At 61.9% G+C, this 57,671-nt stretch carries 45 protein-coding genes, 1 tRNA gene and 1 pseudogene (2 of these 47 running past the window's edge); 21 read left to right on the top strand and 26 right to left on the bottom strand.

Annotation, left to right across the window (positions count from 1 at the left end):
- From flgK to MU848_RS04780, 4 genes are all read left to right on the top strand, one after another.
- Positions 1–734 carry the 3' portion of a flagellar hook-associated protein FlgK gene (gene flgK, locus MU848_RS04795; protein WP_247230560.1) on the top strand. It extends 601 nt beyond the left edge of the window, so only the last 734 of its 1,335 coding nucleotides appear in the window; the start codon falls outside the window, past its left edge; it ends in the stop codon at positions 732–734.
- Between the two features lie 12 nt (positions 735–746).
- Positions 747–1,592: a flagellin gene (locus tag MU848_RS04790; RefSeq protein WP_201514744.1), complete on the top strand. Its 846-nt coding sequence runs from the start codon at positions 747–749 to the stop codon at positions 1,590–1,592.
- Between the two features lie 232 nt (positions 1,593–1,824).
- Positions 1,825–2,688 (top strand): flagellar motor stator protein MotA, encoded by an 864-nt coding sequence (gene motA, locus MU848_RS04785; protein WP_201514745.1) that lies wholly within the window; start codon positions 1,825–1,827, stop codon positions 2,686–2,688.
- A 3-nt stretch (positions 2,689–2,691) separates the two neighbouring features.
- Positions 2,692–3,747 (top strand): flagellar motor protein MotB, encoded by a 1,056-nt coding sequence (locus MU848_RS04780; protein WP_247230558.1) that lies wholly within the window; start codon positions 2,692–2,694, stop codon positions 3,745–3,747.
- Positions 3,748–3,950: 203 nt separating this feature from the next.
- Here the strand turns inward: MU848_RS04780 and MU848_RS04775 are convergent, their stop codons facing one another.
- The 8 genes from MU848_RS04775 to MU848_RS04735 all read right to left on the bottom strand — a co-directional run bounded on the left by MU848_RS04775 (position 3,951) and on the right by MU848_RS04735 (position 11,425).
- On the bottom strand, positions 3,951–5,297 hold the full coding sequence (locus MU848_RS04775) for a sensor histidine kinase (RefSeq protein ID WP_247230556.1): 1,347 nt from the start codon (positions 5,295–5,297) through the stop codon (positions 3,951–3,953).
- Positions 5,294–6,013: a response regulator gene (locus tag MU848_RS04770; RefSeq protein WP_247230554.1), complete on the bottom strand. Its 720-nt coding sequence runs from the start codon at positions 6,011–6,013 to the stop codon at positions 5,294–5,296. The genes MU848_RS04775 and MU848_RS04770 overlap by 4 nt, the downstream gene beginning before the upstream one ends.
- A 70-nt stretch (positions 6,014–6,083) precedes the next feature.
- The gene (locus MU848_RS04765; protein WP_247230552.1) at positions 6,084–6,722 is read right to left on the bottom strand and encodes an EF-hand domain-containing protein; all 639 of its coding nucleotides are present in this window, start codon (positions 6,720–6,722) and stop codon (positions 6,084–6,086) included.
- A gap of 139 nt (positions 6,723–6,861) precedes the next feature.
- A complete protein-coding gene (locus tag MU848_RS18985; RefSeq protein WP_303621673.1) occupies positions 6,862–7,515 on the bottom strand; it encodes a methyl-accepting chemotaxis protein in 654 nt (217 codons plus the stop codon).
- Positions 7,516–7,590: 75 nt separating this feature from the next.
- Positions 7,591–8,808 (bottom strand): argininosuccinate synthase, encoded by a 1,218-nt coding sequence (locus tag MU848_RS04750; protein ID WP_097092182.1) that lies wholly within the window; start codon positions 8,806–8,808, stop codon positions 7,591–7,593.
- Positions 8,809–8,973: 165 nt separating this feature from the next.
- On the bottom strand, positions 8,974–9,915 hold the full coding sequence (locus MU848_RS04745; RefSeq protein WP_247230550.1) for a hypothetical protein: 942 nt from the start codon (positions 9,913–9,915) through the stop codon (positions 8,974–8,976).
- 167 nt (positions 9,916–10,082) lie between these two features.
- Positions 10,083–10,277 carry a DUF4169 family protein gene (locus MU848_RS04740; protein WP_247230548.1) on the bottom strand — a complete coding sequence of 65 codons (195 nt, stop codon included), beginning with the start codon at positions 10,275–10,277 and terminating at the stop codon, positions 10,083–10,085.
- 26 nt (positions 10,278–10,303) lie between these two features.
- Entirely contained in the window at positions 10,304–11,425 is a 1,122-nt protein-coding gene (locus MU848_RS04735; RefSeq protein WP_247230546.1) for an acyltransferase family protein, read from the bottom strand.
- Between the two features lie 237 nt (positions 11,426–11,662).
- Between MU848_RS04735 and MU848_RS04730 the strand changes: the two genes are divergently transcribed.
- A complete protein-coding gene (locus MU848_RS04730) occupies positions 11,663–12,880 on the top strand; it encodes a hypothetical protein (RefSeq protein ID WP_247230544.1) in 1,218 nt (405 codons plus the stop codon).
- On the opposite strand, the gene MU848_RS04725 is transcribed toward MU848_RS04730, so the two are convergent.
- The 4 genes from MU848_RS04725 to MU848_RS04710 are packed head-to-tail and all read right to left on the bottom strand — an operon-like array spanning position 12,853 to position 18,063.
- Entirely contained in the window at positions 12,853–14,544 is a 1,692-nt protein-coding gene (locus tag MU848_RS04725) for a hypothetical protein (protein ID WP_247230542.1), read from the bottom strand. The two genes, MU848_RS04730 and MU848_RS04725, sit on opposite strands and share 28 nt — an antisense overlap.
- Positions 14,541–15,482 carry a lysylphosphatidylglycerol synthase transmembrane domain-containing protein gene (locus MU848_RS04720; RefSeq protein ID WP_247230540.1) on the bottom strand — a complete coding sequence of 314 codons (942 nt, stop codon included), beginning with the start codon at positions 15,480–15,482 and terminating at the stop codon, positions 14,541–14,543. The genes MU848_RS04725 and MU848_RS04720 overlap by 4 nt, the downstream gene beginning before the upstream one ends.
- Positions 15,482–17,098, bottom strand: a complete 1,617-nt coding sequence (locus tag MU848_RS04715; protein WP_247230539.1) for a hypothetical protein — start codon at positions 17,096–17,098, stop codon at positions 15,482–15,484. The genes MU848_RS04720 and MU848_RS04715 overlap by 1 nt, the downstream gene beginning before the upstream one ends.
- Positions 17,095–18,063: a glycosyltransferase family 2 protein gene (locus tag MU848_RS04710; RefSeq protein WP_201514756.1), complete on the bottom strand. Its 969-nt coding sequence runs from the start codon at positions 18,061–18,063 to the stop codon at positions 17,095–17,097. Before MU848_RS04710 ends, MU848_RS04715 begins: the two co-directional genes overlap by 4 nt.
- A 143-nt stretch (positions 18,064–18,206) precedes the next feature.
- Between MU848_RS04710 and MU848_RS04705 the strand changes: the two genes are divergently transcribed.
- The gene (locus MU848_RS04705) at positions 18,207–19,325 is read left to right on the top strand and encodes a glycosyltransferase (RefSeq protein WP_247230537.1); all 1,119 of its coding nucleotides are present in this window, start codon (positions 18,207–18,209) and stop codon (positions 19,323–19,325) included.
- 124 nt (positions 19,326–19,449) lie between these two features.
- Here MU848_RS04705 and MU848_RS04700 read toward each other — a convergent pair whose 3' ends face one another.
- The gene (locus MU848_RS04700; protein WP_247230536.1) at positions 19,450–20,784 is read right to left on the bottom strand and encodes a lipopolysaccharide biosynthesis protein; all 1,335 of its coding nucleotides are present in this window, start codon (positions 20,782–20,784) and stop codon (positions 19,450–19,452) included.
- Between the two features lie 148 nt (positions 20,785–20,932).
- Between MU848_RS04700 and MU848_RS04695 the strand changes: the two genes are divergently transcribed.
- On the top strand, positions 20,933–21,877 hold the full coding sequence (locus MU848_RS04695) for a LysR family transcriptional regulator (RefSeq protein ID WP_247230534.1): 945 nt from the start codon (positions 20,933–20,935) through the stop codon (positions 21,875–21,877).
- A gap of 111 nt (positions 21,878–21,988) precedes the next feature.
- On the opposite strand, the pseudogene MU848_RS04690 reads toward MU848_RS04695, so the two are convergent.
- Positions 21,989–22,169, bottom strand: a pseudogene (locus MU848_RS04690) (ATP-binding protein); the annotation flags it as partial.
- Positions 22,170–22,388: 219 nt separating this feature from the next.
- Between MU848_RS04690 and MU848_RS04685 the strand changes: the two are divergent.
- The 6 genes from MU848_RS04685 (at position 22,389) to MU848_RS04660 (ending at position 36,011) form a co-directional block, all read left to right on the top strand.
- On the top strand, positions 22,389–24,560 hold the full coding sequence (locus tag MU848_RS04685; protein ID WP_247230532.1) for a TonB-dependent receptor domain-containing protein: 2,172 nt from the start codon (positions 22,389–22,391) through the stop codon (positions 24,558–24,560).
- Between the two features lie 97 nt (positions 24,561–24,657).
- Complete coding sequence (locus tag MU848_RS04680; protein ID WP_201514761.1) at positions 24,658–25,773, top strand: DUF47 family protein; 1,116 nt, start codon at positions 24,658–24,660, stop codon at positions 25,771–25,773.
- Positions 25,774–25,901: 128 nt separating this feature from the next.
- Positions 25,902–26,903 (top strand): inorganic phosphate transporter, encoded by a 1,002-nt coding sequence (locus tag MU848_RS04675; protein WP_247230531.1) that lies wholly within the window; start codon positions 25,902–25,904, stop codon positions 26,901–26,903.
- 308 nt (positions 26,904–27,211) lie between these two features.
- On the top strand, positions 27,212–31,378 hold the full coding sequence (gene rpoB, locus MU848_RS04670; protein ID WP_247230529.1) for a DNA-directed RNA polymerase subunit beta: 4,167 nt from the start codon (positions 27,212–27,214) through the stop codon (positions 31,376–31,378).
- A gap of 85 nt (positions 31,379–31,463) precedes the next feature.
- On the top strand, positions 31,464–35,720 hold the full coding sequence (gene rpoC / locus MU848_RS04665) for a DNA-directed RNA polymerase subunit beta' (protein ID WP_097092196.1): 4,257 nt from the start codon (positions 31,464–31,466) through the stop codon (positions 35,718–35,720).
- 217 nt (positions 35,721–35,937) lie between these two features.
- Positions 35,938–36,011 (top strand) — tRNA-Gln (locus MU848_RS04660).
- Between the two features lie 181 nt (positions 36,012–36,192).
- Here the strand turns inward: MU848_RS04660 and MU848_RS04655 are convergent.
- Positions 36,193–36,870, bottom strand: a complete 678-nt coding sequence (locus MU848_RS04655; protein ID WP_247230527.1) for a TetR/AcrR family transcriptional regulator — start codon at positions 36,868–36,870, stop codon at positions 36,193–36,195.
- Between the two features lie 264 nt (positions 36,871–37,134).
- Between MU848_RS04655 and MU848_RS04650 the strand changes: the two genes are divergently transcribed.
- Entirely contained in the window at positions 37,135–37,716 is a 582-nt protein-coding gene (locus tag MU848_RS04650) for a nitroreductase family protein (RefSeq protein WP_247230526.1), read from the top strand.
- Between the two features lie 136 nt (positions 37,717–37,852).
- On the opposite strand, the gene MU848_RS04645 is transcribed toward MU848_RS04650, so the two are convergent.
- The 3 genes from MU848_RS04645 to MU848_RS04635 all read right to left on the bottom strand — a co-directional run bounded on the left by MU848_RS04645 (position 37,853) and on the right by MU848_RS04635 (position 42,241).
- Positions 37,853–38,257, bottom strand: coding sequence for a VOC family protein (locus MU848_RS04645; RefSeq protein ID WP_247230524.1), 405 nt, complete (start codon positions 38,255–38,257; stop codon positions 37,853–37,855).
- A gap of 50 nt (positions 38,258–38,307) precedes the next feature.
- Entirely contained in the window at positions 38,308–40,821 is a 2,514-nt protein-coding gene (locus MU848_RS04640) for a TonB-dependent receptor (protein WP_247230522.1), read from the bottom strand.
- A 352-nt stretch (positions 40,822–41,173) separates the two neighbouring features.
- Positions 41,174–42,241 carry a hypothetical protein gene (locus tag MU848_RS04635; protein WP_247230521.1) on the bottom strand — a complete coding sequence of 356 codons (1,068 nt, stop codon included), beginning with the start codon at positions 42,239–42,241 and terminating at the stop codon, positions 41,174–41,176.
- Between the two features lie 268 nt (positions 42,242–42,509).
- On the opposite strand from MU848_RS04635, the gene MU848_RS18980 reads away from it, so the two are divergent.
- Positions 42,510–42,896, top strand: coding sequence for a phytanoyl-CoA dioxygenase family protein (locus tag MU848_RS18980; RefSeq protein ID WP_281494299.1), 387 nt, complete (start codon positions 42,510–42,512; stop codon positions 42,894–42,896).
- Complete coding sequence (locus MU848_RS18975) at positions 42,865–43,401, top strand: phytanoyl-CoA dioxygenase family protein (protein ID WP_315862456.1); 537 nt, start codon at positions 42,865–42,867, stop codon at positions 43,399–43,401. Before MU848_RS18980 ends, MU848_RS18975 begins: the two co-directional genes overlap by 32 nt.
- A 19-nt stretch (positions 43,402–43,420) precedes the next feature.
- On the opposite strand, the gene MU848_RS04625 is transcribed toward MU848_RS18975, so the two are convergent.
- Positions 43,421–43,897, bottom strand: coding sequence for an Lrp/AsnC family transcriptional regulator (locus tag MU848_RS04625; RefSeq protein ID WP_097092202.1), 477 nt, complete (start codon positions 43,895–43,897; stop codon positions 43,421–43,423).
- 118 nt (positions 43,898–44,015) lie between these two features.
- Between MU848_RS04625 and alr the strand changes: the two genes are divergently transcribed.
- The 5 genes from alr (at position 44,016) to MU848_RS04600 (ending at position 51,104) form a co-directional block, all read left to right on the top strand.
- Positions 44,016–45,146 (top strand): alanine racemase, encoded by a 1,131-nt coding sequence (alr, locus tag MU848_RS04620; protein WP_247230519.1) that lies wholly within the window; start codon positions 44,016–44,018, stop codon positions 45,144–45,146.
- On the top strand, positions 45,143–46,396 hold the full coding sequence (locus tag MU848_RS04615) for a D-amino acid dehydrogenase (protein WP_247230517.1): 1,254 nt from the start codon (positions 45,143–45,145) through the stop codon (positions 46,394–46,396). Before alr ends, MU848_RS04615 begins: the two co-directional genes overlap by 4 nt.
- Before the next feature lie 86 nt (positions 46,397–46,482).
- The gene (locus MU848_RS04610; RefSeq protein WP_247230515.1) at positions 46,483–47,736 is read left to right on the top strand and encodes a sulfotransferase family protein; all 1,254 of its coding nucleotides are present in this window, start codon (positions 46,483–46,485) and stop codon (positions 47,734–47,736) included.
- A gap of 278 nt (positions 47,737–48,014) precedes the next feature.
- Positions 48,015–50,933, top strand: coding sequence for a glycosyl hydrolase (locus MU848_RS04605; protein WP_247230514.1), 2,919 nt, complete (start codon positions 48,015–48,017; stop codon positions 50,931–50,933).
- Between the two features lie 18 nt (positions 50,934–50,951).
- Entirely contained in the window at positions 50,952–51,104 is a 153-nt protein-coding gene (locus tag MU848_RS04600; protein ID WP_247230512.1) for a hypothetical protein, read from the top strand.
- 779 nt (positions 51,105–51,883) lie between these two features.
- Here MU848_RS04600 and MU848_RS04590 read toward each other — a convergent pair.
- The 7 genes from MU848_RS04590 to MU848_RS04560 form a co-directional block, all read right to left on the bottom strand.
- The gene (locus tag MU848_RS04590; protein ID WP_247230510.1) at positions 51,884–52,591 is read right to left on the bottom strand and encodes a GntR family transcriptional regulator; all 708 of its coding nucleotides are present in this window, start codon (positions 52,589–52,591) and stop codon (positions 51,884–51,886) included.
- Between the two features lie 394 nt (positions 52,592–52,985).
- Entirely contained in the window at positions 52,986–54,005 is a 1,020-nt protein-coding gene (locus tag MU848_RS04585; RefSeq protein WP_247230508.1) for a hypothetical protein, read from the bottom strand.
- Between the two features lie 184 nt (positions 54,006–54,189).
- Entirely contained in the window at positions 54,190–55,242 is a 1,053-nt protein-coding gene (locus MU848_RS04580; RefSeq protein ID WP_247230506.1) for a 5-oxoprolinase subunit C family protein, read from the bottom strand.
- Positions 55,239–55,919, bottom strand: a complete 681-nt coding sequence (locus MU848_RS04575; RefSeq protein ID WP_247230504.1) for a 5-oxoprolinase subunit B family protein — start codon at positions 55,917–55,919, stop codon at positions 55,239–55,241. Before MU848_RS04575 ends, MU848_RS04580 begins: the two co-directional genes overlap by 4 nt.
- Complete coding sequence (locus MU848_RS04570) at positions 55,916–56,728, bottom strand: LamB/YcsF family protein (RefSeq protein ID WP_247230502.1); 813 nt, start codon at positions 56,726–56,728, stop codon at positions 55,916–55,918. The genes MU848_RS04575 and MU848_RS04570 overlap by 4 nt, the downstream gene beginning before the upstream one ends.
- Entirely contained in the window at positions 56,725–57,504 is a 780-nt protein-coding gene (locus tag MU848_RS04565) for an SDR family NAD(P)-dependent oxidoreductase (protein ID WP_247230500.1), read from the bottom strand. Before MU848_RS04565 ends, MU848_RS04570 begins: the two co-directional genes overlap by 4 nt.
- A 14-nt stretch (positions 57,505–57,518) precedes the next feature.
- A protein-coding gene (locus MU848_RS04560; protein ID WP_247230499.1) for an NAD(P)/FAD-dependent oxidoreductase crosses the window boundary here: on the bottom strand, positions 57,519–57,671 show its 3' portion. It continues 1,011 nt past the right edge of the window; 153 of the gene's 1,164 nt are visible here — the last part of the coding sequence; its start codon lies beyond the right edge, outside the window; its stop codon occupies positions 57,519–57,521.

Raw genomic sequence — 57,671 nt, 5'->3', positions numbered from 1 at the left:
TTCTGGACAGCCGTGACGCGGCGCTGAACACGCTGTCGGCCAACTTGAATGTCGACATCAGCTTCGGCGCGCATGACGTGGCGACGATCAACTATAACGGCACGACGATCGTGCAGGGCGACGCTGCCACCACGTTGGCGTTGACGGTCAACGCGAATGGCACGCTGGCGCTCGCCACGGCTGGCGGAACCGCGCTGACAGCACCTGCAAATGGTACGCTTGGTGGCCTCTTTTCCTCGGCCGTCACGACATCGCAGCGCCGCACCAGCCTGGACACGCTGGCGCAGCAGTTCGTGACGGACATGAACAATTGGCACGCGCAGGGGCGTACCGATGCCAATGCGGTGGGCGGCGCGCTGCTGTCCGGGACGACCGCGGCGACTGTCACCGCACTGATCACCGATCCCGCTGCGCTCGCGACCAAGTCGGCGGACGGAACGCTGAACGGCAACCTGCTTACCGTCTCGACGGTGCTGCGCGGCAATGGCAGCGTCGAGCAGGGCTGGACCTCGATCATCGCGACGCAGGCGAACCTGCTCGCGTCCATCAAGGCTGAACAGACGACCGCGCAGGGCCGCAGCGACCAGGCCATCGCCGCGCGCGAAGCCGTGAGCGGCGTCGATCTCGATATGGAAGCGGCAGAGCTCCTGCGCCTGCAACAGGCCTATTCCGGCTCGGCGAAAATCCTTCAGATCGCGAAGGAAACCGTCGATGCCATCCTGCAGATCATCTGAAAGGGCTGACCCATGGTAGGCATCACCAACAAGACGCTGATCGCCGAAATCCGCCGTCAGCAGCAATTGTCGCAGGGCATCATAGAAGGGCAGACCGCCATTTCGACCGGTATCACGCTGACCAAGCCGTCGGACAATGCGCTGGCCTGGGTCCAGGTGTCGGAAATCGGCAAGGCGCAGGCGCAGCAATCGTCCTGGCAGGCCAACGTCAGCTATGGCATGGGCCGCGCCGCCAACGCCGAAGCCAATCTGGAAGAGATCAACACCCTGCTCATCAGTGCGCAGGAACTGGTGACGTCCGCCCGCAACGGATCGCTGAACGACGCGCAGCGCACCGCGATCTTCGAAGATGTAAAAGGCATTCGCGAAGCGATCGGCGCCCTCCTCAATCAGGCCGATTATCAGGGCGTCCCGGTATTCGACGACACGCAGAGCGTCCTCGTCCCGGTCAGCCGCGGGCTGAAGCTGGCCGTGGTCGGCACCCGGCAGGAGGTTTCGGAAGGGATCGATGTCGGCGGGACGCCCATGACGCTGGACGGCATATTGGGCCAGGCGCTCACCGCCTTGCAGAGCGGCACCGATGCTGACCTCCAGTCGGCGCTGACCGCGATCAAGGCGGGGCAGAGCCACGTCACCATCGAACAGGCGAAGCAAGGCGTCCGCAGCGACCGGTTGGACGTGACCGGCAACCGGCTGACCAGCGTCGATCTTGACCTGAAGGAACGCCGCCAGGGGCTGGAGTCGACCGACCTCGCCGAAGTCATCTCTTCGGTGAAGAGCAAGCTGCTTCAACTGGAAGCCGCCCAATCCGCCTTCGCGCGCATCAACCAGCAGACGCTGTTCGATCTGATCCGCTAAGCGTCAACACCGCCCGCCGCTGTTCGTCATCCCAGCGAAAGCTGAGATCTCGGCGGCGTGGCGCGCACTCTCCTGTGATCCCAGCTTTCGCTGGAATGACAATAAGAAATCAAAACGGCAGAAAAATCCGCCGTCCTAAACCTCCCGCTAACCATTCCGCATTAACCATCTGACGCAAGCGCATCTTGCGTCGCCGGATGAACGCCGGCGGGCAGAATTTTTAGGGGTACTCATGTTCGCAATCATAGGCCTGGTCGTGCTGCTCGCCATGGTGTTCGGCGGCTTCATCTTCACGGGCGGCGACATCGGCCCGGTTCTGCATGCCCTGCCGCACGAAATGCTGATCATCGGCGGCGCCGCTGTCGGCGCGCTCATCATCGGCAACTCCGGCGCGGACCTGAAGGCGCTCGGCGGCGGCCTGGGCAAGGTGTTCAAGGGCCCCAAATACAAGAAGCAGGATTTTCTCGACTGCATCTTCCTCGTCTCCCGCTTGATGAAGACGCTGCGCGTCGAAGGCCCCGTGGCGCTGGAACCGCATATCGAGGATCCGGCGAGTTCCACCATCTTCTCCGAATATCCGCGCCTGATGGCGGACAAGACACTGATCCACCTGATCAGCGACACGCTGCGCCTCGTCGTCGTTTCTTCGGGCACGCTTGATCCGCACGCGGTCGAAGAGGTCATGGATAATGCCCTCAAGACCCATCATCATGAGGCGCTGAAGCCCGCCGACAACCTTCAGGGGCTGGCGGACGCCCTGCCCGCACTCGGCATCGTCGCGGCGGTGCTCGGCGTGGTGAAGACGATGGGCTCGATCGACCAGCCGCCTTCGGTGCTGGGCGGCATGATCGGTTCGGCGCTGGTCGGCACGTTCCTCGGCGTTCTGCTCGCTTATGGCATGGTCGGCCCCTTCGCCAACCGCTGCCGCGCGGTGATCGAAGCGGACGGCGCCATGTACCATGTCGTGAAGCAGATCATCATCGCCTCGCTGCACGGCCACCCGCAGCCGCTGGTGATCGAAGCCGCGCGCTCCAGCCTGACCCACGCCAACCAGCCGGCCTTCGCCGAAGTCTTCGACGGCATGCGGGGCAAATAAGCCATGGCGGACAAGAAGCGCGGCGCGAACGAGCCCGAACCACGGCCGATCATCGTCAAGAAGATCATCGTCGACGGCCATGGCGGCCATCATGGCGGCGCGTGGAAAGTCGCCTATGCGGACTTCGTGACGGCGATGATGGCCTTCTTCCTGCTCATGTGGCTGCTTGGCGCGACCACCGAAAAACAGCGCAAGGGCCTGGCCGACTATTTCACCCCAACGCTGGTCGAACTCAAAATGGCCTCGGCCGGGTCAAGCGGACTGTTCGGCGGCGATTCCATGGTCAGCAAGGAAAATTACCCGACGACCGGCGGCCAGGGCAATCTCGCCATCACCATCCCCCGCGACGCAAGCGGCACCAAGGATCAGGGCGGTAAGGCCACTCGCGCCGCCGACCGCATGAAGTTCGAAGCGGTGAAGAAGGAATTGGAAGCGCGCATGGCCCGCAAGAAGGGGCTCGACAAGCTGCGCCGCAACGTCCGCTTCACCGAAACGCGCGAAGGGCTGCGCATCGACCTGATCGACGAAGCCAATTTCGCGATGTTCGCCATGGGCACCGACCGGTTGCTGCCACAGGCGCGCGATCTGGTGAGCGAAGTGGCGGGCGTCGTGCGCGGCATGCCCAACCCGCTCATCGTGCGCGGCCATACCGACGGCCTGCCCTACAGCTCGGGGCAGAGCATGAATAACTGGATGCTTTCTTCCGCCCGCGCCGAAGCCACGCGCAAGACGCTGGCGGCGAGCGGCATCGGCAACGACCGCTTCGCCCGCATCGAAGGCGTCGCCGACCGCGAACCCTTCGCCAAGGGCAACATCTACGACCCGCGAAACCGCCGCATGTCGATCATCCTCGGCTGGAGCCAGGGCGGCAGCAGCGGCAGCGACGATCAGGGGCAGGACGAGGAAACCGAGGCCGCGATCAAGGAACGCGACGACCCCGCCCGCGTCGCTCGCGAGGAAGCGACGAAGATCGACATGGGCGGCACGGGATTGCCCGCAGGGGTGCAGGTGATGAACCCAACCGCGCCGGGCACGTCGAGCAAGCCGGGGAAACATTGATTAGTTTTGGGGGGTGAGCACACTGTATCCCTCTCCCCTTCAGGGGTCGACCAGAGGCACGCGACTCTGGCCGAGGTGCCGAGCGTAGCGCAGGCGGGAGAGGGGAATATAAAGGCGGTCTCGGTGCCTCCCCCCTCTCCCCAGCCCTCTCCCCTGAAGGGGAGGGAGCAGGTCACGCGGAATCCCTTAAACCATTCCCACCCTCAAACCGGCAGCACCAAGCTCGCCTCCAGCCCGCCGCCAGCCCGATTAGCAAGCTTCAGCGCCCCGCCATGCTCCGCCATGATCGCGCGCACCAGCGCAAGGCCTAGCCCAGCACCCCCGGTCTCCCGGTTCCGCGATCCCTCAAGCCGGGTGAAGGGCTCCATCATCTCATCCATCCGGTCCTCGGCAATTCCCGGCCCATCATCCGCCACCACCAGCCGGATCGTTCCGTCCCCCCGCACCACGGACACATGGGCGCGCTCGCCATAGACGATCGCATTTTCGATGAGGTTGCGCAGCGCCCGCCTGATCTGCTGCGGCCGCACGGAAGCCACCGCGCGCTCGCTGTCCGCCATCTCGGCGGGCGCGCCCAATTCGACGAAATCCTCCACCACAGCGTCGGCCAACGCGGCGATGTCGACCTTCTGCGCCGCCTCGCTGCTCCGGCCCGCCCGCGCGAGGGAGAGAATATCCTCCAGCATCCGGTTCATCTCGTCGATCGTCTGCGACATGCGCACGCGCTCGCCTTCATCCTCCACCGACTCCGCCCGCACCCGCAGCGACGCGAGCGGCGTGCGCAGGTCATGGCCGATCGCGCCCAGCATCCGGTCCTTCTCGTCCAGCATCGCGAAGATGCGGCTGCGCATCGCGTTAAAAGCCATGGTCAGTTCGCGCACGTCACCGGGCCCACGCTCCTCCACGGGATCGGCCGACCCCGTCCGCGCAAATTGCTGCGCCGACCGGGTCAATTGCCCCAAAGGCCGCGCCAGCCTGCGCCCGACCCACAGCAGCGGCGCCAGCACGATCACGTAAAGGATAAGCGTCTGCCAAGCGAGCCAGCCGCCAAAGCGCGGCGCTCGATTGCCAGCCCGCGTCTGCGTCACCACCCATTTCCCGGGCGCATATTCTGCCGCCATCGTCAGCCGACCGCCGCGCGGCTCGCCCCGCATGTCGCCCATGACGCGCATCCTGATGCTGTCCGTGCGGCGCATCGGCGGCGGGCGATCTTCTTCAAACACTTGCACCGAACGCATGGGGAAGCCGACCTCGGCGAACATGGCCAGCGCGCGCCGCTCAATCTCTGGCCGCGCCTCGCCCATCGGTATGGGAGGCGCGCGAAAGAAGCGCGCGCGCCCCGGACGAAGACGCGCAGGGGGCTCACCCCGGCTGTCGAGCGCATCGACGATGCGATAGACGCCGGGCGCCGTCTGCGCCGTCAGCGTCATCCGGTTCCGTTCTCGCAGCAGCAGCCCGAAATTGATCGCCTGCGCGACGAACAAGGCAATCGCGACCAGGACGATGATCTGGCCCACCAGGCTCTGCGGCCACAGGCGAAGGCGCTTCACAGCTTCCTCACATCGGCCGACAGCGTATAGCCCCCGCCCCACACGGTCTTGATCAGCGTCGGGTTTTTGGGATCAGGCTCGATTTTCTTGCGGAGCCGGCTGATCTGATTGTCGATCGCTCGGTCGAACGCATTGGCTTCGCGCCCCTGTGTGATATCGAGCAACTGGTCCCGGCTCAGCACCTGATTGGGCCGGGTGGCAAAGGCCAGCATCAGATTATATTCCGCCGTGGACAGCGGCAACGAGACGCCCTCCTGATCCACCAGCACCCTTTCCTGAGTCTTCAAAAGCCAGCCCGCAAAGGCATAGGTTGCGCCGTCGGGAGCCGTAACCCGCTGGCCGCCCGTCGCCACGCGGCGAAATATCACCTTGATCCGCGCCACCAGTTCGCGCGGGGAAAAGGGCTTCAGCACATAATCGTCCGCGCCCATCTCCAGCCCGACGATCCGGTCCGTCTCCTCCGACTTCGCCGTCAGCAGGATGACCGGGATTTCGCTCGTCTCGCGTATGTGGCGGCAAAGCGACAGCCCGTCCTCGCCCGGCATCATGATGTCCAGGATCACCAGGTCGATCGCGCTGGCGTTCAGCCGCAGCCGCGCCTCCGCCGCGCTTTCGACGGCGGTCACGCGAAATCCGTTGCGGGAAAGATATTGCGCCAGCGGCTCTCGGATCGAACGCTCGTCATCGACGAGCAGCAGATGGGGTTTTTCGTTCATGGAGGATATCTGTCACGACTATCTGCGGCTTGGAAGGGTGAAGGACACGCGCCTTCACCCTTCCTGAAGATCAGTTGCGGGGAGCCGCGTCCGCCCCGCGCTTCGCCTGCCATGCCTGTCGCATGGCCTGACGCGCGGCCTTCATCTCGTCCGCCGTCACGAAGCCGTCCTTGTTGACGTCGGCCTTGTCGAACATCGCAAGCGGCTTGGCCATGAACTCGGCGCGCGTGATGACGCCGTCCTTCATCGCCTCGCCACGGGCGCCGCCGCCATGGAACATCCTGCCGCCGCCAAAGCCATGATGGCCGCGCTTGCCCCAATGGCCCTCCCGACCCTTTCCGTCTTCACCGCGTCCGAAGCGGGCCTGATGCCCGGCCGCGAACTCCGCCTTGCTGATCTGGCCGTTGCGGTCGGTGTCCAGAGCGGCAAAACGCTGGTCGAGCCGCGCCTGACGGCGGATTTCGCGATCTTCCTTGGTCAGCTTGCCATCGCGGTTGGCGTCCATCTTCGCAAAGCGCGCGTCGAGCGCTGCGGTCAGTTCAGCCTTGCTGATCTTGCCGTCCTTGTTCGCATCGGCCTTCGCCATCATGCCGCCATGGCGGCCACCGGGCCCGCCATCGCCCGGCTGCGCGAGCGCGATCTGCGTGCCCGCGAGCCCGCCAACGAACAAGGCGCCGACAGCAGCAGTGCCCAGAAATTTGCGGATCATCTCTTCTCTTCCTTCCAAAGGGGTGCCGAACGGCCATCGCCGTCCTTGAAACCCCTTATGAGGAAGACTTGTCCCGCAAACTTGTCACGTCACGGGCTAAATTGTCGCAATATGTATCGCAGCGCCGCGTGCAGCGCCTCTAGCCCGCGATGATCGCTCGCGCGCGCCCGGTCGCTTCCTGCGTATCGATCGCCAGCTTCTTGACCTCTGCCGCGACCACGGAAAATCCCCTGCCCGCCTCCCCCGCGCGCGCGGCTTCGATGGATGCGTTCAGGGCGAGCAAATTGGTCTGGCGCGCTATGCCAGCGATCGATCCGACGATGCTGTTAACTTCGCTGAGTACCCGCTCGACATCGGCGCGGCGTTCGCTTTCCTGCAGGCGCAGCCGATGCTCGGCGTCTTCACGCGCGGCGACGGCGCGATATTGATCGCTGATGTCATGCGCGAACTTGATGACGCCGGTCTGCATGCCGTCAGGCCCGAATGTCGGGTTATAGCTGCCCCGGATCCACACCTGCTGCCTTTGCTTGTCCAGACGCCGATAGGACCCGGTGTCGAACTGGCCGGACTGAAGCCGGTCCCAGAATTCGGCATAGTCGCGCGACGCGGCATAGTCCGCTTCGCAGAACATGCGGTGATGACGCCCCTCGACATCGGCAAAGCGATAGCCGAACAGGTCCAGAAAATTATCGTTGGCCCCCGTCACGCGGCACTCGCGATCGAAGGTGACGATAGCGGTCGACCGCTCGATCGCCCGCCAGATCGACGCGGGCTCGATTTCAATACCTTGCACGGCAAATCTCCATCATGGGGATATGCCGTGCAGATGGTTAATTCGACGCTAAATTATATAGCGAAAGTGATATCATCAGCCGTCGCGGCGACCCAAGAGACGAAGCCGCAGCGCATTGAGCTTGATGAAGCCCGCCGCATCGCGCTGGTCATAAGCGCCCGCATCATCCTCGAACGTCACGACCTTTTCACTGTAGAGCGAATAGGGCGACTTGCGCCCGACGACATAGACGCCGCCCTTGTACAGCTTCAGGCGAACCGTGCCCGTCACCTTTTCCTGGCTGTAGTCGATCGCGGCCTGCAACATCTCGCGCTCTGGCGAGAACCAGAAGCCGTTGTAGATGAGTTCAGCATATTTGGGCGCCAGCTCATCCTTCAGATGTGCCGCGCCGCGATCGAGCGTCAGCTGTTCGATACCTCGGTGGGCGAGATAATAAATGGCGCCGCCCGGCGTTTCATACATGCCGCGCGACTTCATGCCCACGAAGCGGTTTTCGACCAGGTCGAGGCGGCCGATGCCATGCTTGCGGCCATATTCGTTCAGGGTTTCGAGCAGCGTCGCGGGGCTCATGCCCACGCCGTTGATCGCCACGCCATCGCCGCGTTCGAAATCGATGGTGATATATTCCGGCGCGTCGGGCGCATCTTCCGGGTTCACCGTGCGCGAATAGACATAGTCGGGCACTTCTTCCCACGGATCTTCCAGCACCTTGCCCTCGGACGAGGTGTGCAACATGTTCGCGTCGGTCGAAAACGGGCTTTCGCCGCGCTTGTCCCGAGGAATCGGGATCTGGTGCTGCTCGGCGAATTCGATCAGGCGCGTGCGGCTGGTCAGGTCCCATTCCCGCCACGGCGCGATCACCTTGATATCGGGCGAGAGCGCATAATAGCCAAGCTCGAAACGCACCTGGTCATTGCCCTTGCCGGTCGCGCCATGGCTGACGGCATCGGCTCCCACCTGCCGCGCGATCTCAATCTGCCGCTTGGCGATCAGCGGGCGGGCAATCGACGTGCCCAGCAGATACAATCCCTCATAAAGCGCGTTGCCGCGCATCATCGGGAACACATAATCCTTCACAAATTCTTCGCGCAGGTCGTCGATGAAGATATGCTCGTCGCGCACCCCCATCAGCTTGGCCTTCTGGCGCGCGGGCTCCAGCTCCTCGCCCTGCCCCAGATCGGCCGTGAAGGTCACGACTTCGCATTGGTAGGTCTGCTGCAACCATTTCAGGATCACGCTTGTGTCGAGCCCTCCTGAGAAGGCAAGGACAATGCGGTTGATCTTATCGGACATGGGTGGAGCGACCTTCCTTAAAAACTTGGCCTGGTGCTGGCGCGAAATTACCGGCGCGCCGGTATCAGGGGTCGGCCCCAAGTGCAACCGAATCGACATAGATCAAGCAAGCAAAGGGGGCGGCACCTTGCGATGCCGCCCCCGTCTGCTGATCGTCCGGTGGCTTTAGCGCGTTTGCGGCTTGAAGCTCATCCGGCGATTGCGATCCGCGCCCATCCGATAGACGGTCTGCATCTGCGGTTCGGCATGGATCGTCTGCGGCGGCACGGTTGCTCGCGCATCGCCATAAGGCGCCTGCACCCGCTTCTCCTGCTGTGCCAGCAGGAACCGCGCCCGCGCGAGGCGTTTGCGCTGCGTCCGGAAGGGATTATCCGGGCTCGGCGGAGCGGCGACCATCGCCTCCAAGCTGGAGCCATAAGCAGCCCCGGCAACAAACGGCGCGGCGGCGGGCGGGGGCGCGACGGCGGGTTCAGCTATCGGCGCGGCAGCAGGCTCCTCGACGATCGGGGTCGCCGACGTGGCGAAGACCTCGTCCTCCGCTTCCACACGACTGCGGCGGCGACGAACGGCTGCCGCCCCGCCGATTCCGGCGAGCAGCAATGCGCCACCGCCCAGAGCCCAGAGCAGCGATTCGCTTGGACCAGCATCGGCAGCACTCGCTTCCCGCACCTCAGCCGTTGCAGCGGCAGCAGGTGCAGCTTCGCTCGGCGCAGGCACCGGAGCAACGGCAGCCTCACGCTGCGGAGCCGCCGCTACAGGTTGCGCCTCCGCCCGCTCCACCGATCGCGCAGCTTCAGCGCGGGGAGCGGACCTTACCGGCGCAGTCGCCGTGCGCGCACGCGGCCGGTCAGCGACAGGAGCCGCCGCCGTTTCGGCTTCCGAAGCGGCCACCGCAGCATTCAGCCGCTCTTCAACCGAGCTTGTCGGCTGGACCATCGCCTGAGGAGCCGGTGCGGCAGGCGTCACAACCGGCGGCGGCACGACGACAGTTGGCAAAGCCGCGTCCGGAGCAACGGCTTCCTGCGCGAAAGAATAGGTTGAACCAAGGGCCAGAACAGCGGCAATCGCGGCGCCAGCCGGGCGAGCAGAATGAATATATTCTCTCATAGCCCAAACTAAACCAACGAGCTTTTCAATTGACCGCAGACGTGGTCACGGATTCACGACGAGTTGATTTTCACGAAGGACGAGTTGTTTTATCTCACCCTAAGATGAATATCCATTCATTTTGTGTGACCTACACCGCTCCCTCTGACTGCTTACCATCCCGACCGCTATTCAACCGGATCGACGTCGCCATCACGTCTGCTACCATCCAGCAGCCGCTCCACCCGCGCCTCTTCGGCCCGCCGCGCCTCGCGCTCGGCCTTCGTCTGGCCGAACTTCGCCCGATTGGCAGAAGCCACCCGCTCCTTGTCCCTCCGCGCCTTGACCTTGCGCGCCTGCCGCAGATTGATGATGTCGGCCATTCTTCACCTCCGATCAGCCACAGCGTTCAGGTCAGAGCCCGCCCAGCACGCGCTTCCCGCTTTCTGAACGGCTTCCCATTGAACAGGAAGGACATGAGCGGCCATGGCGCGATCAAATAGCGGTGCGCCAGATAGGGAATGACGAAACCAGCGGCGACGATGATCCCATATTCCGCGAATATGTTCATGTTGATGCCAAGGAATGCGATGCCCGCCACCATCACGATCGGATGATGCAGCAGATAAAGCGAGTAGCTGGGCTCCGACAGATGCTTCGTCAGCATATTCGGCCCCCGCAGGAACTTGTAAGCCAAGGCGATCAAGGTTTGGGAAATGCAGATGGCCGCGATCGGCAGGGAGATGTCGCGGACGGGCTTGCCCGGAAACCCGTCGGAATGCTGGAAAATCGTGACCAGCGCGTAGGTGACGAGTGCCGTGCCCATCGACCATCTGTTAAGGCGCAGAAAAGCGTCGCGAAATCCGCGGTCCCAGAACAGCTTGGCCCCCAGAAGAAACGGCACCAGGTAGAAGATGTTCTTTTGCAGATCGATCAGGCCCCACATCAGGAACAGGTCGGTCTTGAGCAGTTTGGGCAGGTTCCGGGCCAACACGAAGAGCAGCAGGTTGGCCGCCACCAGCAACAGGATCGATCGGCGATAGGTGCCGTTCCACACAAATGGCCTGGTGCCAAACCGTGCCACGATCAATCCCAGCACCAATGACTGGAAGATCAGGCATGGAATGAACCACAGGTGGAATATGTTGATCCTGCCTCTTTCCGCCAGATAGCTTTCCCAGAACGGCCAAAAGGCGCCATTTCCTTCCAGATTGGCAGCGATGACCATCTGCCAGATCTGAACCGTGAGCAAGGATACCACCAACGGCACCAGCAGGCGCGATATCCGGCTGCTGCTCCAGTCCCGCAGACCCCGGTTTTCGATAACCAGCGCAGAAAAAAAGCCCGCCACGATGAAGAAGGCGCTCATGCAAAAGCTTCGTTGCAGCGTGATGATGAGGTCAAACAGCCAGCTATTCTGGGGTGAATGAACCCACCAATCCTTTTCCGTCTCATAAATATGGGCGGCGTGGTACGGGATGATGAGCAACATGCACAATGTGCGGACGCTGTCGAGGAAGTAGAGCCTCATAGGCTCAGGTGCGGCGGGTACATCAGCAGCTTGCATGCATTTGGTCCAACTGCCCGGGACCAGCAGCATAGGGACGATCGCGGTCTCGCACCGTCATCCCGCTTGCTTGCCCGAGGCGTCGTGCTGCTATTGGCAAGCGGGCCGCCGATCAAGATATCATGTCATCGCTTCGTCGGGGCGATCCAACAGCTACGCCCATCTTTGACGCAAGGCTGCTTGCCCGATACTGGCGTCTTCATGCGAGCGTCACCGCCAGAGAATCGGATACCGCCCGGATCCCTGCTGTTCCTGTTCAACCATGACGCGACCCACCAGCTTGCGCATACCGCTGGCATATTGAAGGTGCTGGCGCTGAGGGACGTGGATCGGCCCATCGTCTGCGCCTACGGCACCAGCGCGATCGCGCAACGCCTACGATCGATGCTGGGGGAAGAGGCTGCGGAGCGCATCGGCTGGTTCGACCTCAGCCTGCCCCGCCCAGGCCTGTTGACCCGGTTGATCAACCGGATCGCGCCTGCCGAAAGGCTGAAGCGGCTTACCCATCATGCAGGCGAACTGCGAAACGCCGCTCTGATCGTCAGCCCGGAACGTACCTGCCTTCATCTCAAGCGCCAATGGAAAGAGGACGGCCCACAATTCATCTTCGTACCGCACGGCGCGGGCGACCGCTCCGTCACCTATCATCCCGACATGAGCGGCTTCGACGCCATGCTCGTTTCGGGGCGCAAGGTCGCGGACGAAATGATTCGCCACGGCCTGGCTTCACCTGAAACGGTCGCCATCATCGGCTACCCTAAATTCGACCTCATCGACCGCCAGGCCACCCGAAAATTCTTTGAGAACGACCGCCCGACCTTCCTCTACAACCCGCATTTCGATCCACATCTGTCCAGCTGGTATGATCATGGCCCGGCGCTGATCGACTGGTTCGCCTTTGGCCCCGGGCAGGCCTATAATCTCGTCTTCGCGCCCCACATCATGCTGTTTCGGAAGAAACTGCATATCTCGCCGGAATATCGCGTGGCGCGGCGGCGGCCAGACCTTAACCCGCAGTGGCGGCAATCGGCCAACATCCGCATCGACATCGACAGCGAAGCGCTGACCGACATGAGCTACACGCTGTCGGCGGACGCATATATCGGGGATGTCAGCAGCCAGATTTACGAATTTCTCATCCGGCCCCGCCCTGCCTTCTTCATCGACACGCATAGCCGGGCAGATGAAGGGGCGCTGCCTTACCTCTCGTGGAGCGCGGGCGATGTGGTTCGCTCGGCAGCGCCCCTATTCCCCCTGCTCCCCCATTTTGAAGAGCGGGGCCGTCTCTACCAGGCGCGGCAGGAGGAAATCTTCGACTACACCATGTCGCGCAGCACCCGCCCCTCATCAGTGCGAGGCGCAGACGCGATCCTGTCATGGTTGGCGAACGGCTATTTCGCCCCGGATGAAGCGGCCTGAGCCAGCTGTCGGAAGCAGCCTGTGAAGATCAGGACGGAATATCTGGTCTCCACAATGCGGCAGGACGCTGCGCGAAGCGCGGCGAGCTGACCTTCCGACGGACGAATCCTATGCGGCGGTGCCATGGTCCGAAGATACCGGCCTGGGACCACGCCGGTCTCCAGGAACTCGCGGTCGAACACCAGCAGGTCGATCCTGTAGCGCCGGATCGCCGCAATCGCCGCAGGACTGGTCAGTTCGCCCATCTGCAATGATGCGCGCAGCCCGTCGCTGTTCTTCCAATCATATTGCCGGTGATAGGGAATGTCATGTTCCGTCGTGGCAAGCACGCCGCGCCCGGTCGCTGCCGGTACGAAGTCGAGATCGCTTTCTATTCCTGCGATGCGTGTAGATGGTGGCGTGCGGCCGATGAGGCCGATCAAGGCGGCGTCACGCGGCCGGGCCAAGGTCGTCTTTGGGGTCACATAGGCCACAAGCGCCAACATCAGGCACAATGCGGCGACCAGCTTGGGAATGACCCCACCTGATTTTCTCAAATGCTCCCAACCCTTGCTTGCCATGATGCCGAAGGCGAGGCTACCCATGATCAGCAGCACAGGTTGGCTATAGCGGGCGGGGAGGTGGACCTTGAAGGCGATGACGGCCGCAATCAGGTAGCAGATGATGGCAGACACAAGGCTGTAGGGAAAGAGGCGCCACAGCGCCGCATTCTTGCCAGTACCCATCTCCGACACACCCTTGGCCCGCGCCTGCCAGAACCATAGCAGCAGCATCGGCACGATCGTCAGGCAAAGATTGATCAACAGGCGGGGATCAGTGTTGCCTCGGCAATTCACGACACTCGGCAAGAAGCCGATACGGCGGGAACATAGCCAGGCGATGTCGCCATTGGGTCCGGTTATGCTGCTCCGGCCGTCATAGAGCATCATGCTGAAGACCCCGCGTGCTTCGCTCATCGTCAGCGTCGGACCCCATTGATCCAAACCCGATTTGAATATGAGAGCAGGCAGCACGACACAGGCCGCCGCCAGAGCAAGCAAGGCGATCTTGCCGCCAGTCACGCGGAACCGGAGCGGCGGTTTCCATTGCAACAGGTGCAGCGTGAACAGGCCCAGGCAGGTTACGGCAGGCGCAGGATAGACGACGCCGAGCATCAGCAGGCCAAGGACCGCGATGCCGTTCCTGCCCGCCGCCATGCCATGGATGGCGACCAGCATCAGCGGCAATGCAAAGGCGCGAGGCGTGCCTGAAAAGATGGAGTCGGTGTGCAACGCCGTTGCGATGATGCACAATGCGCCGGCGAATTGGACGACCCGCTCGCGCGCGAACACGCCGCTGACCTTCCATGCCAGTACCGCGCTGATCGGCAGCAGCAGGAGCGGCAGCAGCTTGGACAGCAGGATGGGCGGCATGCCGACCGCGACGGCAGCGTAGAGCAACGCCCGGTAGAAAGGCGGCGCCGTCTGCTGCCAATAATCGGCCATGAAGTTGCCGGGCATGGCTTGCGGATCGGCGATACGCGACGTCCAGGCCAGGAACTGGCGCGCGTCGTCGGCGATGACCCACTGCGCATCGGTCAGGAACGCAGCCCGGGCGTAGATCAGCATGGCCAGCGTGACCAGCAGCGCGAATATCGCTGCCAGGGGATTGATCCTGCTCGTCATTTGGTAGCCAATGATCCTTGTCGTGCCCAATAGTCGCGCACGAATGGCGCACCGGCGATGGCGGGCAGAAGGTAGCGCGAGGTCGCGAGGACGCCTACCGCCGCCCCGGCCGCGGGTGAAAGCCATTGCGCATAGAAATGAATGATCGCCGCGTCCCGGCTACCGATCCCCGCCATGGTGAGCGGCAACAGCCCCGCCAGGATCGACAAGGTCGCGAACGCCAGATTGTCCAGCAACGGAACATCCGCATGCACCGCTTTCGTGAACAGCCAGAACTGTCCCAGATGCCCGGCCCAGATCGCGATCGAAAACAGGACGGTGCTCCAGGCACGCATAGGCCGCGACCAGATCCAGTCCGCCATCACCGACCATTCCTGCATGAAGCCATCCAGCCGCGTCCCGATCTTGCCGGGCATGAAGCCGATCGCCCACAAGAGCGGCCGACGCGCTGTGCTGAACGGCGCCATCAGCAGCGCGAGGAGGAGAAACAGCCCCGCAACGGCTAGCGTGAACAGCCAGAGCAGCCAGTCCGAACCCGCCGTCCAGATGAGGGCGAACGTTCCCCACAGGAGCAGCGCGGCCATGTCCATCATCTTCTCGAACACGACGAGCGACACCGCCCGCTCGGCCGGAAAGCCATATTTCTGCGCCAGCACCCATCCCTTCGCGATGTCGCCCATCTTGGACGGCAGCACCGCGTTCAATGTGGATGCCGACAATATCAACCGCAGGCATGCGCCGAAGGGGATCGGCGACCGGCTCAGCATCGCAAAACGCAGCGCTGTCGCCAGGGTCAGCGGCACCGCGGCCAACAGGCTCATTGCCAGCCAGAAGCGATCCGAATGGCGGAACACGTCGATCACCCGGCCCGCATCGACGCTGGCCCAGATCACCGCCAGGATGATGAGGCTGACGGCAACGCTTAACAGCTTGCGCATCAGCCAGTGGTCCCCTCGCGCGGGACCTGGCGCTCGATCACCAGCGGCTCGCCCGCGCCAAGGCCACGGACCAGATGTGTCAGGTCGCGCCAGGGCTGCAAATGATTCGCCTGCCAGACCCGCGCCATGATCGTGGTCGATGAGGTCTGGAAACCCCCGATGCCGACCGAAGCGACATCCTGCCACCCCTCATCCGCCACGATCTCGTCGCGGATGACTACACCCTCACCGTCCCAGCGCAGGCTCCGCCGGAAACGGAAGGGCGCGTCTTTTCGCCCGGTCACCAGGATCTTCTGGAGCAAGCGCCGCACAAGATCGGGAAAGAAGCGGCCAACGCTCACCATCATGCAGCGCAGGATCACCGACTTGACCGGCGTCAGCAGCGTCGACTTCGCCCACGCCATCCTGCCCGAAACCTCGAACCCGTCTGCATCCCGGCGCACGTCATAATCGCCCGGCAGATGCTGCACCGCCGCCCGGTCGGCCTGCGTCGCGATCGCAATCCCGCTGTCGGCGAGGCTCAGGCGATCGCCCGCGAACAACTGAAAAGCACCCCCCTGCCGCAACCCGGCATAAAGCGTCTGCTGCCCACGCTGCTCCACGACCAACCCTGCCCCCGGAAACCAGGCCGATGCGCGCGCATCCGGCAAAGCCTCGACCCGCTCCTCCCGCCATTCGGACCAGCAGAGCAGCCAACTCCACACATGATGCCCGATGATATGGTCGTCGGAATAGCAAGGCGGCCCGTCCCGCTCGAACAGCGCCAACGCCCGGTCATTGACCAGCGTCGCCTCCGGCATCCACTCGCCCGCGATCTCGAACCCATGCGGGAAGAAATTCTGCGTGCCCCGGCTCGTATAAGCGCCGCCCACGGTGCCGTCCGGATGCACGAAATGCGCAAAGAAGCTGATCGCCCGGCGGCAAGCCTCGCGCAGTCCAAGCTCAGGCCTGCGCCGGTCACTGTCGGCCAGCAGCCCGATGGTCAGGCTCAGATAGCCCGGATCGGCCCCGCCATATTCGTCGAACCAGCCTTCCTCATGCTGCCATGACAAAAGCCGCGCCACCCGCGCGCGCAGCGGCTCTTCCCACTCGGGCCCGTCGAGCGCCGACATGCGGATCAGGTTGGCAACGATCAGCGCCTCATGGTTCGACAGCCGACCCGATTCCTGATGGGTCGCCAGCCATCCCGCACGCTTGCGGAAGAATGCCCCGATCTCGGCATCGCCATCGACGCCGATGATTCGCGCCGCCTCGATGCAGGCGAGCAGCGAAAAAGCCGCCGCCCCCGCCGCCCGCTCGAACGGGTAATAGTCGTCGCAGGACCCGTCTGCATGGGCAGAGCGCGCTGCGAACCTGATCCCCGCTTCCACGAAATCGCGGATCGCAGGCGCTTGGAAATAGGCGTTGCCCGGCGCGTCGAGCGACCAGGCCAACGCCAGCGGATAGACGAATTCCTGGCTCATCCCGCATGGGAAATCGATCATCCGGTAATGCCAGTACAGCCGATCGAAACAGCCATAGGTGCGGCTGACCGGCGTTCGGTCCAGGAGCGTCAGTATCTTGGGTATTTCGCCCAGAGCCTGCCGCGCAAGCAGGTCGCGCCGCGCAAGGCTCATAGCGCGCTGCCGTCCTTCAACACGTCATAGGATGAAGGCATGTCGCGCATGCGCAGTTGCAGATCGTGGATCATGCGCCGGGTGACGAGCAACTGCTCGCCCAGCAGCCCCGCGATCCACATCAGCGCCGCCAGCACAAGCAGGCATGACGCCGCCACCAGGCTGGGGACATGGGCGCGCTCCGTCCCGCCAGCGAACAGCAGCATCCAGCGGATCACCAGCGCCGCGCCGATCGCCAAGGGCGGCAGGCTCAGGTAAAAGAAGGTCATCAGCGGCTTGTAGATGAAGAAAGTCCGCGTGATCGACTTCATCGATCGCCACACATAATTGTGCATCGACCGCAACAGGCGCGACGGCCGCGTCTCGCCATTGACGCGGATCGGGACCGAAGTGATCGGAATTTTCGACAGCCCGGCCTGAATGATCGATTCCAGCGTGTAGGTGTAAGTGTCGAAAACGTTGATCTCCAACGCCGCCGTCCGGGCGATCGCCCGGAAGCCGCTGGGTGCATCATGAATGTCGGCCTGCGACGCCATGCGCACGACCTTGGTGCCCAGCCATTGCAGCTTGCGCTTGATCCAGGAAAAATGGGCGATGGTGGAAATCGGACGGTCACCGATCACCATCTGCGCGCGCCGCTCCAATATTGGCTGGATCAGCCGGGGAATATCATCGGCATTATATTGATTGTCGGCGTCCGTGTTGACGATGATGTCCGCACCTTCCGCCAGGCACCGCTTCAACCCCGCCATGAAGGCATAGGCAAGGCCGCGATTGACCGGCAGATCAACGACATGGTCCACCCCATGCGCCCGCGCGACTTCGACCGTGCGATCGGTGCTGCCGTCATTGATGATCAGCCATTCGACCTTGTCCACGCCGGGAATTTCCCGGGGCAAAGCCGCCAGTGCCTCGGGCAGGGATTCTTCTTCATTGAGGCACGGAATCTGGATAATTAACTTCATGAGCCCTGCTCTTTTGCCGATTGAACCGCGGGCGCGGGTCCGATAACGCGCAAGCGGCATTTCGCTTCATTTGTCAATCGCCGGGCGGGACCATGGGCAGCGGCCAACCTCATTCCTTGCACGGTCCCTTGCACGCGGAGGCCATGCTCGATCACACCCATCGCATCGCTATCTATCTCTATGAGCCGAGCGACGGCGGGCTGGACCGGGTCGCGATCCTGCTCGCCAACCATCTGGCGGCACAGGGAACAGGCGCGGAACTGTGGATGGCCCGGATGGATGGCCCGCTTGCCTCGCTGATCGCGCCCGATGTTGCCGTGCGCCAGGTCCCTGCGGCCAAGCTTCCGCGCGGCCTCTCGATGCTCACCCAACTGCCCGCGCTCCGCCGCATGATCCGGCACCATCGGCCGCATATCCTCTATTCGGCCGGCAATCAGAGCAATCTGCTCGTTGCTCTCGCCGTGCTGGGCACGCCGGCCCAGGCGGTCGGCCGCATCTCCAACCCCATCGTCCGCCCCGGCAAGCGCGGCATCCTTGCGTGGCTCCGGCGCAAGCGCTTCCAACTGACCGCCTGGCTCAGCGGCCGCACCATCGTCATGGGCCGCAGCGATGCCGATCTGCTTGGCCATGGCTGCCCCTCCGTCCATGCAAAGGTCGCCTTCCTGCCGCGTCCCACCATAACCCCGCTGCTGGAGCAAGTGGGCCGCGAACGCCGCCGCACCCCACTGGGCACGGTACGTGAGCTACTGGCGGTGGGCCGCCTCGTCCCGCAAAAGGACCATCGCACCATGTTCGCCGCGCTCGCCCAGGTGAAGGGCCATGACTGGCGCCTGCGCATCGCCGGGCAAGGACCGTTGCTCGACGACCTCAAGCAGCAGGCCGCCGACCTCGACATAGCCGACCGCATCGACTTTCTCGGCTTCATCTCCGACCCTCAGGCCTTGGCCGAGCTTTATGCAAACGCCGAACTGCTGTTGCAGTCCTCCCGCTGGGAAGGCCTCACCGCCACCGCGATCGAAGCGCTCGCATGCGGGTGCCAGCTCGTCATCACCGACTGCACCCCCAATCTGCGCGACATCATCGCCGATGCCGGGCAGCATCCGATGGTGCCGGTGGGCGATGCGGCCGCTTTCGCTCGGGCGATAGACTGGACCCTCTCCCGCACCGCCGACCCCAATCGCGCGCGGGAAGCGGTGCGCACTTACGGCGTGGAGGCCGCGCTTTCCCAATATCAGACCCTGTTCGCGGAGATGCTGCGCTAGCGCGTCTTCACCTACCTGTCACCGTTCGCCCTGAGCTTGTCGAAGCCTGTCCTGAGCGCCTGCTGCAAGCCGGCGGCTTCACTTCTTTGGGGGGGAAGAGCGGGACGTTCTGAACGAACCACCCCTACCTCAAATGCCGCCGCACCGCCGCCGCTCGCATCACAAAACCGCCCATGGAAGCCACCAGCACCCCCAGTGCCGCCCCCTGCGCACCCAGCCGGGGCAACAACACCACCAGCAGCGCGCCCAAAATCGCGCATTCCACCAGCCGCACCATCACCGTCAGCCGCTGCCGGTCGATCGTCATCAAAATGGGATCGAAACTTACTCCCGCCATCTCGATCGCCGCTGCGCCCGCCAGCAACAGCAGCAACGGATAGGCAGGCAGGTACGCCGCGCCGGACATCTTGACCAGCACCCACTCCCCGACCAGCCAGAGCATCAGGATGATGAATATGGCGCTCAAGGCCGCAGCCGCGCTGATCTGCCGCGACAGCTTGCGCAGCGCGCTCATGTCGCCTTCCTGCCCGCCGCGCATATGATGGCGCGTGGACTCAGCAAAGATCGCGCGCGACATGAGCTGCGAGAAAGTCGTCATCGCATTGCCCAGCTGCGCCGCCAGCCGGTAATATCCCGCCCCCGTGGTGCCCGCGAACATGCCGACCAGGAAAATCGGCACATTGTTGATCAGCGCCAGCAGGCTGAGGTTGATGTTGCTCGCGACCGAAAAGTTGAGGATGCCGGGAAAGTGCCGCCGCGCCTCCCCTATCCCGACCGGCTTCACCGCGCCGATGTGACTGCGGCCATAGCGAAAGGCGAGGATCCAGTAGGTTGTGGACACCACCACTTCCGAACAGGCCCAGGCCATCAGGAATCCGAGTGGCGTCGGATTGAACCACCAGGCGATCAGCGCGCCTGCCATGCGCGTGATCGGCATCATGCTTTCCGCCAAAGCCGCGGCTGCAAAGCGATCCAGCAGGCGCAATATGCCAACCGCCGTCGACCGCGTGGCCAGCAGCACGACGGATGCATAACCCAGCCCCATCCAGGCGACCTGCCGGTTCCATCCCAGTACCGGCCCCAACAGCAGCGCAATGGCCGCAGCGAGCGCAATCCCCGCCACCGCGCTCAGCACATCTATTGTCAATGTCGCGCCGACGAGCCGGGCGAGCGAGGATTTCTGCTCATCCCGCAATGGCGCCTGCCCGAACTTCACCACCGCCTGCCAGCTGTCGAAGGTGACGATGCGCGCGATGAACTGGGCGATCGCGATGACCAGGCTGAACACGCCGAAGCCCGCCGGACCCATCGTTCTCGTCGCAATGGCGAGGTAGACAAGGCTCAGCACCGCGCCCAGCCCCTTGCCGCCGAGCAGCCAGCCCGTGTTGCGGACTATGTTCGCAAAGCCACGCTTCTCCCCCACGCCGCCTGCTATCGCCCGTCTGAACCGACTTATCATGGCGCCTGATTGCCGAACTCACCGCCGATGCCAAGCGGAATTGTCGAGGCGAAAGCTCAGGACGCAACCCAAATAGATGTCTAGCAAGTCGGCCCGTGCCAAAAATATCCCGCTTACCCCAGCCTCCCATTTGCACTATCACCCCCGCATGGCCACGCCTTCCCTGCGCCAACTCGATATCTTCGCGCAGATGGTGGCGGCGGGCAGCATGGCGCGCTGCGCCCGCGACCTTGGCGTTCCGGTGGAGGACATCGCCCGCGACATCGCCTCGCTGGAAATGCGCCTGGGCTACCGCCTTTTCGAAGGGCCCCTCGACCGTCAGCGGCTCACCCCCGCCGGACGCAAGACCGCCGAGGCGATGACCCTCCTGTCGCAGGATCAGGAGGAAAATTGGGCGTCCGGAGACGTCGCTCCGCCTCCACCTCCTGCGCCTGCCCCGGCGGAAGCAGCGCCTCCGCAGCCCTCCCGCCAAGCAGACCGGCAGTCGATCGTCCTCGCCGCGCCCGCCCCCGTTTTCGGTCATTTCCAGGAAGCGCTCGCCGCGTTCGAGGAAGCGAATGAGGATATCGCGATAACCCTCGACCTCTCCATTCACTTGGGCGAAGAGGCACGCGCGGCGCTGGAGCAGGGCCGCGTCGACATCGCCTATTTCTATGCGTTGGGCGAGCAGCCGGGGCTACCCTCTCGCTATGGCTGGTCGGAACAGATCAACCTCTATGCCGGGGCGGATCATCCCCTCGCCCGCCGCGACATCGTCACGCCCGACGACCTCCTGATCAGCCCGACGCTGGCAATGGAGCCGCAGAACGGCCTTCGCCGCATCATCGACGAAGCCCTTGCCCGCGATGGCATCCGCATGGGCGCTCCGGTGCTCGAAACCGACAATATGTTCGACATCATGACGATATTGCGGGAAGGCGCGGGCTGTTTCGCCGCCTTCGGCCCCCTCGCGCGCGACCTCGGCCGCATGCAAGGCATCCGCCGCTTGTCCCTCGAACGCCCCCTCCCCTCCATAGAGGTCCGGCAAGCCCTGCACCCCCGCGCCGACCCGGATTCCCCCGCTCACGCCCTCGCGGAATTTCTCTTCCTGTAGCGAAGCGGGCCTCAAGCGCGCGCACTTTCCAAGCCTCCCGGCCAGCGCCCTGAGGCCTCGCCGCGATCCTTCAGTCACCTGGAAAAGTAGAACGCGCGCTTCCGCTGGAAGACGGCGGCTCGATCCTCCGAACACCGCGCGGCCGATTTCATTGGCGACTTGCCGTCCTACCGACGATGCGGCGGAACGCGTGGCGGACTGAACCGCCCGGTCCAGGGCAGACGGTTTGGCGGCCCCTCGCGCAGCTGCTGCCAGGCTTCGCCTGCTCTTTGAGCTCGGCCTCGCGCTGCTCCCGCGATGCTGGACGGCAGACATTACGCGCTTTCCCCTCAGACCCGCGCCATCTCCTTCCATGAAGCCGTCAACTCACCGGCAGGGGTGATCGGTAATATCGCAGCTTACCCTCGCGGACGCCGACGCCCATCCTTCTCCGGCAAACTTCTCCATTGATACGTTATAACATTTAAGCTAGGCGCGACCCGCAAAACTGTTTTAATCGAGGCTTTCCTTCATGAATTCCCCCCTGCCGCTCCTCCGAGCCAGCTGCGCCTTCGCCCCGATCTGCCTTGCTTTCCCTGCCATCTCCCAAACCACATCCCCCCAGCAGTCCGCCTATCACGACCAGCAGGCCGACATCGTCGTCACCGCCATCATCCCCCGGCGTCAGGGCGACATATTGTCGGGAACGTCGATCCTCTCCGGTGCGGAACTGACCCGCGACCTGCGGCCGACCATCGGCGAGACGTTGGCGCGCCAGCCCGGCGTGTCCGCGACATCCTTCGGCCCCAACGCCTCCCGCCCCGTCCTCCGCGGCTTTCAGGGCGAACGCGTGCGCATCCTGACCGACGGCATCGGCAGTTTCGACGTGTCGAACACCTCGGTCGATCACGCCGTCGCGATCAATCCGCTGACTGCCGATCGGATCGAAATCCTGCGCGGCCCTTCGGCGCTGCTCTACGGCTCGTCCGCGATTGGCGGCGTGGTCAATGTGATCGACAGCCGCATTCCCCGCCGCGTCCCCGACGAACCGGTGCATGTGGACGGCATCGCCACCTATGGCAGCGCAGCCGACGAGCGGACTGTCGCTGGCGAGATCGAAGTGCCGATCGGCGGAGGCCTGGTCGCACATGCCGATGGCAGCTACACCAAGACCGGCGACTTGCGGACCGGCGGCTATATCCTCTCCGCTCCGCTGCGCGCGATCGCCGCCGCGTCTGACGAGGAGGAAATCCGGGAGGATGGCCGGCTGCGCGGCAAGCTGCCGAATACGGCGGCGGAAACCTGGGAAGTGGCAGGCGGCATCGCCTATGTCGGGGACCGAGGCAATCTGGGCTTCTCCGTCTCCCACAGTGAAAATCGATATGGCGTCCCATCGCGTATCGATGTGACGGAGGCGCACGACCATGACCATGATCATGACCATGATCATGGCGATGAGGATGATCATGATCACGGCCATTCCCACGAGGATGTGACGCTCGCCATGCGGCAGACTCGCGCCGACCTGCGCGGCGAAGTCGCGGTGAACGGACCATTCCTCGACAGCATCCGCCTGCGCGCGGGCTGGGCAACCTATCGGCATGATGAAATCGAGCCGACAGGCGAAATCGGCACGACCTTCCGCAACCAATCGATGGAAAGCCGATTGGAATTCATCCAGTCCCGCCGTGGCGTCTGGGATGGTGCGACCGGCGTGCAATATTTCACCCGCCGCTTTTCAGCAGATGGCGAGGAAAAGTTCCTGCCCCGGAACCAGACAGAGCAGCTGGGCTTCTTCACGCTCCAGTCGATCGATCTGGGTGATACCCGGCTCGAAGCTGGGGCACGCTACGAAAAGACGCGCCTGCGCTCGGACCCTGACGCCGACCTGTTCATCGCAGGGCAGCGCCGCAGCTTCGACGCGGTGTCCGCATCCATCGGCGCAAGCCAGCAGGTGGTGCCCGGCTGGCGGCTAGGCCTGAACCTCGCCCGCACCGAACGCGCGCCATCCGCCGAAGAACTGTTCGCGCGGGGCAATCACGCGGGCACGCAGGCATTCGAGCTTGGCAATCCCGACTTCGGCCTGGAAAAGAGCTGGGGCGTGGAAGGATCGCTGCGCGGTCAGGGCAACGGCTACACCCTATCCCTGTCCGCCTATCACAACTGGTTCGACGGCTATATCTACGACGCGATCGTCGACGACAGCGTGTGCCAGGCGGCCAATGGAGGCGCAGAGCTGGAATTTCCCTGTTTCCAATATGCCCAGGCTGACGCGCGCTATTGGGGCATCGAAGTGGAGGGGTCGGTGAAGCTGGCGCAGCTGGGCCGCTACGCCCTCAACCTCGATGGCGTGGCCGATTATGTCCATGCAACCATCACCGGATCGGGGCCCGCGCCGCGCATCCCGCCGCTCCGCCTTCTCGGCGGGCTGCAGTTGCAGGACGACCGGCTGACACTGCGCGGCGAGGTGGAGCATAGTTTCGCGCAGGATCGCATCGCCTCTTCGGAAACGCGCACAGGCGGTTTCACGCTGGTCAACGCATCACTGTCATTCAAGCCATTCAGCGGCAACGACCGCACCAGCATCACGGTTAGCGCCAACAATATCTTCGATGTGGAAGCGCGGCGCCATGCCAGCGTGCTCAAGGACTTCGCGCCGCTCGCCGGGCGAGACATCCGCGTGACGGCGCGCCTGTCCATCTGACCAACCTGGTTGATTGCGCAATGTGACGATTTCGTTACAAGGCGCGCATGAACCGGGAGCGGCCAGAAGCGCGGCGGGCGTTGGGAGGGGGTGACTGATGCGTCAGATCGCCGCCCTTCCCTACGCCACCGCCGATGACGGCTCCATGCGCATCCTGCTGATCACGTCGCGCGAAACCCGCCGGTGGGTGATCCCCAAGGGCAATCGTATCAAGGGCATGGCCTCGCACCGGGCCGCGGAGCTCGAAGCCTATGAAGAGGCGGGCATCCACGGCATCGCCTGCCCCGCCCCCCTGGGCCGCTACCGCTATGACAAGCGCCGCCGCAAAGGTGGCTCGCGCGAAGCCACCGTGGAGGTTTTTCCGCTTGCGGTGACGGGCCAGTTATCGCAATGGCCCGAACAGGGGCAGAGGGAACTGCGCTGGTTTCCGGTCGCCGAGGCCGCGAAGGCAGTCGACGAACCCGATCTTCAAACCATTATCGCGGCCTTTCGCGAACCGCCGCGTGATCCCGGCTTGTTCATCCGAATGCTGCTGCGGGTCAAGGAATGGCAAAGCGAAAGGACTGGAATGCTGCGGTGGTTTCACGCGCTGATGCCCAAGCAGGGGCGCTTCTTCGAACAGTTCGAAGATCATGCGGCAACCCTGGTTGCGGGGGCTGACGCGCTCGCCAAGCTGCTGAAGGGCGGCCCGGATATGGACGCCCATATTCAGGAGATTTCGGCGCGGGAACATGAAGCGGACGACATCATCCGCGAGGTGTTGCAGGACGTCCGCCGCATCTTTGTCACCCCGTTCGACCGCAGCGCCATCACTGGCCTGATCGGCGTGATGGACGACGCCATCGACCAGATGAACCAGACCGCCAAGGCGATCGCCCTGTTCGAGGTCAAGGATTTCGCGCCGCAGATGCAGGATATGAGCGCGCTGATCGTCGAATGCGCCCGCATCACCGCCGAAGCCATGCCGCTGTTGCGCTCGCTCAGCCTCAACTCAGTGCGGCTCCACGATCTGACGGAGAGGCTGGTCAAGCTGGAAGGCCACGCAGACATATTGCACGAAGCGGGACTGAAGGCGCTCTACAATCAAGCGCGCCAAGGCAATCCCATGGACTTTGTCGTCGGCAATGAAATCTACGCCCATTTGGAAAAGGTGACTGATCGGTTTGAGGATGTCGCCAATGAAATCTCCGGCCTGGTGATCGATCACGCCTGACGCCTCTCGCTCCCTCCGCTTCGCGCCAAGCCTAGAAATAGGCACCACGCATATGCCGTTTCTCAATCATGCTCGAAGCGAACCGAAGTAGGACGCCTCCATCCATGCAGGACAAAGCATAACCCGCCATGGAAGCCCATCTCGCCTTTCCGCTGCTTGTCGCCCTTATCGGGGTGGCGCTTGCATTCGACTTCCTGAACGGCCTGCATGACGCGGCGAACTCGATCGCCACGATCGTATCGACGCGCGTGTTGAAGCCTCAATATGCCGTGGCCTGGGCGGCCTTTTTCAATTTCATCGCCTTCCTTTTCTTCGGCCTTCATGTCGCGGAGACGGTTGGCAAGGGCATCGTCGATGCGAGCATCATCGATCCGCAGGTGATCTTCGGGGCTCTGATGGGCGCGATCGCGTGGAACCTCATCACCTGGGGGCTGGGCATCCCCTCCTCCAGCAGCCACGCTCTGATCGGCGGCCTGCTGGGTGCGGGCACGGCCAAGGCGGGTTTGAGCGCAGTGGTCTGGAGCGGCGTGTTCAAGACCAGCGCCGCTATTGTGATGTCTCCCGCCATCGGCCTGCTGCTCGCGCTGCTACTGGTCCTGATCATCAGTTGGATCTTCCGCCGCTTCACTCCGCAGGGCGCGGACCGCGTCTTCCGCAAGCTGCAACTCGTCTCCGCCTCGCTCTACTCGCTCGGCCATGGCGGCAACGACGCGCAAAAGACGATGGGGATCATCGCTGTCCTTCTTTATTCGCAGGGCATGCTTGAAGGCGGCTTCCACGTTCCTTTCTGGGTCGTGATTTCCTGTCAGGCCGCGATGGGCATCGGCACGCTGCTGGGCGGATGGAAAATCGTCCACACCATGGGATCGAAGATCACGCGCCTCACTCCAGCCCAGGGCTTCTGCGCGGAAACCGGCGGCGCGATCACGCTGTTCATGGCGACGCATCTTGGCGTCCCGGTATCGACGACCCACACCATCACTGGCGCGATCGTCGGCGTTGGCGCTTCCCGCCGCCTGTCCGCAGTCCGCTGGAACGTCGCCTCAAGCATTGTCATCGCCTGGGTGGTGACTCTCCCGGCAGCGGCGCTGATCGGTGCGGGTTTTTACGAACTGACCAGGCTGTTCTGACGTTCGCCCCTTCACAAGCGGCCGCCTTGTCTCTATATGGCGTTTTGAAAATCCGGTCCTTGCAAGCTTTCCGGCAGGCATGGACCGTCCCCTGGATCGCCCGGGGACCGGCTTCGAATAGCGCGCGAAACCGGCGGGATTGGGCGACATTAGTGGGTCACAAGGTGCTGACAGTGCGGATCGGACAGTCCCGGCCCGCACTTTTTTGCGTGGCGGCATAGGCGCGAATCAGCGCTTGGACCCGTCTCGTCAGGCTGAATTTTCGCTGTGATGCGAATAAATGCGACGAACTACAGGCAGGAAACGCAATGGCGACCAAAGCTCTCCCCCCGATCAGCAATACCGGCGCGAAGAAGCGCATTAGAAAGGTATTCGGCGACATCCACGAAGTGGTGCAGATGCCGAACCTGATCGAGGTCCAGCGGGAGAGCTATGAACAGTTCCTCCGCTCCGATCCGAAGACCGGCTATGTCTCCGGCCTGGAAAAGACACTGCGCTCGGTCTTTCCGATCCGCGATTTCGCGGGCACGGCCGAAATGGACTTCGTTCATTATGAACTGGAAGATCCGAAGTACGACGTCGAGGAATGCCGTCAGCGGGGCATCACCTACGCCGCCCCGATGCGCGTCACGCTGCGCCTGATCGTGTTCGAAGTCGACCAGGACACCGAAACCCGCTCCGTGCTCGATATCAAGGAGCAGGACGTCTACATGGGCGACATGCCGCTCATGACGCAGAACGGCACCTTCATCGTCAATGGTACAGAGCGGGTCATCGTGTCGCAAATGCACCGTTCGCCGGGCGTCCTGTTCGACCATGACCGTGGCAAGACCCACTCGTCGGGCAAATATTTGTTCGCTGCTCGCGTGATTCCGTATCGCGGTTCATGGCTCGACTTCGAATTCGACGCCAAGGACATCGTCAACGTCCGTATCGACCGTAAGCGCAAGCTGCCGGTTACGGCGCTGCTCTATGCGCTCGGCCTCAATGCCGAAGACATTCTTGGCTATTTCTATAACAAAGTGACCTTCCTGCGCGGCGAAGGCGGCTGGCAGATCCCCTATACCGCCGAAGCATGGCGCGGTCAGAAGCCGGCGTTCGACATTGTCGACGCAAAGTCGGGCGAAGTCGTGTTCGCTGCCGGTCACAAGATCTCGCCCCGCGCCGCCAACAAGGCGGAAAAGGACGGGCTCGAAACGCTGCTGATCCCGACCGAGGAAGTCTATGGCCGCTACAGCGCCTACGACCTCATCAACGAGAGCACGGGTGAGATTTACATCGAGGCCGGTGACGAAGTCAGCCCCGAGAATCTGGAAAAGCTGGACAAGGCCGGCATCGACCGTCTCGAACTGCTCGACATTGATCATGTCACCACCGGTCCCTGGATCCGCAACACGCTGAAAGCCGACAAGGCTGAAGAGCGCGACCAGGCGCTGTCCGATATCTATCGCGTCATGCGCCCCGGCGAACCGCCGACGAAGGAAACTGCTGAAGCCCTCTTCGCCGGCCTCTTCTTCGATCCCGAGCGCTATGATCTCTCGGCCGTCGGCCGCGTGAAGCTCAACATGCGCCTCGACCTCGATGCCGAGGACACCGTCACCACGCTCCGCACCGAGGACATCCTCGCCGTGGTCAAGGAACTGGTGAACCTGAAGGACGGCAAGGGCGAGATCGACGATATCGACAATCTCGGCAATCGCCGCGTCCGTTCGGTGGGCGAGCTTCTGGAAAACCAGTATCGCGTCGGCCTTCTCCGCATGGAGCGCGCCGTCAAGGAGCGCATGTCGAGCGTCGACGTGTCGACCGTGATGCCGAACGATCTCATCAACGCGAAACCCGCCGTGGCTGCGGTGCGTGAATTCTTCGGCTCCTCGCAGCTCTCGCAGTTCATGGACCAGACCAATCCGCTGTCGGAAGTCACCCACAAGCGCCGCGTTTCGGCGCTCGGGCCGGGCGGCCTCACCCGCGAGCGCGCAGGCTTCGAAGTCCGCGACGTTCATCCGACCCATTATGGCCGTATCTGCCCGATCGAGACGCCGGAAGGCCCGAACATCGGTCTGATCAACTCGCTGGCCACATTCAGCCGTGTCAACAAGTACGGCTTCATCGAAACGCCTTACCGCAAGGTGATCGACGGCAAGGTGACCAATGAGGTCGTCTATCTGTCGGCGATGGAAGAAGCCAAGCACACGATCGCGCAGGCCAACGCTGAGCTGAACGACGATGGCACGCTGGCGGAAGACCTGATCTCGGCGCGTGAAGCGGGCGAGTTCCTGATGGCGCCCAAGGACCACATCACCCTGATGGACGTCAGCCCCAAGCAGCTGGTGTCGGTCGCGGCCTCGCTCATCCCGTTCCTGGAAAACGATGACGCCAACCGCGCGCTCATGGGATCGAACATGCAGCGTCAGGCCGTGCCGCTCGTCAATGCCGAAGCGCCGTTCGTCGGCACCGGCATGGAAGGTACGGTTGCGCGCGACTCCGGCGCAGCCATCGCGGCCAAACGTCCCGGCATCGTTGACCAGGTCGACGCGACCCGTATCGTCATCCGCGCTACCGGAGACATCGAACCCGGCCAGTCGGGCGTCGATATCTACACGCTCCAGAAGTTCCAGCGTTCGAACCAGGACACCTGCATCAACCAGCGTCCGCTGGTAAAGGTGGGCGACCTGATCGAGGGCGGCGACGTGATCGCCGACGGTCCCTCGACCGAGTTCGGCGAACTGGCGCTGGGCCGGAACACGCTGGTCGCGTTCATGCCCTGGAACGGCTACAACTACGAAGACTCCATCCTGATCTCCGAGCGGATCGTGAAGGATGACGTCTTCACCTCGATCCATATCGAGGAGTTCGAGGTCATGGCCCGCGATACCAAGCTCGGACCGGAAGACATCACCCGCGACATTCCGAACGTCGGTGAAGAAGCGCTGCGCAACCTCGACGAGGCGGGTATCGTCTACATCGGCGCCGAAGTGGAACCGGGCGACATTCTGGTCGGCAAGATCACCCCCAAGGGTGAATCGCCGATGACCCCGGAAGAAAAGCTGCTCCGTGCGATCTTCGGTGAAAAGGCGAGCGACGTGCGCGACACCTCGCTGCGTCTGCCGCCGGGCGTTGCCGGTACGGTCGTGGAAGTCCGCGTCTTCAACCGCCACGGCATCGACAAGGACGAGCGCGCCATGGCGATCGAGCGGGAGGAAATCGACCGCCTCGCCAAGGATCGTGAAGACGAACGCGCCATCCTCAATCGCGCGACCTTCAACCGCTTGCAGGAAATGCTGCTCGGCCAGACGGCCACGGCTGCTCCCAAGGGCGTCAAGAAGGGCGTGGAGATCGACGAGGCCCTGCTCTCTGAAGTCGAGCGTCATGAATGGTGGAAGTTCGCGGTTGCGGACGACGCCCGCCAAGCCGGCATCGAAGCCGTTAAGGCGCAGTATGACGAAGCGGTGAAGCTGATCGTCGAGAAGTTCGAGGATCGCGTCGACAAGCTGCAGCGCGGCGACGAGCTGCCCCCGGGCGTGCTGAAGATGGTGAAGGTCTTCGTCGCGGTGAAGCGCAAGCTGCAGCCGGGCGACAAGATGGCCGGCCGTCACGGCAACAAGGGTGTCATCTCTCGCATCCTGCCCATCGAGGACATGCCGTTCCTTGAGGACGGCACCCATGTCGACATCGTGCTTAACCCGCTCGGCGTGCCATCGCGCATGAACGTCGGGCAGATCTTCGAAACGCACCTCGGCTGGGCCGCGCGCGGCCTCGGCCAGCAGCTCAAGCATGCGCTGGAGGAATGGCGTGACGCCAATCCAAATGCGCAGGGCGGCGAGATGCCGGACGCGGTGAAGACCCGTCTGCTCGAAACCTACGGGCCGCAATATGCTGACCAGATCGAAGGCCGCACGGCCGAGCAGATCGTTGACTTGGCTCAACATCTTACACGCGGCGTGCCGATGGCGACCCCGGTGTTCGACGGTGCCCGCGAAGCCGACGTTTCGGCGATGCTGGAGCTGGCGGGCCTGCACTCGTCGGGTCAGTCGGACCTGTACGACGGCCGGACTGGCGATCGGTTCGACCGAAAGGTGACCGTCGGCATCATCTACATGCTGAAGCTGCACCACCTGGTCGACGACAAGATCCACGCACGTTCCATCGGCCCCTACTCGCTTGTTACCCAGCAGCCGCTGGGCGGTAAGGCGCAGTTTGGTGGCCAGCGCTTCGGTGAAATGGAGGTGTGGGCGCTCCAGGCCTATGGTGCCGCCTACACGCTGCAGGAAATGCTGACGGTGAAGTCCGACGACGTGGTCGGCCGTACCAAGGTCTATGAAGCGATCGTCAAGGGCGACGACACTTTCGAGGCCGGTATTCCCGAAAGCTTCAACGTGCTGGTCAAGGAAATGCGCTCGCTGGGCCTCAACGTCGAACTCGCGTCGATGGACGAGATCGAGGAAGACGGCGACGGCTTCGCGCAGGCGGCGGAATAAGGGAATCTCGGAGCGCTGTCTCCCGAAGGCAGCGCTCTCTCCCCTCTCCTCGCCCCGAAAATTTACCCTCTAGAGGGAATGAGAAATGAACGAACTGACGAACTTCGCGAACCCGGTCCAGAAGCCGGAAACCTTCGACCAGATCCAGATCGGCCTCGCCTCTCCCGAGCGCATCCGCAGTTGGTCGTTCGGCGAGATCAAGAAGCCGGAAACCATCAACTATCGTACGTTCAAGCCCGAGCGTGACGGCCTGTTCTGCGCACGCATTTTTGGTCCGATCAAGGACTATGAGTGCCTGTGCGGCAAGTATAAGCGCATGAAGTATAAGGGCATCGTCTGCGAAAAGTGCGGTGTCGAAGTTACGGTGTCGAAGGTCCGCCGCGAGCGGATGGGCCATATCGAACTGGCAGCGCCCGTCGCGCACATCTGGTTCCTGAAGTCGCTGCCCTCACGCATCGGCCTGCTCCTCGACATGCAGCTCAAGCAGCTTGAGCGCGTGCTGTATTTCGAGAGCTACATCGTCACCGAGCCGGGTCTGACACCGCTCGAAAAGTTCCAGCTTCTGACTGAAGACGAGCTGCTCGACGCGCAGGACGAATATGGCGAGGACGCCTTCTCCGCAGGGATTGGTGCCGAGGCCGTCAAGCAGATGCTGATGGACCTCGACCTTGAAGGTGAAAAGGTCGCGCTGCTGGACGAACTGGCGACCACCAAGTCGGAGCTGAAGCCCAAGAAGATCATCAAGCGCCTGAAGGTGGTTGAGAGCTTCCTGGAATCGGGCAACCGCCCCGAATGGATGATCCTAGACGTGGTGCCGGTCATCCCGCCGGAACTGCGTCCGCTGGTGCCGCTGGACGGCGGCCGCTTCGCTACGTCGGACCTCAACGACCTCTATCGCCGCGTCATCAACCGTAACAACCGGTTGAAGCGCCTGATGGAACTGCGCGCGCCGGACATCATCGTCCGCAACGAAAAGCGCATGTTGCAGGAGGCCGTCGACGCCCTGTTCGACAATGGCCGCCGCGGCCGTGTCATCACCGGCGCCAACAAGCGTCCGCTCAAGTCGCTGTCTGACATGCTCAAGGGTAAGCAGGGCCGCTTCCGTCAGAACCTGCTCGGCAAGCGCGTCGACTATTCGGGCCGTTCGGTGATCGTGACCGGTCCGGAACTCAAGCTGCACCAGTGCGGCTTGCCCAAGAAGATGGCGCTCGAACTGTTCAAGCCCTTCATCTACGCCCGCCTCGACGCCAAGGGTCTGTCCATGACCCTGAAGCAGGCCAAGAAGTGGGTCGAGAAGGAGCGCAAGGAAGTCTGGGACATTCTCGACGAAGTCATTCGCGAACACCCGGTCATGCTGAACCGCGCGCCGACGCTTCACCGCCTCGGCATCCAGGCGTTCGAACCCGTGCTGATCGAAGGCAAGGCGATCCAGCTGCACCCGCTCGTCTGCTCGGCCTTCAACGCCGACTTCGACGGTGACCAGATGGCCGTCCACGTGCCTCTCTCGCTGGAAGCCCAGCTCGAAGCGCGCGTGCTGATGATGTCGACCAACAACATCCTCTCGCCCGCGAACGGCAAGCCGATCATCGTTCCTTCGCAGGACATGGTTCTGGGTATCTATTACCTGTCCATGGAGCGCGAAGGCGAGCCGGGCGAAGGCATGCTGCTGGCCGACATGCAGGAGGTCCACCAGGCTCTCTATGCCAAGGCCGTGACGCTTCACTCGAAGATCATCAGCCGCGTGCCGCAGACAGACGAAGCCGGTCAGCAGTATATGAAGCGCTTCGAGACGACCCCGGGCCGCATGCTGCTCGGCGAATGTCTGCCCAAGTCGCACAAGGTGCCGTTCGACGTGGTCAACCGCCTTCTCACCAAGAAGGAAATCGGTGACGTCATCGACCAGGTCTATCGTCACACCGGTCAGAAGGACACGGTGCTGTTCGCCGACGCCATCATGGCGCTGGGCTTCCGCCACGCGTTCCAGGCCGGTATCTCGTTCGGCAAGGACGACATGGTGATCCCGGATTCGAAGACCGCGATGGTCGACGAAACCAAGGCGCTGGTGGCCGACTATGAGCAGCAATATCAGGACGGCCTGATCACCCAGCAGGAAAAGTACAACAAGGTGATCGACGCCTGGAGCCGTTGCGGCGACCAGGTCGCGAACGCCATGATGGACGAAATCCGCGCCCAGCCCAAGGACCCGCAGACCGGTCGCATGGCCCAGATCAACTCGATCTACATGATGGCGCACTCCGGTGCCCGTGGTTCGCAGGCCCAGATGAAGCAGCTTGCCGGTATGCGCGGCCTGATGGCCAAGCCGAGCGGCGAGATCATCGAAACGCCGATCATCTCGAACTTCAAGGAAGGTCTGACCGTCCTTGAGTACTTCAACTCAACCCACGGCGCGCGTAAGGGTCTGGCCGACACCGCGCTCAAGACGGCGAACTCGGGTTACCTGACCCGCCGTCTGGTCGATGTGTCGCAGGATTGCACGGTCGTCGAAGAGGATTGCGGCACCGAAAAGGCGCTGGAGATGAAGGCCATCGTTCAGGGTGGTTCGGTCATCGCCTCGCTTGGCGAGCGTATCCTGGGCCGCACCACGGCGCAGGACATCGTCGACAGCAAGGACGGTTCGGTCATCGTTCCGATCGGCACGCTGCTCGACGAAGCGCTGGTGGCGCAGATCGAGGCGATCGGCACGCAGGCCGTGAAGATCCGCTCACCCCTCATCTGCGAAAGCAAAATGGGTGTCTGCGGCAAGTGCTACGGCCGTGACCTCGCCCGTGGTACGCCGGTGAATATCGGTGAAGCGGTCGGCGTCATCGCGGCACAGTCCATCGGTGAACCGGGTACGCAGCTCACCATGCGTACCTTCCACATCGGCGGCGCGGCGAACTTCAACGAAACGTCGAACCTGGAAGCCCTGTCGGACGGCACGATCGAGCTGCGCGACATGCCAACCATCACCGACAAGAATGGCCGCCGCCTCAGCCTCGCCCGCAACGGCGAAATCGCGATCATCGACTCCGAAGGCCGCGAGCGCGAAACGCACCGCCTGCCTTACGGCGCCACCATCCTGTTCGCAGATGGCGATGCCGTGAAGAAGGGCGACCGCTTCGCTGAGTGGGATCCGTTCACCATGCCGGTGATCACGGAAAAGCCGGGCATCGTGAAGTATCAGGACCTGATCGACGGCAAGACGCTGACCGAGCAGACCGACGAAGCCACGGGCATCGCCCAGCGCGTCGTCACGGAGCATCGCGGTTCCGCCCGTACGAAGGAGGATCTGCGTCCCCGCCTCACCCTGCTCGACGATCAGTCGGGCGAAGCTGCCCGCTACATGCTGGCGGTGGGTGCGACCCTGTCGGTCGATGATGGTGCGCAGGTGCAGGCTGGTGACGTGCTGGCGCGTGTTTCTCGCGAAGCCGCGAAGACCCGCGACATCACCGGCGGTCTGCCGCGCGTCGCCGAACTGTTCGAAGCCCGCAAGCCCAAGGACAATGCGATCATTGCCAAGGTGTCGGGCCGCGTCCAGTTCCTCAAGGATTACAAGGCGAAGCGCAAGATCGCCATCAATCCCGAGGATGGCGGCGAGCCGGTCGAATATCTGATCCCCAAGAGCAAGGTGATCGACGTTCAGGAAGGCGACTTCGTGAAGCGCGGCGATAACCTGATCGGTGGTTCACCCGACCCGCATGACATCCTGGAAGTGCTCGGCATCGAGCCGCTGGCCGAATATCTGGTCGCGGAAATCCAGGAAGTTTATCGCTTGCAGGGCGTGAAGATCAACGACAAGCACATCGAAACGATCGTTCGTCAGATGCTGCAAAAAGTCGAGATCACCGTGTCCGGCGACACCACTTTGCTGGTGGGCGAGCAGGTCGATCGCGAGGAAATGGACGAGATCAACGCGAAGCTTCCGGCCGGCTACCAGCCTGCCGAAGGCAAGCCGGTACTGCTCGGCATCACCAAGGCCTCGCTGCAGACGCGTTCCTTCATCTCGGCGGCCTCCTTCCAGGAAACCACCCGCGTCCTCACGGAAGCGGCGGTTCAGGGCAAGAAGGACACGCTGGTTGGCCTTAAGGAAAACGTCATTGTCGGCCGCCTCATCCCGGCGGGCACCGGCGCTGGCATGAACCGCATGCGCGTTGCCGCCTCGTCGCGTGACGCGGCGATGCGGGCTGCTCTGCGGGCGTCGAGCCAGGTTGACCTGATCGCGCCCAAAACGGCCGCTGAAGAGCATGCCGCCGAACTGGCGCAGGGTCCGGAAGCCGCGATCGGAGACGATCCGCTGGCAGCTGTTCAGGGTGAAGACTTCACCACGCAGGACCTCGACTGACCTTTTGAAATGAGGAGAGCCGCTTCCTACATTGGAAGCGGCTCCCAAGCCCATCTACCCCACAAGGGATGATGAAAAGAGCCCGCCGGACGTGACAGCACGTCCGGCGGGCTTTTTCATGGCCGAAGTGCGCGGCATTTTTCCGGCGCAAGCCCCTTGACCAGCCGATCCAACCAGCCTATTTGCGCGCTTCCAATGCGGGCGACCCCCGCCTTGGTGCCCGATCCTCTAATGGTAAGAGAGCGGACTCTGACTCCGTCAATCAAGGTTCGAATCCTTGTCGGGCATCCACTAAACAAGATGCTGCCAGTTTCTTGCATTGGCCTATCGGAACGCTAACACTCCGGCAAACGTAGGGCACGGCGCGCTCCCCTGAGCTCAAGGTCACAGCACTCCTCCAGCGCTGTCAGCTTCGCAAGCTGGCTGCCATGACTGTATCCTTTAAAGCCAGGCGTAGCGGGACGCTAGATGATCATGCTGCGGGACGGAGCCCATTCACCTCTTCAGGGGTGATCGTCTTGGCGAGATGGATAAGGGATTTGACTGTAAAGGCCTTGAGCTGCGGCATCATGGCCTCCCACGGTCTGCCATAGCCTGCCAATATCGTTGATCCTTCGATCGACGTGTTGATAAACAGGGCCACGACGCTCACCTCCGCAGGCGACAGCGCGGGGTTCAGTTCGGCGATATAGGACGCCGTGAGGTCATGCATATATTGATAGACCATCTCGATCCGTTCGGCGACGAACTGATTATGGTTCGCCATCGCCCACAATTCCGTGAACAGATGGGTCATCTTCTTGGTCTTGGTTTCATCGAGAGTGCCGCCGATGACGAGAGCTAGCGCTTCTTCGGCGGGTATGCCGCGGCGGGTAAGGCTGCTCCTCGCCTCCCCCACCGTCGGGGTGAGCAATTCTTCCAGCAGCACCTGGACCAGCATTTCCTTGCGGGGGAAGTGCCGGCTTACATTTCCGACCTTCATGCCGCATTGAGCCGCTATGCGGCGTAGTGTGAAGGCTGACGCACCTTCTTCAACCAGGACGTGCAGCGCAGCCTTCAATATCGCGTCAACCGTGTCGGAGCCGCGCGAATATACGCCGGGACGCGGAGGAGCAACGAGCTTCGCCTTTTTCACCTTTTGATCAGTCATACCCCTCCCGTAGCGCTGATTTTGAATGTTGAAAAGTTCAGGCAACATATCATCGGATCATGAAACGTTGACATCCTCCAATTTGCGCTTGCCTAAGGTTGGAAGCAAAGGCTCAGATCACAACTCATCCCCTGACGCCCCAGCCTGGCTCGTACGAGATCAAAGCTTTACGAAGTTGACATACGACAACAATTAGTCAAGCCTTTTGGCGGCGAAACGGGAAGCCCGTCTGTGCACAAACTCTAGCAAAGGAACAAAAAAGACATGACGACCAATCGGCAGACTGACACGGCTTTGGACCCGATGTTCCTGCACCGCTGGTCACCGCGCGCTTTCGATGGCTCTGTCATGTCTGCCGAAGATTTGCGCACGATCCTGGATGCCGGGCGCTGGGCTCCTTCCTCCTTCAACTATCAGCCTTGGCGTTTTCTTTACGCGACGCGCGATGACGCGGCGAATTGGGATCGTTTCCTCGACCTTCTCATCCCTTTCAACGCAGTTTGGGCCAAGGACGCATCCGTGCTGCTGTTCATCCTGAGCGAGACGACGATGGGAGCGCCCGACAAGCCTAGCCACTCGCATAGCTTCGACGCGGGCGCCGCCTGGGCGGCGATAGCACTGCAGGCGCATCTGCTCGGCTATCATGCCCACGGGATGGTCGGGATAGACATGGAAAAGACGCGGACGGAACTCGCCATCCCCGATGGCTTCCGCATTGAAGCAGCGGTGGCGATCGGGCGGATGGGCGATCCTGCAAATCTCCCTGAAAAACTTCAGGCGCGCGAACAGCCGAGCGACCGCAAACCCCTGGAAGAGCTGGCCTATTCCGGGAATTTCCGGACCTGATCCAGACTGAGGCGCCTGTCAGTTATTTAAGACGCCGCTATGGGGAGACGCAATGCACCTCCCCTTTCGCTTGGCCCAGAAGCCGTAGGCGCTGGAACTGACTGAACGGCCGTTCCACGCATGACGGCCAGGCGGCTCACATAAGCTGGACCACCTCGATCAGATTGCCTTCGACGTCCTTGACGAAGGCAACATGGACACCATGTTCAGGATCAGCTTGAACGGCCATCACCACAACGCCACCCGCAGCGACAGCATCTTTCACGAAGCGATGGATGTCGTCCGCGATGAACCCGAGGATAAGCGACTCTGTGGGCGTCTTATCCACATCAAGGAACTTGGTTAGCGTGAAGTTCCCAGTCCCCGGCGGATTTGACTTGAAGTACAATTCTCGGATGGGACGGCCCGCAATATCTGCATCGACCTGCGCCTCCTCTACCAACCCGCAGACCGCCCCGTAAAATGCCCCGACCTTGTCGAGGTCCTGCACGATAAGCTTAGTGAAGCCCAAGGGAATTACCTTATTCACATCATCCGACATATTTAACACTTTCCGGTTTCAACTTAGACATTCCCTCGGGCAAATTAATATTACCTCCCGAATGAATAGCGTAGACGAACCCCGTACATTCTGGGTTCTCCATATAGAGTCGCGGTGAACAGCTGACTATTGTAGGTATTGCTATTGCTCACCCGATACAGCTTGTTCGTCAGGTTGGTGGCGTAGAAGCCCACGTCCATACGGCTGCCCGCAACATTCCGCCAGTCGAGCGACAGGTTCAGCGTTCCGAAGGGTTCAAGCCGCTCACCCGGCTGATTTCCAGGAATGCTGGTCCCCGCCGTATGCTGCGCCGAGGTGTGCGAATAGTTGACGAACATCGCCAAGGTGCCGAGATCATTACCAAGGGGCTGCTCCGCCGATACATGGAAGCTGTAGATGTACGGCGACACATATTGGAACGGAATGCAGGCAAGGTTCACAGTCGCCGGATCGCTGATGACATTGCCGGTGCAGTCCTGGGTCGGGCTGCTCGGCACAAACTCATATTTTTTATACTTCGCATCGGTGTAGCTGAACGTACCGCCGATCTCGACACCGGGGATCGGTCGCAGCGATGCTTCCGCTTCCACGCCCTGAATACGTGCATCGGCCGACAGGACCCTGGCGCCAGATGCGAAGGTGTCGGGATTGAAGTCGCCTGTAGCGCGCTGAATACCCTTGTAGGTCAGATAATAATAGGTGCCGTTGAGGCGAAGCGGCATACCTGCCAATCGCACATCCGACTTGAACCCGGCTTCGTAGGAGGTGACAAACTCCGGTGGAAATGTCCGGGTGCTCGTGAATACGGCGTTTGCGTTGATGCCGCCTGCCTTGTAGCCGCGGCTGATCTTCCCGTAAACCAGCAACTCGGGTGAGAATCTGTAGTCTACACCGATATTCCAGGTTGGCTCTTTGGTTTTCAGATTTGCTTCAAATTGGCAGCCAGTAGCTTCTGTCGCTATCGAATTGTCGCTGAAACAGAAAAATTCCCCTGGGGCGAGTACCTGATACAGGGCAGCCGAGCCACGAACCCTATCCCAAGTATATCGAACGCCGCCTGTGACCTTGAGGTTCTGTAGTGCAGGCGAAACCAACCCTAGATCCAGTGTCGACTGCGCGTATAGCGCTTTCGAAGTGTTGGTGATCGCGTATCTGATATCATACACGCCGCAAACCAATGGATTGCCGGTGAACAAGGCTGGACAGAAGCCCGTCGCCCCCGCTCCCTGAGCCCCCGCTGGACGCTGATCATAATAGAAAGCGCCTGCGGTAAAGGTGAGTTGCTTGTCGAACAAGTCGCCCTGGAGCTGCAGTTCCTCGGTAAACACCTTGATATCGTCGCGCGGCAGCCGCGTGGGCGAGGCGTTTTCATAAACCACCGGGGTGCCGTCACCAGGAAGCGTCACAACGCCAGGAGCCGGATAACTCCTCGGGTCACCATCATCGAACTGGAAGATGGTGCCGTCACTATCGACGGCATATGTCGTCTTGAAACGTTGATAGCTGATGATGTTACGCAGCGTCAGTTCTTCATTCAGATTGAGCGTCGAAGTATTGGTGACACCCCAGGTTTTTGTCCTCTGGAACGAATTGGTGCCGTGCGCCGTCTCCCTTGGACCACGCGCGGCTGCTTCGGCGCTAGCCGCTCTGTATACGTCGCACGATGCACTGAAGCCCGGGATTGTAGGCCCTTCGACGCAGAAAGGAAGGCCTACCAGACTCGTGGCCGCGAGTCCCGGAACGTTGAGATAGGTGTTGACCGTACCAGTGCCATGCGTCCGGGAATTCGCCCCGTAGGCCATGGTGTAGTTTTCGAAATTCTCGGTCGGCCGCAGCGTCAATCCAACGCGGCCGGAATACCAATGCAAGTTGTCACGATCGGTGTTCCAGACCACATCCCGCGTGTAGCCATCTCGATCCTGATAGGCTCCGGCGACCCGTAGCAGGACTTTGTCATCCACGATCGGGATGTTGATCGCGCCTTCCAGTTCCTTGTTGTCATAGCTACCGAACTTGCCTTGGACATAGCCTTCAAAGTCGTTTGTCGGCTTCTTCGGAACGAGCAGGACCGCACCGCCAGTCGTATTACGTCCGAACAAAGTACCTTGCGGCCCGTTCAGGACCTGGACATTTTCCAGATCTACGAAATTACCGGCGCCGCCCTGTTGAGGGATGGAAATCGGCGCAGGCAGCGGCACTTCGTTCAAATAGACAACAACGCCCGGAGACGCCTGGAAAGTCGCACCCTGCCCCCGGATCGTAAAGCTTTGCGCTTCACGTGACGGATTGCCATTGTTGCCGACGACAAGCGAGGGGACGGTCGCCTGCAAATTCTGCGGCTGCGTGATGCCCTGCTGCTGAAGGCGCTCTGGCGAAAATGCCGTAATCGCGATGGGCACGTCCTGTGCACGCTCGTCGCGGCGTTGCGCGGTGACCACGATGTCGGGCGAAGACTCCAGGTTCTCGTTCGAACCTGCGGACGATTGGGCCTGCGCATGCGCGGCTCCGGCGACCCACAACGCCGTCACCCCGGCTCCGCACAGAAGCTTCAAGCTGTTTTTCACTGTTCGCATCATTGCTACTCCCCATATGTAGCAATGCCCCCTCCATATGGGACATCGCGGCCCCCGGCAAAGTTGCCGGTTCCGATCGGCGACTGGGCATTTATATTCGTTCAGTCAGAAACTTAACCGACTGCGCACCGCTACATTCGCCACCTTCAATAGTTGACGTATTTCAACCGTTGTCAAGCTGAATTTATTTGCACAGCTCGTTGTTCTACAAGTCTCCGCCGGTCCGGAAATGCTGTAATATTATTATCGTCGCCGACTCCCATTTTTGGACAGACCAAAACGAAAATGGCGGGCCGCAAGGGCCCGCCATTCACTCGATCTTGCAATGTACCGTTTGCCGTAATCAGGCGGCGAGCGGCGCTTCGTCCATGTCGGCCGGAATGTTCGTCGGGCCATTCACAGCGAAAACTTGGGAAAGCATGCCGATGAAGGCGCGATCGGTCAGCGGATCGGTCGGCGTTTCGAACTGAGCGCCGCGCTTGCGGGCTTCGTCCATCAGCATGTTCAAAGCCTTGTCATGCGTGATGTCGTCGGTGTGATCGAACGTCCGCTTCAGGTCGGCCATATCCATGAACACTCGTGCACCCCAGTGGACGAGCAGGCGCACTTCGTCTGCCGGCAACTGCTGATTGATCACGCCGTTGGTCTCGATCCGCCAGCCGCCTTCGACCGTCGGATCAGGCGCCATCACGCTGCTGATATCCAGCCCTTCGGAACGACGCATGGCAAGCGGACCGGTCGCCTGAGCATGATGGAACATCATCTCGTTTTCGGCAACGACAGCGCGACCCCACATAGGCGCGGTGATCTGCTTGGGTTCGCCGCGCGGACCGTCCGGCCAATAGTTGAAGCCGCCGCCGATATTGCCCTTATAATACCAGCCGGTAACCTGCATCTTCTTGCTGCGCCAATGTTCGAACAGGCGAGACTTCGCCATCGTCAGGAGAAGCCAGATCGGCGTGTTTTCCATGGTCATGCCACGGAACACCGTGCCGTCGAGATGCGGCGGTCCACCGATGATGGTCGGCCCCTGAATGTTGATCAGGAACGTCTCCGGCTCCGCATATTGGGCGCCCCAATAGTTGCGCGCCATTTCGAGGAACTTGGAATTATAATAGCAGTCGTTCAGTTCAGGATAGAAGCAGACACCCTGCCGGGCGATATACCCGCGAAACGTCCCGCTACCCTGCAGGATCATGTCCCAGGTAAGGGTCATACCTTCAGGAATGGTGCCGCCGACCGCAGCAATGACTTCTTCCGGCGACTTGAAGTTCTCGGCGAGAATAAGCGGCCAGGGGCCATTCTCCCGCACGACCTTGAATATCCGCTGACGCTGATCTTCCGTATACGCGTTTTCGATCACATAAGGCGGCGCAAACGGGCGAAACTGGTCGGCAATGTCGGTGGTCATCAGGCACTCCATTGATTAAGCACGTTTCGCTCAAATCGTCCGCGCAAAGCGGCTCGGCCCGTCGCGATTCGAGCGGATGCGGACGGAATTTTGGACCATAAGTTGACGGTCGTCAACTGTAGCCAAAATGGGAGAATTTTCATGGTTTCGGCCTTGTTCCGAGTGAACGGAACTCTCGCAAAATCGTTGACGATGGTCAACTTTAATCCCACCGTGGTCGGATGAGGATGGCCGAGCGCCACTAGCAATCGGAGCGAAGACAAGAGCTATGGGGCTGCAGATATTGGATCCTGACTGCACCGTGGAGGAGATCGTCGCCGCCATGGACCGTGACGGCGCGTGCATCATAAGGGACATATTGTCGCCTGACCGGCTGAAGACTCTTCAGGAGGATGTCGCGCCATGGATCGCTCAGACCCCGGACGGGCTGGATGATTGGTCCGGTCGTAAGACCAAGCGCACGGGTGGATTGATCGCCCGATGCGCGAGCGTGCGCGAGATCGCGGTCGAACCGCTGATCCTGGGCACGGCAAATGCGACGCTTGGGCGTTTCTGCTCGAAGATTCAACTCAACATCACGCAATTGATCACCATCATGCCCGGGCAAGGCGTGCAGCCGCTGCATCGCGACAGGTTCGTATGGGGCGGACGATAGCGGCGGCGTCATTCCCGAAGGCATTGAGCCTCAGTGCAACGGCATCTGGGCGGTGGAAGATTTCACGGAGGATAATGGCGCGACTCATATCGTGCCGGGCAGCCATAAATGGCCGTTCAGCCGCCAGGCGCGCAGGGACGAAAGCATTCAGGCCGTCATGAAAGCTGGCTCCGTCCTGCTCTACAATGGCAGCGTCATTCATGGCGGCGGGGAAAATCGGAGCGACAAGCCCCGCAAGGCCCTCAACGTCACATATGCTCTGGGCTGGTTGCGGCAGGAGGAAAATCAATATCTGTCCTGCCCGCCCGAGATCGCGCGGAATTTCGACCAGGAGTTGACCGACCTGATCGGCTACAGTTTCGGCAACTATTCGCTGGGTTTCTACACCGATCCGCTGAAAGCACCCGAGCGTAGCGACATCGTACCGCCTGAGGCGGCGCTTGGCCGCTTCCCTCGAGAAATTCCCAAGATGGCGACAACGGACGCCGTGGCGGAGCCAAGCTGATCAACTCCTGAAGCAGTTTTCAACGGCTCCGGGGTCCGGTGGAACGCGGGCTGAGGGCGTCGCGCATCGCGACGCTCGAGTTGATCCGAGCGACGCCAGGCATACGCGACAAAACCTCGCTGTGAATGATCTCATAAGCGGCCACACTTTCCGTTTCGACACGCAACCAATAATCGGTGCCGCCCGTCATCAGGAAACATTCGCGGATTTCCGGACATTGCCGCACAGCATGTTCGAAGCGCGCGAGATAATCCTCCGTCTGCCTGTCCAAGGTCACTTGAACCAATATGTTCACGCTGGTCTCACCGACCCGCAAAGGGCTGGTCAGCACGGTATAGCCGCGGATCACACCTGCATCTTCCAGCAATTTGATCCTGCGGTGGCAACTTGACGGCGACAGGCCCACCTCTTCGGCGATCTCCGAATTCGGCCGCCTCGCGTTCAGCCTCAGCAAACGCAGGATCGCACGGTCAATCTGATCCAAGCCAATGGCCATTCTATCCAAAAACCTCGAATATCCTTCCTCAATCGGCATCATCTTAGAACAAATCACGACAGTTTGGTGAAAAAAGCTGCGTCGCCCCGGTTAGAAAAACAGATGAAGGGGTATCGGCATGACACCGGTGGATTGCGCAGGCGCGCTGTTAAGCATCGATTTGAACGCGCTGGTGGAAAATTACCGGCTGATCGCCCGCCGGGTTGCGCCTGCCGAGGTCGCCGGGGTGGTCAAGGCCGATGCCTATGGCACCGGCGCCTCCGCCGTGGCAGCCGCCCTGCTGGAAGCTGGCTGCCGCCGCTTCTTCGTGGCGCAGCTGGAAGAAGCCATCGCGCTCAAGCCGGAACTGCCCGACTCCGTCCAGCTCTTTGTCCTGAACGGCCTTCAACCGGGGGCAGAGCGGCACTGCCGGGATGCGGGCGCCATCCCGGTCCTCAATTCGCTCGATCAGATCAGGCGCTGGTCCCAGCTGGCGCAGGCTTCGGGCCGCACCCTGCCCGCCGCGCTTCAGGTGGACAGCGGCATGGCCCGGCTCGGCCTGTCGCCGGACGAGGTCCGGGCACTCCTTGCCGACCGGTCGCTTTTGGAGGGCATCGAACTGGTGCTTATCCTAAGCCACCTCGCCTGCGCCGATGATCCTTCGTCCGCGTTCAATGACAAGCAGGTTGCTGCCTTCAACGATTTTACGCGCCATTTCCCTGGCGTCTCGCGCTCTCTCGATAACAGCGGCGGCAGTTTCCTCAACCACCCGCATTATGAGGTCGTGCGCGCCGGGATCGCCCTTTATGGCGGCGCGCCGCAGGACAGCGCCAACCCCATGCATCCCGTCGTCTCGCTTGAGGCGCGGATTGCGCAGCTCCGCACGGTCGGTCCTGGCACGGGCGTTGGATATGGCCTCAGCCACCTGGCGGAGGAGACCTCTCACATCGCGACGATCCCGGTCGGCTACGCGGACGGATGGCCGCGGCACCTCAGCAATCGCGGCTCCGCTTTCATCGGCGGCATCCGGGTGCCGATCGTTGGCCGGGTGTCGATGGACAGCATGACCCTCGACGTGACGCATGTCCCCGACATGCTGCTCTATCCCGGCGCGCCTGTCGAACTGCTCGGCCCGCATCAGTCGATCGACGATGTCGCGGCTGATGCGGGCACCATTTCCTACGAAATCCTCACCCAGCTCGGCCACCGGTATCGTCGTGAGTACCGCCTTGCCGAGCCTGCAGAGCAAAAGCGGAGTATGACAGCATGAAGGTCGCGATTCTCGGCAGCGGGGTCATCGGCGTGACGTCGGCCTGGTATCTGGCAAAGGCTGGGCATGAGGTGGTCGTGATCGACCGCCAGTCCGGCCCGGCCCTGGAAACCAGCTTCGCCAACGCGGGTGAGATTTCCCCGGGTTATGCCTCGCCCTGGGCAGCGCCAGGCATTCCGATGAAGGCGATGCGCTGGCTGTTCATGCAGCATGCGCCGCTCATCCTCCGCCCCAGCTTCGACGCTGCCATGTTGCGCTGGATCGTGGCCATGCTCGGCAATTGCACGGAAAAGGCCTATGCGGTGAACAAGAGCCGCATGGTTCGCCTGGCCGAGTTCAGCCGCGATCAGCTTATCGCCCTGCGCCAAGAAACCGGCATCACCTATGACGAGCGTAGCCAGGGCACGCTCCAGCTGTTCCGCGAGCAGAAGCAGCTCGACGGCATCGGCAAGGATGTCGCCGTGCTGCAGGCTGACGGCGTGCCGTTCGAGATACTCGACAAGGCCGGTTGTATTGCCGCCGAGCCGGGCCTCGCCAACAGCCAGTCGCCGATCGTCGGCGGCCTGCGCCTGCCCAATGACGAGACCGGGGATTGCTTCAAATTCACCAACGCGCTCGCCGATATGGCGAAGGCCGCCGGTGTCACCTTCCTCCACGATCACAAGATCAAGCGCCTCGTCCAGGGCAAGGGCAGCATCGATCATGTCGAGACGGACAAGGGGCCGGTCGACGCAGACGCCTTCATCGTTGCCCTCGGCAGCTATTCGCCCCTGCTGGTGGCGCCGCTGGGGATCAAGCTGCCCGTCTACCCGGTAAAGGGCTATTCGATCACCGTTCCCATCACCGCGGCAGAGCGCGCCCCTGTGTCCACGCTGCTTGATGAAAGCTTCAAGGTTGCGATCACCCGCCTGGGCGATCGCATCCGCGTCGGGGGCATGGCGGAACTCTCGGGCTTCTCGACCAACTTGCCCGGCAAACGGCGCGACACGCTGGAATATTCGGTAGGCTCGTTGTTCCCCGCGGCCGGAGACCTTGGCAAGGCGAGCTTCTGGTCCGGCCTGCGCCCCATGACGCCAGACAGCACGCCTGTCATCGGCTCTACGCACATCCCGAACCTCTACCTCAACACAGGTCATGGCACGCTTGGCTGGACCATGGCCTGCGGCTCGGGCCATGTGATCACCGACATCGTCTCCAACCGAAAACCGGCGATTGAAACGGGCGATCTATCGATTGCGCGCTATCGTTAAACAGGACTGCCGTTAGCGGACATTGATCCGGCGGGCGGTCCGTCAGCCGCCACGGCACCATTTGCCATGTCGGTCGTTCGACTGCGATGGCCACCATCCCCCAACATACTGCGGCGCCTAACCTCCCCGCTCTGGAGAGTGCCGGACCGGCGCAGAGGCGGAGAACCGCTAATAGATTGCTGGAAACAGCCTGGTCGAAAGGATGGCTCGATCGCCCCACGCTCGATCCTGACGAACTGATCGCGGCAGCCCGCAAAGCAAGCAAGACGGGAAATCTGCACGATGGCTGCTGGCGCGACCGGCTGAACATCTTGGCGTCGGCTTTGGAGAGAGAGGCATCGCTCAACAATCTGGGCCGCGTGATCGCGCATGGCCAGATCACCGCCGCGTTGCTTAACAGGGCACGGATGCAAGCCTTATGGGCGCGCCATCCGGAAATCGGCGAAATCAAATTGCAGCCGCCGATCCTGATTGTCGGCCAGATGAGATCCGGCAGCACGCGCATCCAGCGCCTCCTCGCCTGCGACCCCCGGCTCACCTTCACACGATTTTACGAAAGCTGGAATCCGCTTCCCCGCTTTTGGGGGTTGGCGCATGCCGATCGCGTGATCCGCGCGGCAGTGGCGCTCTCCTGCGCCCACTTCTTCAATCCCGCCTTCCGCCATATCCATCCGACCGGCGTCCATCATGCGGAGGAGGAGATGGGCCTTCAGAACATCTCCATGTTCGGCTCTGCCTTTGAAGCGCAATGGCGCGTCCCAAGCTTCACCGCCGCCGTCGAAGATGCCGATCCGGCGGCTGCCTATGCGGAGTTCAAGCGGCTTCTGCAGACCATCGCCTGGTTCCGGCGGCGCGCGCCTTCCCGGCCGTGGCTGCTCAAACTGCCGCAATTCGCGCAGGATATGGACGCAGTGCTGGCCACATTCGCCGGAGCGCGCGTCATCCGCTTGCATCGCGACCCCCAGCCCCTCATCGCCTCATCCGCGTCCCTGGTGCACAACCAGATGAGTCTGCAATCGGATGATGCTGACGCTCGATGGATTGGCCAGGAATGGCTCCGCAAGACCGCCCTGCGGGAACGCCGCCTCAACGCAGCCCTTCGCCGGTCAGCCGTGCCGAGCGTGGACGTACATTATGATGCCGTGAACCAGGATTGGCGCGAGCAGATTGCACGGATCTACAAGTTTCTCGACATGCCTCTTCGGCCAAGCATAGAGCAAGGCATGAGCCGCTTCATAAAAGGGAAGCGTCACAAAGAGCTTCGTCGCCACAATTATGATCTCGGCCAGTTCGGTCTCAGCCGCATGGACATCCACCAAGCCATGACAGAAGAAGGTTAGGCCGGTCGGCGGCTCCATAGCGATCAGATCAGCCATACCCACTAATCGAACGTTTATGTTCTGTTTCACATGCGTTATGCCTGCCTTCCGGAGAGAGGCGGAACCCATGCGCAAAAAATCTGCTGACGTTTAAACTGTGCCTCATTCTGGGTGTCAGCTGGGCCATTCCCGCCGCTGCCCAGTATGCAGGCGGAGCGCCCACCCTCAACCTGCACCTGTTCCGCGATCCGCCCGCGTCTGTCCGTCCGCTATACCGCTGGTGGCTTCCCCTGGCGGCGGTGGACGAGGAAGAGCTTCGCCGTGAAATCGACCAGATGGTGGATGCGGGGGCAGGCGGAGTCGAAATCGCCGCCATGCCCGTTCCCGGCGCCATCGGCAGCGATCCGGCGTTTCTGCGCGACAATGGCTTTGGCAGCAGCCGCTGGTCCCAAGCCCTGGAGACGATATTCGATCATGCGGGCAGCAAGGGGCTTCGCGTCGATATGATGGTGGGCCCGCACTGGCCCACCAGCGTTCCAAGCGTGTCCAGCCTCGACAATCCAGCGGCACAGCAGCAGCTTGTCGCTGGCTACGCACGGATCGCGCCCGGACAGAGTTGGACTGCCGCGCTTCCGCTACCTGCAAGATCCCGCACCGCTCCTGACGCGCGCCCTACCCTTGTGGCCGTCCTCGCAGCGCGCTGCGCGACCGACGCCTGTCCTGAAACCGGCGGCACCCGGATGATCGACTGGCAGTCGGTAAAGGACCTGACGGCAAAGGTTGCAAAGGACGGTAGTCTCACATGGACAGCCCCTTCCGGCCCCAATCCATGGTGGGTGATTGCCTTCTGCCAGATCGCCGATGGACAGAAGCTCGAGAATCTGAGCGCGAGTACACCCAATTATGTGATCGATCATATCGGCCCCGCAGGCGCTCGCGCGGTCACCGATTTCTACGACCGCTCTATCCTGACGCCCCGCCTGCGTTCCCTTATCCGCACCAACAAAAGCTCGCTCTTCGAAGACAGCTTCGAACCGTCGGAAGGTCTCAAATGGACATCGACCTTCCTGCCCGAGTTCAAGCGGCGCAGGGGCTATTCGCTCACACCCTATCTTCCCCTTCTGGTCGGCGGCGGCGTGGGCGCGCGCAAGGGCTTCTTCGACTATGCCGATGCCGGGGAACGGGTACGTGAGGATTATCGCCAGACCTTTTCCGACCTTTATGGCGACAATCATATGAAGCCCTATGCGCGCTGGGCGCACGGCCTAGGCATGACCACGCGCCTTCAGGTGGAGGGCGGGCCTATGGAGATCGCCGACCTTGCCGCTCTGCCGGACATTCCCGAAGGCGAGAATCGCAATTTCCTCAACAATCCCGAACTGTTCAAGGTCATCGGCACCGGCGCTCAACTCAGGCTGATGGAAGCGCCCTTGTCAACCGAATGCTGTCCAATCCAGGGTGGCAGCTGGGCGACCACAGCGGGCGGCAAGTCCTTCACCATCGCGCAGGGGACGGGCGCGCCATTTGGGCAGGCAGGCAATGATGCGAACCTGAACTGGGTGTACAAGGCATATGCAGGCGGCGTGAACCAGTTGGTCTGGCACGGCTTTCCCTACATCACGACGCCAAGCGGCAGCGGCGTGCGCTCCCGCTGGCCCGGCAACAGCTTCGATGGCAACACGCAATTTTCCGAAGCCTTCGGACCCAGGATGCCGCAATGGCCGGACTATCGGCTGATCAACGATCATCTCGCGCGGCTGCAACTTGTCATGCGTCAAGGCCGCCCGAGATATGACGTCGCGGTCTTCTGGCATGACTTCGGCGTGAAAGGGATCGCGCCCAATGTGACGGCCTTCACCGGTTATCCCGGCCTGTCGAAGATGCCATCCACCACGTCTCCGCTGGCCGCCGCAGGCTTTACCCATCAATATGTCAGCCCGGCTTATCTGACGGCCAAGTCCGCCCGCGACGTGCGAGAGGCCGTCTGGATGCCCGACCGCATGGGCTTCAAGGCGATCCTGCTGAACGATCGGACGGTGATGCCCGTCGAAAGCCTGCGCCGCATTCGCGATCTGGCGCGCAGGGGCGTACCGCTCGTCATCCTGGGGCAGGTGCCCAAGCGTACACCCGGACTGGCAGGCGAGCGCGGCGGCGATGCGGAGCTTGCCCGCATCGTTACGGAACTGAAGACGATGTCGCAGCGGCCAAGTACGCGCGTTCGCTTCGTTGCCGATGAAGCGCAGGCGGCCGCGGCACTGGCGACGATGGGCATCATACCAGCGGCGGCCCGCGCGGATGGCGCTGGCTCATCCGATATCCTGACCGTGCGTAGGCGCACCGTCGACACCGACTATTATCTGCTGTTCAACCAAAGCACCCAGACGGCGGCCCGGACGCTCAGCTTCACGGGATCCGGCGTCCCGTTCGAACTGAACAGCTGGACAGGCGAAATCCTGCCCTTGGCGCTGTACGAGCAGGCGGGCGGCGCAGTGCGCATCCCTATCACCTTGGCCGCGAACGACATCCAGCTGATCGCGATCGGCCGACCGGCTGGGGTGGAAGTCGGCACCGGCGTTCATGCCATTGCTACCGATGCTGACATGATCCGCCGCGATGGCGCAGGCCTCATCCTGCGCACTGGCCGGGCAGGCGACTTCCAGACCAAGCTGTCAAACGGCAAGATCATCCGCACTCATATCGAAACGCTCGCCGCGCACATCCCGCTCGATCGCTGGACACTCGGCATCGAAAGCTGGACTGCGGACGATACGGGGCTGCCCGGCCTCGATCACAGCCGGCGCCAGCGCTTGCCGGAAATTGCGGTGAAGGCGGGCGCCGATCACACCCTGCCGGGCTGGGGCGCGCTCGGACATCCGGACAAGGCGGGCCGCGGCTTCTACGCCACCGGCATCCAACTGGCCCCATCCTGGAGCGAGCCCGACGGAGCCTGGCTCGACCTCGGGATGGTCGTCGACACATTCCGCCTGACCGTCAATAGCGCAGACGTCCCGCCGAGCAGCTATCAGGACACGTCTCGGATCGACATCGGCCCCTTCCTGCACGCGGGCACGAACCGCATCGAAGTCCGCGTAGCCACGCCGTTACGCAATGCGGTGGAAAAAGCCACGAAAGAAGGCGCCAAGATGCTGAAGCAGACAGGGCTGATCGGCCCCGTGATCCTCCACCCCTACCGCGACGTGCCGTTGAAGTTGAATTGAGAAGACCCGGGAGCAGTCATGGTGATACGCCAAGGCTGCGTCATGGGGGAACAAATCCTCGGGAATACCGCACGTCGCACCGGCGGGCTCGACCATCGCTGGCTGCTGCCGGGACAAACGCACTTCCCCCAAGAACTGAAGCTCGAGCAGATTTCGCCGTTTTTTACCTGATGCGGATGCTGGCGGAGGGGGTAATGGCGCTTAAGATACTCGAATAGGTGCGTGTTTAAGTCACAATTCACCATAAAACAAGGAAGCACCTGCCCCCCCTGATTGTGCAAGCCTGGTCCAAGGTGGAGCCTATTGGCAGGCGCTCAATGTCCTCTGCTGAGGGGAATGTCCCGTCATGAGTGAAGACATTGGAAAGCTGCCGTTCCCACGGCGTCGGCTCCCGACCTTTAGCCGCCGACCATATATGTGCCGGCGGCTGCGGGTAAACCAACAGCTCCGACGGTGTTCAGAATGCGGAACTTGCAACCACCAAGCGTACGAGTCTTGGCGAAATGGCAGGCCGGGCATGCACCGGGTACTCAGGACGCAGGCGAATGCATGACCCGTCGTTGAACCACAGACGCCAGCGCTTTGCTGGGTTGCGGGACTAGAGCCCCTCGCCGCCTTGTCCGCCCGCTTATGGCTCCCCATCCTGCATTGGACAACAAGACGGCCAGCCAACGATAGCCGTAGCGATCATGTTGCTTCTCCGTTACCGCCTGATTGCCAGCGCCCCGCATGGCACTTTGCGCTACGCTGATCGATCCTGACCCAGCACCCGGCAGATTGTCATTGGACACCTGAAGCTTGCCTCGCGCGTGATCAATACAGCGCCGCCGCTTCGGGGGCCCCAGAAGTTTTCCTTGGCCATCTTCTGAAGTATCAGCTTGTACAATGTCAGACCGGAAGTCACCCGGCGAAGTCCATGGGCCGCTCAGAGAGAGGTGAATTATAAAATCCTATCCGGCCGCCCCAGTGTAGCGAGGTCGCTTAGTCGCTTTCGTTGTTGTCCCATTCACGCCTTCAGCAGACCCTATCGTACCAGCCAATCCGTTTTGATCGAGAAGCGAAATCAGATCATCACCTGTGCGCCCGATATGATAGCGGGTGAAATCAACCGCCTGATTAACCAGTCCCTGCCGACAGAGATCCAGCAGCGCGCCATGATCGTCTTGTGCACGCTGCACGCTGTCACCGACCGTCAGCACAAGCCGCGTATAACGATCGGAATTGACGAGCAATTCACGCACGATCCTCAGAGTTTTGAGGCGCCCGGACGGGTTATAGAGCGTCATGTGAAAGCGCCGGTTGAATTCCCCCCAACTCACCACGTCGCCCGAAGCGATGGCGGCATCATATTCCTCTATGACCGTCTCGGCGGCCGCAATATCTTCGGGAGTCAGGCGGGGGATGGAATAGCGCAGCAATTCAGGCTCCAGGAGTGCCCGCAAATCGAATAATTCCTGGATATCATCACGTGACAGGCCGGTAACAACATAGCCGCGGTGAGGATAGCTTGCGACCAACCCTTCGCCCTCCAAGCGTGACAGTGCCTCACGGACAGGTATCCGGCTCGTGCCCATTTCCTCAGCAAGCGCGTCTTGGCGAAGCGGCATACCGTCGGCAATTTCGCCGGACAGGATCAGCGCTCGCAGTTGATTGGTCACCCCATCCGCTATCGTGCTGCGGGAAACGCTTCCAGATTTACGTGGTGCTGGCATCGCGACTGTTAGTATCCCATTTTTCTTCAACCGTGAACAACCACGGTTCCCCGACTTGAACATATTTGAAATCCATAACAAGGGAGATGTGCGCCACCGCACCAACGCCAGCTGGCCGGATCGCCCCGGATAGATGGGTTTTTTGCCTACATCCTGCGGCGGAGCGACAACGCGTCCCGCACAAGCTTCGGCCGTCGCAATCGCGCTGATAGTCCGCTCTCTACAAAGCCGATCCAGGCAAAAGCGGCATGTGTGACACCCCGATTGAGGCAGCGCATCGGGCACAGGAATGCACGCATTGCCGGAAACGGAGTACCCGTGCCGGATCACTTCTGGATATTTATGCAGCCTTCTGCTGAGGGCCGGGCGCCTCAGCCGGATAGATGCTTGGAAGACCCGGATCATAGACTTCGGTCAGCAAATGCATGAAATCTCGATCATGAAGCGGATCGGAAGGCGTTTCAAACGCGCGGCCGCGGTTCCGAATATCCTTGATGAACGTATCGATGACTTGGTCATGCGTCAGGTCATCGGTATGATCCACAACCTGTTTGAGCTCGGTCAAATCCGTAAAAATGTCAGCACGCCAGTGCACCAGCATCCGCATTTCGCGTGCCGAAATCTTTTGGATCACCTCACCATCGGTAGTGATCTGCCATCCATCGACGGTATCGGGGTCCGAACCAAATCGGGAGTCGATCGTTAGCCCTTTGGTCTGCCTTTGCTCCAACGGCCCGTTCGCTTCGCCACGATGATACATTCTTTCAACTTCAGCCACGATCCCGCGGTTCCAGACCGGAGCGGCAATACGCTCAGGTGTGGCATGCGGACCCTTCGGCCAATAGGTAAAGCCCCCACCGACTGAACCACGATAAAACCAGGCAATCACCTGAGCCTTCTTCATCTGCCATTTTTTGAACAGATCCGACCTGATCATAGAGTTTAGGAGCCAATTTGGCGTATTTTTCAAGTTTAATCCTCGAAACTCCGCTCCGTCGAGATGCCCTCCGTCAAAGTTGTTGGTCGGACCATTGATGTTAAAGATCATATTCTCTGGCCTGGCATATTCCGCGTTCCAATAGCGTCTGCCGAAGTCCAAAAATTTCCTGTTCAGGAAAGTGTCTTCGATTTCCGGATACAGGCAAACACCGCCCTTGGCGAGATAACCGGTGAAATAGGGTAACAAGAAATCTTCCCACGCCGGCGCTGCGTCCTTCAGGTCCTTTCCTAAGGTGGTGTCGGCAATTCCCTCTGGCGAAGAGTAGAACTGGCGCAGTGTCAGCTCCCACGGTCCTTTGCTCCGCGCTACTTCCACAAGCCGCCGGTACTGATCTTCGCTGTAGATATCGTCGATAAGCATCGGTGGCGCTATCGGCCTGACGAGGTCTGAAGGCATGCTGCATCTCTCCGATTTTATTTATTATCCAATAATACCGGATACCGAGCGTCGTTCAAGGATTCGTTGGTGCCGCCTGAAAGGGGTCGAGTGATGATAACGGGCGGCGCGTTCAGAGATGTCGGCGCCCTTCTTGCCGTCCCCCTTTTTACGATCGGCAGATAAGAGCGTCCCCCTCGCCAGGCGTATCCAAAGCACTGACAGCACCGTCTATGAGATTGGCATTCGCCAGCCGGGCGCTGAGATCCAGCGGTTGCAGGAGCAATCCATAATATTGCTCGCGCGCACGTCGCTCGGCCAGATATGCGTGTCGGGCCGCCACGACATCCAAAGCCACGATCTGGAAGGCCCTGCCAATCGGGAGTTGCGCGACGCGATCGGCGTCAGCCCCTAACATCATTGCGATTTTGGGATAGCCACCGGCTGTCTGGTGATCGGCTTGGAGCAAGGTCGTGCGCCCCTCTCCGTTCACCTGCAAAGCGCCCCTTAATAGCGGTTCGCTGGGCATATCGGTCGCGATGGGCGGGATCGCGGGACCATCAAGCACAAGCCCCATCCGATCGAAGGATGCGGATGGACGAAAGGAGGTGCTAAGCAGCGTTTCCACCGCCGCTGAGTCAAAAAAGCGCTGCTGAGGTCCAAGGACGACTCGTGCCCGTGAGATCGGGTCATCCACGCCCGCTGGACGCGGCACCGCGCGAGCATCCCCCACGCTACCCTCCAACTGTCGGCAACTTGCGATCGTCAGCACGTCCCCTGCGGCGAGACGCTGGCCGCCCAACTCTGCCTGGGCATGCCTGGAAATGCTGCCGAGCCATTCGGGAGCCACAATGCTTCCGGCGAAGGAAAGATAGCTCCAGTTGCCCGCGCCGGGGCGTACCCGCAACGTCATTCCAGCACAGATGCGCGCGGCCACCCAACTGCCCAGTTGCACTCCATCCAGTTCGACGGTGAACCCCCCGCCGCAGACCGCGAATGAGGCTTCACCCTGCGTGCATCGCAGCATGATGCCGCCGAATGACAGTTCGACCGCCCCATTTACGACCGGCGCACCAAAGCAATGTACCGCTGCCTCATAACTCAAACGGTCTACCGGGCCGGATCGAGGTATGCCGAAACGCAGCAGGCCGGGACGCCCGCTATCCTGCGTGGTTGTCAGAGGGCCAGCCTGTTCGACGACGAAGGTAGCTAGCCGGGTCACTTCGTTGCCAACCGCGCGAACTGCTCTGAATCGATCCGCTGGAACTGCACCGTATCGCCCGGCTGGAAGACGGGAGGCTCTTCGGAATCGCGATCGAGTATCGTCAAGGGCGTGCGCCCGATCACCCACCAGCCGGTGGGCATCGGCAAAGTCGAGATGAGACATTGCGGCCCCGCGATTAGCACGCTGCCGACAGGATATCCGCGCACGGCTGCGGGCTTGCGAGGTTGGTGCAGCGCAGGCGGCACGCCGCCCATATAAGCATAGCCCGGCGCGAACCCGTACATGTACACGCGATAGCGTGCCTCAAGAAATTGCCTTGTTACCACTTCCGGAGTCAGTCCGACGCGGCTCGCTATCTCATCAAGATCGGGCGCATAGGAGTTATCGAAGCAGACGGGAACGACATGGCATCTTCCGGCACGATCCGCCGTGCGGGGCTGAGACATCAATGGCTCGCAAAGAAGCCGCAGCTCCTCGAAACTTGTCAAATTGGGATCGTAGCGAACCAAGACCGACGTGTATGCGGGCGCCGTCTCACAAATGGCGGCAATGCCAGCGGCGTGCAGCGCGCTGTCCAGGTCCAGCACGGCACCATGGGTTTCCTCGCACACCACGCTCCCAAGTTCGATCAGCAGCGCGTCCTCGCCCACGGGACGGATGACATACGGGCTCATCTATAAGGCAGGAAGGGGGCTATGGCGAAGCCCCGCTCGGTAAGCTCATCCCGCACGGTTCGTGCCATGGCGACCGCATCCGGGCTGTCGCCATGGACGCAGATCGAATGCGCCTCCAGTGCTACGGGCTCGTGCGAAACCGTCGGCATCATACCGCTTTCGAGGAAGGCGACGATGCGGCGCGCCGCAAACGCCCCGTCGTGGATCAAGGCCCCCGGCTCGCTGCGAGGGACGAGATTTCCCGCCGCTGTATATCCCCGGTCGGCGAAGATCTCGCTGAACACCTGCATGCCGCTGTCGCGGGCGACCTGCTCCAGCATGGTCCCCGATATGGCAAGCATCGCAAGATCCGGATCGACGGCACGGACAGCCGCCACAATCGCAGCCGCTACCGGCTTCTCGACCGTGGCCACGTTACCCAGTGCGCCATGCGGCTTCACATAGGCAACGGGTTGCCCGACAAGCGCGCCGATCGCCATCAGTGCGCCGACCTGCGCGGCCACGAACCGCTCGATCTCGTCCGGGCGGTGCGGCATCCGACGGCGGCCAAAGCCTTCTTTGTCAGGATAGCTCGGATGCGCGCCGGTAACCACCTTGTGCTGGCGTGCGAGGCTTAGCGTGCGGAACATGGTGTCGGGGTCGCTGGCATGTCCTCCACAGGCGACGTTTGCGCTGCTGACCAGCGCGAACATGGCTTCGTCGTCGCCCATCACCCATGGGCCGAACCCTTCGCCCATATCGGCGTTCAGGTCGATCGAGGGCAGCGATCCTGCTGCGGAGGGAGAGCTTTCTTCTGATCGTTCGGTCATGCTTCTTCCACCGGGACCACATAGTTGAGCACCATCCGTCCCCCGTCCGGATAGATGGTCTGCCCGGTCATGTAGGACGCATCGTCACTCGCCAGAAAGGCGGCGACTGACGCCACTTCAGACGGATCACCCAATCGCCCTCTGGGCGTGCGCGACAGGATCATGCGACGTTGATCGTCATTCGTCAAAATGCCTTCTTTCAGCATTTCGGTGGCAATCGTGCCAGGGCCGACGCCAACCACGCGGATCCCGTGCCGGGCGAGCGCCACGGCGCCGGTAGCCGTCAACTGATTCATGCCCCCCTTCGAAATGGCGTAGGTGGCGATGGAGGGGTTCGCCAATCGCGCGTTGATGGAAGACATGTTGATGATGACCCCGCCGCGCCCCTGTTCGACCATCTGCTTCCCGGCGATCTGGAGGCCCAGGAACGCGCCTTTGAGATTGACACCCAGGACCTGATCATATTCCTCGTCGGTGATCGACAAGATGTCCTTGCTGATGGCGATGCCCGCATTATTCAGCATGATGTCGATCCCGCCGAACGCATCCAGTGCAGTCCCAACCAGCCGCTCGACATCGGCGCGGGCGCTGACATCGGTACGACAGCCCCGAACCTCGAACCCCTCCGCGGCCAGCATGTCGACCGCCCGGTCAAGATGATCGCCGTCGACATCGCCCAGCACCACCTGCGCGCCGTCCGCCGCGAACCGGCGCGCGCAAGCGAAACCTATGCCGCGCGCCGCTCCGGTTACAACGGCGATCCTCTTGCTCTGCATTGTACGTCGTCCTCTTAATAGATGGTAGATTCGATGTAGGGACGCCCTTGCGCGACCCTGTCGAACGCGAGCGGCGATATGTCGATCGTGCGGTGGCCGCCATGCACGATCATCTCGGCCACCGCTCGGCCCGCGCCGGGTGCGTGCATCACGCCATGCCCGGAAAA

Origin of the sequence: Sphingobium agri (genome assembly GCF_023051225.1) — a bacterium.
Classification (GTDB): domain Bacteria; phylum Pseudomonadota; class Alphaproteobacteria; order Sphingomonadales; family Sphingomonadaceae; genus Sphingobium; species Sphingobium agri.
Note: the sequence above shows the minus strand (reverse complement) of the source record. Positions and strands in the feature narration are given on the sequence as shown.

Bases quoted from the DNA above. Each gene is read 5' to 3' on its own strand.
- MU848_RS04625 (WP_097092202.1), bottom strand. From the start codon at position 43,897: ATGGCCATTGGCTTGGATCAGATTGACCGTGCGATCCTGCGTTTGCTG.
- MU848_RS04710 (WP_201514756.1), bottom strand. From the start codon at position 18,063: ATGAAGTTAATTATCCAGATTCCGTGCCTCAATGAAGAAGAATCCCTG.
- MU848_RS04635 (WP_247230521.1), bottom strand. From the start codon at position 42,241: ATGACCACCGACATTGCCGACCAGTTTCGCCCGTTTGCGCCGCCTTAT.
- MU848_RS04780 (WP_247230558.1), top strand. From the start codon at position 2,692: ATGGCGGACAAGAAGCGCGGCGCGAACGAGCCCGAACCACGGCCGATC.
- motA (WP_201514745.1), top strand. From the start codon at position 1,825: ATGTTCGCAATCATAGGCCTGGTCGTGCTGCTCGCCATGGTGTTCGGC.
- MU848_RS04650 (WP_247230526.1), top strand. From the start codon at position 37,135: ATGACGACCAATCGGCAGACTGACACGGCTTTGGACCCGATGTTCCTG.
- MU848_RS18980 (WP_281494299.1), top strand. From the start codon at position 42,510: ATGGGGCTGCAGATATTGGATCCTGACTGCACCGTGGAGGAGATCGTC.
- MU848_RS04730 (WP_247230544.1), top strand. From the start codon at position 11,663: ATGCGAGCGTCACCGCCAGAGAATCGGATACCGCCCGGATCCCTGCTG.
- MU848_RS04680 (WP_201514761.1), top strand. From the start codon at position 24,658: ATGCGTCAGATCGCCGCCCTTCCCTACGCCACCGCCGATGACGGCTCC.
- MU848_RS04705 (WP_247230537.1), top strand. From the start codon at position 18,207: ATGCTCGATCACACCCATCGCATCGCTATCTATCTCTATGAGCCGAGC.
- MU848_RS04720 (WP_247230540.1), bottom strand. From the start codon at position 15,482: ATGCGCAAGCTGTTAAGCGTTGCCGTCAGCCTCATCATCCTGGCGGTG.
- MU848_RS04675 (WP_247230531.1), top strand. From the start codon at position 25,902: ATGGAAGCCCATCTCGCCTTTCCGCTGCTTGTCGCCCTTATCGGGGTG.
- MU848_RS04600 (WP_247230512.1), top strand. From the start codon at position 50,952: ATGGTGATACGCCAAGGCTGCGTCATGGGGGAACAAATCCTCGGGAAT.
- MU848_RS04570 (WP_247230502.1), bottom strand. From the start codon at position 56,728: ATGACCGAACGATCAGAAGAAAGCTCTCCCTCCGCAGCAGGATCGCTG.
- alr (WP_247230519.1), top strand. From the start codon at position 44,016: ATGACACCGGTGGATTGCGCAGGCGCGCTGTTAAGCATCGATTTGAAC.
- MU848_RS04740 (WP_247230548.1), bottom strand. From the start codon at position 10,277: ATGGCCGACATCATCAATCTGCGGCAGGCGCGCAAGGTCAAGGCGCGG.
- MU848_RS04585 (WP_247230508.1), bottom strand. From the start codon at position 54,005: ATGCTTATCGACGATATCTACAGCGAAGATCAGTACCGGCGGCTTGTG.
- MU848_RS04610 (WP_247230515.1), top strand. From the start codon at position 46,483: ATGGCCACCATCCCCCAACATACTGCGGCGCCTAACCTCCCCGCTCTG.
- MU848_RS04770 (WP_247230554.1), bottom strand. From the start codon at position 6,013: ATGAACGAAAAACCCCATCTGCTGCTCGTCGATGACGAGCGTTCGATC.
- MU848_RS04655 (WP_247230527.1), bottom strand. From the start codon at position 36,870: ATGACTGATCAAAAGGTGAAAAAGGCGAAGCTCGTTGCTCCTCCGCGT.
- MU848_RS04575 (WP_247230504.1), bottom strand. From the start codon at position 55,919: ATGAGCCCGTATGTCATCCGTCCCGTGGGCGAGGACGCGCTGCTGATC.
- MU848_RS04700 (WP_247230536.1), bottom strand. From the start codon at position 20,784: ATGATAAGTCGGTTCAGACGGGCGATAGCAGGCGGCGTGGGGGAGAAG.
- MU848_RS04790 (WP_201514744.1), top strand. From the start codon at position 747: ATGGTAGGCATCACCAACAAGACGCTGATCGCCGAAATCCGCCGTCAG.
- MU848_RS04715 (WP_247230539.1), bottom strand. From the start codon at position 17,098: ATGAGCCTTGCGCGGCGCGACCTGCTTGCGCGGCAGGCTCTGGGCGAA.
- MU848_RS04765 (WP_247230552.1), bottom strand. From the start codon at position 6,722: ATGATCCGCAAATTTCTGGGCACTGCTGCTGTCGGCGCCTTGTTCGTT.
- rpoC (WP_097092196.1), top strand. From the start codon at position 31,464: ATGAACGAACTGACGAACTTCGCGAACCCGGTCCAGAAGCCGGAAACC.
- MU848_RS04615 (WP_247230517.1), top strand. From the start codon at position 45,143: ATGAAGGTCGCGATTCTCGGCAGCGGGGTCATCGGCGTGACGTCGGCC.
- MU848_RS04685 (WP_247230532.1), top strand. From the start codon at position 22,389: ATGAATTCCCCCCTGCCGCTCCTCCGAGCCAGCTGCGCCTTCGCCCCG.
- MU848_RS04645 (WP_247230524.1), bottom strand. From the start codon at position 38,257: ATGTCGGATGATGTGAATAAGGTAATTCCCTTGGGCTTCACTAAGCTT.
- MU848_RS04735 (WP_247230546.1), bottom strand. From the start codon at position 11,425: ATGAGGCTCTACTTCCTCGACAGCGTCCGCACATTGTGCATGTTGCTC.
- MU848_RS04565 (WP_247230500.1), bottom strand. From the start codon at position 57,504: ATGCAGAGCAAGAGGATCGCCGTTGTAACCGGAGCGGCGCGCGGCATA.
- MU848_RS04750 (WP_097092182.1), bottom strand. From the start codon at position 8,808: ATGTCCGATAAGATCAACCGCATTGTCCTTGCCTTCTCAGGAGGGCTC.
- MU848_RS04695 (WP_247230534.1), top strand. From the start codon at position 20,933: ATGGCCACGCCTTCCCTGCGCCAACTCGATATCTTCGCGCAGATGGTG.
- MU848_RS04725 (WP_247230542.1), bottom strand. From the start codon at position 14,544: ATGACGAGCAGGATCAATCCCCTGGCAGCGATATTCGCGCTGCTGGTC.
- rpoB (WP_247230529.1), top strand. From the start codon at position 27,212: ATGGCGACCAAAGCTCTCCCCCCGATCAGCAATACCGGCGCGAAGAAG.
- MU848_RS04745 (WP_247230550.1), bottom strand. From the start codon at position 9,915: ATGAGAGAATATATTCATTCTGCTCGCCCGGCTGGCGCCGCGATTGCC.